Origin of the sequence: Rhizobium viscosum, from assembly GCF_014873945.1 — a bacterium.
In the GTDB taxonomy this organism is placed as follows: domain Bacteria; phylum Pseudomonadota; class Alphaproteobacteria; order Rhizobiales; family Rhizobiaceae; genus Rhizobium; species Rhizobium viscosum.
In genome coordinates, this window is record NZ_JADBEC010000003.1 from 388,811 (window position 1) to 436,203 (window position 47,393).

Annotated in this window: 45 protein-coding genes, 1 tRNA gene and 1 pseudogene (1 of these 47 cut by a window edge); 27 read left to right on the plus strand and 20 right to left on the minus strand. The window is 59.5% G+C overall.

Annotated features, from left to right (window positions below; all coding sequences use genetic code 11):
- Positions 1-175: the start of a SurA N-terminal domain-containing protein gene (locus H4W29_RS33965; protein WP_192733224.1), read on the minus strand. The gene continues 1,718 nt to the left of window position 1, outside the view; only the first 175 of its 1,893 coding nucleotides appear in the window; the start codon lies at positions 173-175; its stop codon lies beyond the left edge, outside the window.
- Positions 176-393: 218 nt separating this feature from the next.
- Between H4W29_RS33965 and H4W29_RS33970 the strand changes: the two genes are divergently transcribed.
- Positions 394-675, plus strand: a complete 282-nt coding sequence (locus H4W29_RS33970) for a hypothetical protein (RefSeq protein WP_192733225.1) — start codon at positions 394-396, stop codon at positions 673-675.
- 65 nt (positions 676-740) lie between these two features.
- Here the strand turns inward: H4W29_RS33970 and H4W29_RS33975 are convergent, their stop codons facing one another.
- The 3 genes from H4W29_RS33975 to H4W29_RS33985 form a co-directional block, all read right to left on the minus strand.
- Complete coding sequence (locus H4W29_RS33975; RefSeq protein WP_192733226.1) at positions 741-995, minus strand: GlsB/YeaQ/YmgE family stress response membrane protein; 255 nt, start codon at positions 993-995, stop codon at positions 741-743.
- A gap of 438 nt (positions 996-1,433) precedes the next feature.
- Positions 1,434-2,546, minus strand: coding sequence for an NAD(P)/FAD-dependent oxidoreductase (locus H4W29_RS33980; RefSeq protein ID WP_192733227.1), 1,113 nt, complete (start codon positions 2,544-2,546; stop codon positions 1,434-1,436).
- 221 nt (positions 2,547-2,767) lie between these two features.
- A tRNA-Ser gene (locus H4W29_RS33985) sits at positions 2,768-2,857 on the minus strand.
- A 443-nt stretch (positions 2,858-3,300) separates the two neighbouring features.
- On the opposite strand from H4W29_RS33985, the gene H4W29_RS33990 reads away from it, so the two are divergent.
- The 4 genes from H4W29_RS33990 to H4W29_RS34005 all read left to right on the plus strand — a co-directional run bounded on the left by H4W29_RS33990 (position 3,301) and on the right by H4W29_RS34005 (position 7,495).
- Entirely contained in the window at positions 3,301-4,401 is a 1,101-nt protein-coding gene (locus H4W29_RS33990; RefSeq protein ID WP_192733228.1) for a septal ring lytic transglycosylase RlpA family protein, read from the plus strand.
- Positions 4,402-4,471: 70 nt separating this feature from the next.
- A complete protein-coding gene (locus H4W29_RS33995; RefSeq protein ID WP_112968130.1) occupies positions 4,472-5,665 on the plus strand; it encodes a D-alanyl-D-alanine carboxypeptidase family protein in 1,194 nt (397 codons plus the stop codon).
- 134 nt (positions 5,666-5,799) lie between these two features.
- Positions 5,800-6,477, plus strand: coding sequence for a dTMP kinase (tmk, locus tag H4W29_RS34000; RefSeq protein WP_192733229.1), 678 nt, complete (start codon positions 5,800-5,802; stop codon positions 6,475-6,477).
- A complete protein-coding gene (locus H4W29_RS34005) occupies positions 6,470-7,495 on the plus strand; it encodes a DNA polymerase III subunit delta' (RefSeq protein ID WP_192733230.1) in 1,026 nt (341 codons plus the stop codon). The genes tmk and H4W29_RS34005 overlap by 8 nt, the downstream gene beginning before the upstream one ends.
- 106 nt (positions 7,496-7,601) lie before the next feature.
- Here the strand turns inward: H4W29_RS34005 and H4W29_RS34010 are convergent, their stop codons facing one another.
- Complete coding sequence (locus H4W29_RS34010; protein ID WP_192733231.1) at positions 7,602-8,390, minus strand: sulfite exporter TauE/SafE family protein; 789 nt, start codon at positions 8,388-8,390, stop codon at positions 7,602-7,604.
- Positions 8,391-8,624: 234 nt separating this feature from the next.
- Here H4W29_RS34010 and metG point away from each other — a divergent pair, with 234 nt between their 5' ends.
- From metG to H4W29_RS34025, 3 genes are read left to right on the plus strand one after another with little or no spacing between them, the layout of a single operon-like run.
- Positions 8,625-10,175 (plus strand): methionine--tRNA ligase, encoded by a 1,551-nt coding sequence (gene metG, locus H4W29_RS34015; RefSeq protein WP_192733232.1) that lies wholly within the window; start codon positions 8,625-8,627, stop codon positions 10,173-10,175.
- Positions 10,176-10,179: 4 nt separating this feature from the next.
- Complete coding sequence (locus tag H4W29_RS34020) at positions 10,180-10,962, plus strand: TatD family hydrolase (protein ID WP_192733233.1); 783 nt, start codon at positions 10,180-10,182, stop codon at positions 10,960-10,962.
- A gap of 4 nt (positions 10,963-10,966) precedes the next feature.
- Positions 10,967-11,779: an MBL fold metallo-hydrolase gene (locus H4W29_RS34025; RefSeq protein ID WP_192733234.1), complete on the plus strand. Its 813-nt coding sequence runs from the start codon at positions 10,967-10,969 to the stop codon at positions 11,777-11,779.
- Here H4W29_RS34025 and H4W29_RS34030 read toward each other — a convergent pair.
- Entirely contained in the window at positions 11,776-12,387 is a 612-nt protein-coding gene (locus tag H4W29_RS34030) for a TerC family protein (RefSeq protein ID WP_192733235.1), read from the minus strand. The genes H4W29_RS34025 and H4W29_RS34030 overlap by 4 nt on opposite strands.
- 191 nt (positions 12,388-12,578) lie before the next feature.
- Between H4W29_RS34030 and H4W29_RS34035 the strand changes: the two genes are divergently transcribed.
- A complete protein-coding gene (locus tag H4W29_RS34035) occupies positions 12,579-13,247 on the plus strand; it encodes a DUF2161 domain-containing phosphodiesterase (RefSeq protein ID WP_192733236.1) in 669 nt (222 codons plus the stop codon).
- Between the two features lie 218 nt (positions 13,248-13,465).
- Positions 13,466-14,893 carry an ISNCY family transposase gene (locus tag H4W29_RS34040; RefSeq protein ID WP_192731023.1) on the plus strand — a complete coding sequence of 476 codons (1,428 nt, stop codon included), beginning with the start codon at positions 13,466-13,468 and terminating at the stop codon, positions 14,891-14,893.
- Positions 14,894-14,899: 6 nt separating this feature from the next.
- On the opposite strand, the gene H4W29_RS34045 is transcribed toward H4W29_RS34040, so the two are convergent.
- Positions 14,900-15,637, minus strand: coding sequence for a hypothetical protein (locus tag H4W29_RS34045; protein WP_192731024.1), 738 nt, complete (start codon positions 15,635-15,637; stop codon positions 14,900-14,902).
- 294 nt (positions 15,638-15,931) lie between these two features.
- On the opposite strand from H4W29_RS34045, the pseudogene H4W29_RS34910 reads away from it, so the two are divergent.
- The 4 genes and pseudogenes from H4W29_RS34910 to H4W29_RS34065 all read left to right on the plus strand — a co-directional run.
- Positions 15,932-16,319: pseudogene (locus H4W29_RS34910) on the plus strand (transposase); the annotation flags it as partial.
- Between the two features lie 199 nt (positions 16,320-16,518).
- Positions 16,519-18,054 carry a winged helix-turn-helix domain-containing protein gene (locus H4W29_RS34055; protein WP_192733237.1) on the plus strand — a complete coding sequence of 512 codons (1,536 nt, stop codon included), beginning with the start codon at positions 16,519-16,521 and terminating at the stop codon, positions 18,052-18,054.
- 839 nt (positions 18,055-18,893) lie between these two features.
- Positions 18,894-21,731: a M16 family metallopeptidase gene (locus tag H4W29_RS34060; RefSeq protein WP_376776619.1), complete on the plus strand. Its 2,838-nt coding sequence runs from the start codon at positions 18,894-18,896 to the stop codon at positions 21,729-21,731.
- A 213-nt stretch (positions 21,732-21,944) separates the two neighbouring features.
- Positions 21,945-22,109: a hypothetical protein gene (locus tag H4W29_RS34065; RefSeq protein WP_192733239.1), complete on the plus strand. Its 165-nt coding sequence runs from the start codon at positions 21,945-21,947 to the stop codon at positions 22,107-22,109.
- Here H4W29_RS34065 and H4W29_RS34070 read toward each other — a convergent pair.
- On the minus strand, positions 22,073-22,555 hold the full coding sequence (locus H4W29_RS34070; protein WP_192733240.1) for a phage regulatory CII family protein: 483 nt from the start codon (positions 22,553-22,555) through the stop codon (positions 22,073-22,075). The two genes, H4W29_RS34065 and H4W29_RS34070, sit on opposite strands and share 37 nt — an antisense overlap.
- Positions 22,556-22,889: 334 nt before the next feature.
- On the opposite strand from H4W29_RS34070, the gene fdhA reads away from it, so the two are divergent.
- From fdhA to H4W29_RS34100, 6 genes are all read left to right on the plus strand, one after another.
- Positions 22,890-24,080 carry a formaldehyde dehydrogenase, glutathione-independent gene (gene fdhA / locus H4W29_RS34075; RefSeq protein WP_192733241.1) on the plus strand — a complete coding sequence of 397 codons (1,191 nt, stop codon included), beginning with the start codon at positions 22,890-22,892 and terminating at the stop codon, positions 24,078-24,080.
- A 520-nt stretch (positions 24,081-24,600) separates the two neighbouring features.
- Complete coding sequence (locus H4W29_RS34080; RefSeq protein WP_192733242.1) at positions 24,601-26,949, plus strand: calcium-binding protein; 2,349 nt, start codon at positions 24,601-24,603, stop codon at positions 26,947-26,949.
- Between the two features lie 63 nt (positions 26,950-27,012).
- On the plus strand, positions 27,013-27,261 hold the full coding sequence (locus H4W29_RS34085) for a hypothetical protein (RefSeq protein WP_192733292.1): 249 nt from the start codon (positions 27,013-27,015) through the stop codon (positions 27,259-27,261).
- A 61-nt stretch (positions 27,262-27,322) separates the two neighbouring features.
- The gene (locus H4W29_RS34090) at positions 27,323-27,829 is read left to right on the plus strand and encodes a winged helix-turn-helix transcriptional regulator (RefSeq protein ID WP_192733243.1); all 507 of its coding nucleotides are present in this window, start codon (positions 27,323-27,325) and stop codon (positions 27,827-27,829) included.
- A gap of 95 nt (positions 27,830-27,924) precedes the next feature.
- Positions 27,925-29,190, plus strand: a complete 1,266-nt coding sequence (gene fabF, locus H4W29_RS34095; RefSeq protein WP_192733244.1) for a beta-ketoacyl-ACP synthase II — start codon at positions 27,925-27,927, stop codon at positions 29,188-29,190.
- Positions 29,191-29,264: 74 nt separating this feature from the next.
- Positions 29,265-29,693, plus strand: a complete 429-nt coding sequence (locus H4W29_RS34100; protein ID WP_192733245.1) for a DUF4864 domain-containing protein — start codon at positions 29,265-29,267, stop codon at positions 29,691-29,693.
- Here H4W29_RS34100 and tgt read toward each other — a convergent pair whose 3' ends face one another.
- The 5 genes from tgt to coaD all read right to left on the minus strand — a co-directional run bounded on the left by tgt (position 29,694) and on the right by coaD (position 33,610).
- Positions 29,694-30,827: a tRNA guanosine(34) transglycosylase Tgt gene (gene tgt, locus H4W29_RS34105; protein ID WP_192733246.1), complete on the minus strand. Its 1,134-nt coding sequence runs from the start codon at positions 30,825-30,827 to the stop codon at positions 29,694-29,696.
- Positions 30,824-31,909, minus strand: a complete 1,086-nt coding sequence (gene queA / locus H4W29_RS34110) for a tRNA preQ1(34) S-adenosylmethionine ribosyltransferase-isomerase QueA (protein ID WP_192733247.1) — start codon at positions 31,907-31,909, stop codon at positions 30,824-30,826. Before queA ends, tgt begins: the two co-directional genes overlap by 4 nt.
- 72 nt (positions 31,910-31,981) lie before the next feature.
- A complete protein-coding gene (locus H4W29_RS34115) occupies positions 31,982-32,491 on the minus strand; it encodes a peptidylprolyl isomerase (RefSeq protein WP_113429222.1) in 510 nt (169 codons plus the stop codon).
- Between the two features lie 25 nt (positions 32,492-32,516).
- On the minus strand, positions 32,517-33,089 hold the full coding sequence (locus H4W29_RS34120; RefSeq protein ID WP_192733248.1) for a peptidylprolyl isomerase: 573 nt from the start codon (positions 33,087-33,089) through the stop codon (positions 32,517-32,519).
- A 26-nt stretch (positions 33,090-33,115) separates the two neighbouring features.
- Positions 33,116-33,610, minus strand: coding sequence for a pantetheine-phosphate adenylyltransferase (coaD, locus tag H4W29_RS34125; RefSeq protein ID WP_192733249.1), 495 nt, complete (start codon positions 33,608-33,610; stop codon positions 33,116-33,118).
- 92 nt (positions 33,611-33,702) lie between these two features.
- Between coaD and H4W29_RS34130 the strand changes: the two genes are divergently transcribed.
- From H4W29_RS34130 to H4W29_RS34725, 3 genes are all read left to right on the plus strand, one after another.
- Entirely contained in the window at positions 33,703-33,978 is a 276-nt protein-coding gene (locus tag H4W29_RS34130; protein ID WP_192733250.1) for a hypothetical protein, read from the plus strand.
- Between the two features lie 97 nt (positions 33,979-34,075).
- Positions 34,076-34,285 carry a hypothetical protein gene (locus H4W29_RS34135; RefSeq protein ID WP_007811989.1) on the plus strand — a complete coding sequence of 70 codons (210 nt, stop codon included), beginning with the start codon at positions 34,076-34,078 and terminating at the stop codon, positions 34,283-34,285.
- Between the two features lie 39 nt (positions 34,286-34,324).
- A complete protein-coding gene (locus H4W29_RS34725) occupies positions 34,325-34,459 on the plus strand; it encodes a hypothetical protein (protein WP_007811987.1) in 135 nt (44 codons plus the stop codon).
- A gap of 59 nt (positions 34,460-34,518) precedes the next feature.
- Here H4W29_RS34725 and H4W29_RS34140 read toward each other — a convergent pair whose 3' ends face one another.
- The 5 genes from H4W29_RS34140 to gyrA form a co-directional block, all read right to left on the minus strand.
- A complete protein-coding gene (locus H4W29_RS34140) occupies positions 34,519-34,812 on the minus strand; it encodes a hypothetical protein (protein ID WP_246517657.1) in 294 nt (97 codons plus the stop codon).
- Positions 34,813-34,844: 32 nt separating this feature from the next.
- Positions 34,845-35,918: a hypothetical protein gene (locus tag H4W29_RS34145; RefSeq protein WP_192733252.1), complete on the minus strand. Its 1,074-nt coding sequence runs from the start codon at positions 35,916-35,918 to the stop codon at positions 34,845-34,847.
- Complete coding sequence (locus tag H4W29_RS34150) at positions 35,918-36,325, minus strand: hypothetical protein (protein WP_192733253.1); 408 nt, start codon at positions 36,323-36,325, stop codon at positions 35,918-35,920. Before H4W29_RS34150 ends, H4W29_RS34145 begins: the two co-directional genes overlap by 1 nt.
- A 10-nt stretch (positions 36,326-36,335) precedes the next feature.
- The gene (locus H4W29_RS34155; RefSeq protein WP_192733254.1) at positions 36,336-37,829 is read right to left on the minus strand and encodes an FAD-binding oxidoreductase; all 1,494 of its coding nucleotides are present in this window, start codon (positions 37,827-37,829) and stop codon (positions 36,336-36,338) included.
- A 95-nt stretch (positions 37,830-37,924) separates the two neighbouring features.
- Positions 37,925-40,726: a DNA gyrase subunit A gene (gyrA, locus tag H4W29_RS34160; RefSeq protein WP_192733255.1), complete on the minus strand. Its 2,802-nt coding sequence runs from the start codon at positions 40,724-40,726 to the stop codon at positions 37,925-37,927.
- A 225-nt stretch (positions 40,727-40,951) separates the two neighbouring features.
- Here gyrA and H4W29_RS34165 point away from each other — a divergent pair, with 225 nt between their 5' ends.
- On the plus strand, positions 40,952-41,599 hold the full coding sequence (locus H4W29_RS34165) for a MarC family protein (protein WP_192733256.1): 648 nt from the start codon (positions 40,952-40,954) through the stop codon (positions 41,597-41,599).
- 47 nt (positions 41,600-41,646) lie between these two features.
- Here H4W29_RS34165 and H4W29_RS34170 read toward each other — a convergent pair whose 3' ends face one another.
- Complete coding sequence (locus tag H4W29_RS34170) at positions 41,647-42,204, minus strand: single-stranded DNA-binding protein (protein ID WP_192733257.1); 558 nt, start codon at positions 42,202-42,204, stop codon at positions 41,647-41,649.
- Positions 42,205-42,458: 254 nt separating this feature from the next.
- Between H4W29_RS34170 and uvrA the strand changes: the two genes are divergently transcribed.
- The 3 genes from uvrA to H4W29_RS34185 are packed head-to-tail and all read left to right on the plus strand — an operon-like array spanning position 42,459 to position 46,688.
- Positions 42,459-45,383 carry an excinuclease ABC subunit UvrA gene (gene uvrA, locus H4W29_RS34175; protein ID WP_192733258.1) on the plus strand — a complete coding sequence of 975 codons (2,925 nt, stop codon included), beginning with the start codon at positions 42,459-42,461 and terminating at the stop codon, positions 45,381-45,383.
- On the plus strand, positions 45,380-45,859 hold the full coding sequence (locus H4W29_RS34180; protein ID WP_192733259.1) for a GNAT family N-acetyltransferase: 480 nt from the start codon (positions 45,380-45,382) through the stop codon (positions 45,857-45,859). The genes uvrA and H4W29_RS34180 overlap by 4 nt, the downstream gene beginning before the upstream one ends.
- A gap of 22 nt (positions 45,860-45,881) precedes the next feature.
- Positions 45,882-46,688 (plus strand): DUF72 domain-containing protein, encoded by an 807-nt coding sequence (locus H4W29_RS34185; RefSeq protein ID WP_192733260.1) that lies wholly within the window; start codon positions 45,882-45,884, stop codon positions 46,686-46,688.
- A gap of 4 nt (positions 46,689-46,692) precedes the next feature.
- Here the strand turns inward: H4W29_RS34185 and H4W29_RS34190 are convergent.
- Positions 46,693-47,393 (minus strand): NAD(P)H-hydrate dehydratase (locus H4W29_RS34190; protein ID WP_192733261.1); only part of this gene is annotated, 701 nt, incomplete at its 5' end.

Consider the following 47,393-nt stretch of genomic DNA (forward strand, 5'->3'; position numbering starts at 1 on the left):
CAAGGCGGAATTCATTGACGTCCACATGCTGGTCGCCGACGGTGACCACCGTCGTGCTGTTGCCGCCGCTTATCAGCTCACGCGACACGCCCCAGATGCCGAAGGAGGCAACGAGCAGGAGCAGGAGCAGCTTGGCAACCCAGGTCTGAGCAGCTCTTCTCAGAAGATGGAACATGGAAACGCAAACCTCGCATTATCATTGGCCCGGAAGGGCAGACATTCGTCGTTCCATAAAACAAAGCTGCGAGGAAATGAAGGCTTGTCGCATGAAAAGCTTGCGGGAGTTGCACACGCTCCCGCTAACCCGCTGTGAGCGACAAAAGATGCGTGATTTGCGGAACCTTTACAGTCTTCATTTCGTTGAAGCGGCATTCCATCAAACAGGAGCAGACCATGGCCGAATTGAAAACCGCTTCCGCCGAATCCACCGCTGCGCGCGTCAAGGCCGAAGTAGCCGCCGAAGATCTGTCCGCGCAGGTTGCTGCGTTGCGCGAGGATCTGGCCCGCCTCTCGGAGAGCGTGATCGCGCTGGGGCAGGGCGCAAAGACCGCAGTGACCGACGAAGCCGCCATCATGACCGAGCGTGTCCGCGACAAGGTGCGTGAAGAGCCGCTGACCGCAATCGCCATCACGGCAGGCGTCGCCTATCTCTTCGGTCTCCTCAGCCGTCGATAGACGAAAAAAGCCGGACGCATGACGTCCGGCCTTTAATCTTTTCTGGCAATCTTTCCCGTGTCAGGTCAGCGGCGGATGAGGCGTCCGATCGCAATCAGGATGCACGCGCCAACAAAGCCCGTGATCAGGTATCCGAGCCAGCCGCTGAGTGGCTGGATGCTGAGGATACCGAGAATCCAGTTGGCGACGATCGCGCCTATGATGCCGAGCAATATGTTCATGAACACGCCCATATTGCTGTGCATGAACTTCTCCGCCAGCCATCCGGCGAAACCGCCGATAATGATGGCTGCAATCCAACCTACACCTTCGTTTTCCATGACAATCTCCCTCCTGGGTAAAACGTGGGATAGAACGCGCGCAATCGAAAAAAGTTCCGGTATGGCAGCGGCTTAGCGCCGTCAGGGATGAAGTAATGTAACCGGCGCGGAAAAGGCATGAGCCGCGATCTGAAACATCAGTCCTGAAAAGGCCAGTGCGGCAAAACCGGCCGGCATCAGCAAGCTCTTCTTGAACATCAAATCCTCCCTTTATTGGGAGCAAGCATAGTTCATCGCCTCAACTGCGCAAGCCGCTTATTAATAAGTAGTTAAGTGCGAAATTTAAGTAAAATTGTCACGACTCAACATGCGATACACCTAATATTAAATCACCCGGAACCGGAGCTTTCTCAATTTGCATTATCAAAGAAGAGACTTGGTCGATACGACCTCTACGGCTCTCGCCTCAATGAAAGCCGGCAGACGACAGGAAGTTATCTATTCGGTAAGTCGCGCCACCCTCTGCCCGATGGCGAGCGAAGCAGTCAGGCCGGGACTCTCAATTCCGTAGAGCGCCACATAGGCGGGGTGACCGGTTTGCTCCGGCCCTTGAATCACGAAGTCACCACCACCGCCCGCGGCCGGGCCGGCGATCTTCGGGCGGATGCCTGAATAGGCGGGCTGCAGCGCGCCATCCACCAGGTTGGGCCAATAGCGGCGGATTGCGGAATAGAACTTGTCCGCACGGCTTGGATCGACGTCGTAGTCAATCGTCTCGGTCCACTCGACATCAGGACCGAAGCGCGCCTGGCCAGCAAGGTCGAGTGTCAGATGCACCCCGAGACCACCGGGTTCGGGGACCGGGTAGATCAGCTGCGTTGCGGGTGCGCGGCCGGTCAGGGCGAAATAACATCCCTTGGCGTAGTGCCGCGGCGGGATGGTGCTGGCGTCCAGGCCGGACAGGCTTTCTGACAAGGCCCAGGCATTCAGGCCAGCGGCATTGACCACAAGGCGTGCTTCGATCTCTACCGGATCGCGGCCGCCGACTGCGAGGCGAACCTTGTCCGCAGTGAACTCACCGTCGATGACGGGAGAATTGCAGATAACGGCTCCGCCATTGGCCTCTATATCCGTGATGTAGGCTTGCATGAGGCTATGGCTGTCGATAATGCCGGTTGACGGCGAGACAAGTGCTGCACAGCCCCTGATTTGTGGTTGCCTGAGAGCAAGCTCCGCAGCATCGATCAGATAGCAGTCTTCGACGCCATTGGCGGCAGCCTGCCTCGACAGCTTTTCAAGATATCCAACGTCCTCCTCACTCGCAGCGACAACGAGTTTGCCGCAGTCCCTGTGGGGAATATTTCGTTCCCGGCAATAGTCGTAAAGCCGGTGTTTTCCGGCAACGCAGAGCCCAGCCTTCAAGCTGCCGGTGGCATAGTAGAGCCCGGCATGGATGACCTCGCTGTTGCGGGCGGATGTGATGCTGCCGGTTATCGGTTCCGCCTCGAGAAGAACCACGTCGCGGCCGGATATTGCAAGTTCGCGCGCGACCGCGAGCCCCACGACCCCTCCGCCCACGACGACGCAGTCGAGGTCCAGTACCTCCGCCATGCAATTCCCCTCTCATCCTCCAACTGCGCCGTTGAACTCGTCGTTTTGGGAGCCCGGACAACGCAATCCAGCTTTCAGATATCGTTCGGGCGAACCTATCCCAAAATCAAGAGGATAATGAAATATGATTGGATGCGCTTAGCCTAGGTCATGTTCGTCGAAACCAAGCGACGAGCATCTCGGCTACAGAAGGAAAAATAATTAATAGCTTCAATAATTTATGGCGGAAGAGGTGGGATTCGAACCCACGGTACGGTTTCCCGCACGCCGGTTTTCAAGACCGGTTCCTTAAACCACTCGGACACTCTTCCATCCAGTTGATCCGGCTCGTCTCTGCTGGCAGGCCCTCATTTTTGACGAGGACTCCTTCCGCCGATGGCCAAATCGCGGTTCGGCTGGCTTTATAGCGGTTCGGACTTCAGCGTCAATGCGCTCTGACAGCTCGGACGAATAAACTGCTATAATGTGTCCTGCTGCGGGGCAGGACCATCGTGGTTGCCAAAAGGTACTGTCACGATCCGAAACGGTCCAACATGCGGAAATACATCCGTGATTTCATTCCCGCACAGATTAAAATCAACCAAATATTAACCATAGTCATTAGAATTCTCGCTATCGCCTCGAAATCGTTCGCAAATTCGCCACGATATCCACAAGATTAAAGTCTCGTTAGGCAGGCAGGGAATAAGGCAGCTCCAACTCATTCACGAGTGAGTTCCTTAACCATAAAACGGTCTTGAGTGGCGTGGGGCATATGAAACTGAATTACGGGGCGGCGTCTTTCGCAACGGCGGCACGGTGGCTGGCATTGTCCGCCATGTGCGCAACAGTGGCGGCTTGCGGTACGACGCAGGCGGTTCCCAAGAAGAAATCCCACGGTAAGGAATATTTCTCCGAGAGCGAATATGGCGTCAAAGCCAGCCCACGCGTTGCCAACGGCAACAATATTCCGAAGGGCGGCGGCCGCTACATGGTGGGCGATCCCTATGTGGTGAAGGGCAAGATGTATTACCCCAAGGAGGACTACTCCTATAACAAGGTGGGCATCGCTTCTTGGTATGGGTCGGCTTTCCACGGCCGCTTGACCGCGAATGGCGAAGTCTACGACCAGATGCACCTTTCCGCCGCGCATCCGACCTTCCCGCTGCCGAGCTATGCGCGTGTGACCAATACGGAGAACGGCTCGTCGGTCATCGTGCGTGTCAACGACCGCGGTCCGTACCATGAAGGCCGCATCATCGACCTTTCCAACAAGACGGCGTCCATGCTCGACCTGCAGCACAGCGGCACGGGCAATGTTCGCGTACAATATGTCGGGAGAGCGCCGCTCGACGGCCACGACATGCCCTATCTGATGGCATCCTATGTTCCGAAGGGCAGCCGTATTCCGGGTATCTATCCGGGCGGGGGTCAGATCGCGACCGGCGTGATGGTTGCCTCCAACAGCAAGAAGATCACCGGCGACCAGTTGCAGAGCCTCGGCGGCTATTCCGACCCTTCGCCTGACAGCGTACCGGTGCCATTCTCGTCCGCTGCTTATGCGGGCAACTCGCCGAGTGCCAAATACAATGCGGCGCCGGCAGGCGGCCATTTCCTGCAGCCACCCCCGACTTTCTCGAATGAGGCGCAGGCGATGGAACAGGGTGTGATCCTGCCGGAAATCGGACCCATTCCCTTTGAACGTCCGAACGGCTGGTCGAAGGGCGCGTCGCTCGCGATGAACTATCAGAAAGCGATCACCGTGAAGGTTCCGCTCGCTTTCGATGCCGTGATGGTGCGCAATGACGGGCTGACGCAGGAATCCATTCTCGCCTCCTTCAAGCGCCAGAATGGCGGCAGCGCAAAGGCGCGATAAAGTGTAATTGCATCGGCTTCCGGCACGCTTTACCCTCCTGAATCAACCCGCACGATCAATGGGAATTGCGATGTTGAAGCCATTGCTTCGCCTTCTTGCATGCCTGCTTTTGCCTGCTTCTGCTGCCGTTGCGGCAGAGGGAACCGAGGCCGGTTTCGTCACCAAGGCCGCGCAGGCCTATATGATCGAGGCGTCGACCGGCACGGTGCTTCTCGCCAAGAACGAGAACCAGGTTTTCGCACCCGCCGCGCTTGCGAAGCTGATGACGATGGATCTCGTTTTCGATGCCGTCAGCAAAGGCCAGATCTCACTCGATACCGAATATCCCGTCTCCGAATATGCCTGGCGCACGGGCGGTGCGCCTTCGCGTGCCGCCACGATGTTTGCGGCGCTGAAATCGAGGGTTCGCGTCGAGGATCTGATCAAGGGTGTAGCCATCCAGGGTGCCAATGATGGCTGCATCATCCTTGCCGAGGGCATGGGCGGCAGCGAAGACCAGTTTGCGGCATCGATGACGCGTCGCGCACGCGATCTCGGCATGGACAAGGCCGTCTTCGGCAATTCAACCGGAATCCCGGATGGCAAGAGCAAGGTGACGGCCAGGGAACTGGTGACGCTCGCCACCAATCTGCAAACATCCTATCCCAATCTCTATTCCTATTTCGCCCAGCCTGATTTCGAGTGGAACAAGATCTTCCAGCGCAACCGCAATCCACTGCTGGGTATGGATCTCGGAGCGGACGGTCTCGCGACCGGCTTCACGGAAGGCGAGGGCTATTCGATCGTCGCCTCCGTGCAGCGCAACGGACGGCGGCTCTTCGTAGCGCTTGCCGGCATCGCCTCCGACAAGGAGCGCACGGAAGAAGCCAAGCGCGTGCTGGAATGGGGGCTGACAGCCTTCGAGAGCCGTCAGGTCTTTGCAGACACGGAAGTCATCGGAGCGGCAAGTGTCTATGGCGGCACGGCGCGCACAGTTGATCTCGTCGCCAAGGCGCCGGTCAGCGTTTACATTCCGATCAACAATCCGGATCGGCTTGCTGCCCGCATCGTCTATCACTGGCCACTGATGGCGCCAGTCAAGGCGGATACGGAAGTCGGCACGCTGCGGATCGTTTCTGGCAACAGGATGCTGCGAGAAGTGCCGCTCTATACGGTGCAATCCGTGGAGGTGGGCTCGCTCAGCAGCCGTGCGATCGACGCGCTGCTCGAGCTTGGCGAATCGCTGTTCTTCTCCTGGCTATGGGACAAGTCCGAGCAGAGCTGACGCTTCTTTTCGGGCGCAGATAGCCGTAATTTGCCGGGGAAGGCGAATATGTCGCCGCGGCAAAAGGTTTCGCTGCGCACTATCTTCGGATAGATAGAGAAAGAGCACGGCGCTCAGAATGCGGGAAAGTATCATTGTCGTCCGGTACAGGATTGTTCGTTACGTTTGAAGGCGGAGAGGGGGCTGGGAAGTCCACGCAGATCCGCCGTCTTGCCGAGGCCCTGAAAGCCGAAGGCCATGACGTGCTGTTGACCCGGGAGCCCGGGGGCTCGCCGGGCGCCGAAGCAGTGCGACATGTGCTGCTTTCGGGTGCTGCGGAAGCTTTCGGCACCCGCATGGAGGCGATCCTCTTTGCCGCCGCCCGCAACGATCACGTGGAAGAGATCATCCGCCCGGCGCTCTACAAGGGCAGGATCGTGCTCTGCGACCGCTTCATGGATTCCTCGCGCGTCTATCAGGGCATTACCGGCAACCTGGAGCCGGAATTCATCGAGACGCTGCAGCGCGTCGCCATCAACGGCGTGATGCCTGACTGTACGCTGATCCTCGATATTCCGGCCAAGCTGGGGCTGGAACGCGTTATCAAGCGAAATGCTGACGGCCCTGACCGATTCGAGAAGGAAACGCTCGAAACGCACGAAAAACGCCGCGAAGCCTATCTCGATATCGCCGCGCGCGAGCCGGAGCGCTGCCATGTCGTCAACGCCACGCAGCCGGAAGAAGCGATTGCAGCGGAGATCCTCACCATCGTCAGGCAGTTGCTGAAACCATCGGCCGAAGCGCGGATGCCGGAAGCGGCGCATCATGAGTGAGGAGAGGCCCGGACTGCTCGACGGCGCCATATGGCCGGCCGAGAACACGAAGCTCTTTGGCCATGAAGAGGCCGAGGATTTCCTGGCGCAGTTCTACCGCTCCGGCAAAGGACATCATGCAATCCTGATCGAGGGGCCGGAGGGGATCGGCAAGGCGACTTTGGCCTTCCGCTTTGCCAATCACGTTCTGTCGCATCCCGATCCGGCAAGCGCACCGGAGCGAATTGCCGATCCAGATCCGGCCTCTGCCGTGAGCCGGCAGATCGCCTCCGGCGCCTCGCACAATCTCCTGCATCTTTCCCGTCCGGTCGACGAGAAGACCGGCAAGGTCAAATCAGCGATTACCGTTGACGAAGTACGCCGGGCTGGCAAGTTCTTCTCCCAGACGTCGGGCACCGGCAACTGGCGCATCGTCATCATCGATCCCGCCGACGACATGAACCGGAATGCGGCAAACGCGATCCTGAAGATCCTTGAGGAACCGCCGAAGCGGGCGATGTTCCTCGTTCTGTCGCATGCGCCGGGAAAGCTGCTGCCGACGATCCGGTCGCGCTGCCTGCCGCTGAAGCTTGCCCCCCTTGACGATGGTGCGCTTGTTTCGGCACTTGCCCATCTCGGCGTCGAGGGGGAGGGGCAGGCACTGCTTTCTGCAGCAAAGGGCAGTGTCGGTGAGGCGCTGAAACTGCTGAACTATGGCGGCGGCGAGATCATTCAGGCCTATAACGATGTTCTGTCCTCCGAGGGGCCGGCGGCACGCAAGGCCATGCACCGGCTTGCGGATGCGCTTTCGGGCAGGGAAGCCGATACGATCTTCGATTTCTTCGTCAGCCATGTGGGCGATGACGTTATGAACCGCGCGCGCCTTGCTGCGGGTGAGGGGCAGATTGCGGCGGCCGAACGTTTGGCGCGGCTTTATTCCGAAATCACCGAGAAGCTGACCGTCTCCGACGCATACAATCTCGACCGCAAGCAGACGATCATGGAAGTGCTTTCCGAGATCAAGCAGCCGCGCGTGTAGAAAGTCCTTAGTGCGTCCATTCGGACACACTAAGGACTTTCTATCTCTTTATTTTCACGCAATTCCGGACGCAAAACCGCTGCACACTTTGCTGGAATTGCCCTAATCAGCTGGCCAGCAATTTCCAGGCAACGACGGCGAGCGTGACTGCCAGTACGATGCGGATAGTGCGCTCGTGCAGTTTCGGCGCGAGCAGGCTGCCGACAATGATTCCGGGAATGGAACCGACCAGCAGGGCAAACAGCATCGCCCAGTCGATTTCGCCGATGAACCAGTATCCCATGCCGCCGATCAGGGTGAGCGGCACCGCATGGACGATATCCGAGCCGACGATCTCGCGCACGTCGAGGCGGGGGTAGAGGATGAGCAGTATCGTCACACCCAAGGCGCCGGCGCCGACCGAGGTCAAGGTGACGAGCACGCCGAGCACAAGGCCCAGACCAACGGTGAAAAATGCGATAGTCGCCGGTTTCGGCGGCATACGCTCGCCGATGGCGCGGCGAGCAAATTCGAGGATCTGGCTGCGGAAAACCAGCATGATTGCAGTCATGACCAGAAGCCAGCCGAGCGCGGTGGTGATGGTACTCGTGACGCCAATGCTTTTGCGATCGACGCCAGCCATCAGCCAGAGCATCGAAAGTGCCGCAGGGACACTGCCGGCCGCAAGACTGCCGACGATCTTCCAGTTGACGCGGCCATGCATGCCGTGAACAGCCGTGCCGGCCGTTTTGGTGATTGCTGCGTAGAGAAGATCGGTTCCGACGGCTGTCGCCGGATGGACACCGAAAAGGAGCACGAGCAGGGGCGTCATCAGCGAACCGCCACCGACGCCGGTGATGCCGACAAGCGCTCCCACCATGAGACCAGACAGAGAATAGAGAGGCTCGAACGTCAAATACGCGCCTCCGAGGGCGCGCGGCCGTGACTATTCCAATCGATGAAAAATGGCACTTTGCTTCCGTCCCGCCCTCTTGCGACAGAAGGGGTAGATTGCGCCAGAACACGAGTCAAGGTCATCAATATGCGGCTCGGAAATCGTCGGCGGCTGCCAAACTTGATGTTTCGCTTGTGCGAGACATGCGCTAATAGCGGCTGACGTTTTTTATAGAGTAAGCCGGAATTGGCCGCCATGACAGACAAGACCCCTTTCTACATCACGACAGCGATCTCCTATCCCAACGGCAAGCCGCATATCGGCCATGCCTATGAGCTGATCGCGACTGACGCTATGGCGCGCTACCAGCGCCTCGACGGTAAGGATGTCTTCTTCCTGACGGGCACAGACGAGCACGGCCAGAAGATGCAGCAGACGGCGCGCGCCGAGGGCATCACGGCGCAGTCGCTTGCCGACCGCAACTCGGGCGAATTCCAGGCGATGGCGAAGCTACTCAATGCTTCGAACGACGACTTCATCCGCACCACGCAGGAGCGTCACCACGAGACCTCACGCAACATCTGGAACCTGATGGCCGACAACGGCGATGTCTACAAGGATTCCTACGCCGGCTGGTATTCCGTACGCGACGAAGCGTATTATCAGGAAAACGAAACCGAGCTGCGCGCCGACGGCGTGCGCTACGGGCCGCAGGGCACGCCGGTCGAATGGGTGGAAGAGGCGAGCTACTTCTTCAAGCTCTCCGAATACCAGGACCGGCTGCTGAAGCACTACGAAGAAAACCCCGATTTCATCGGCCCGGCCGAGCGCCGCAACGAAGTGATCTCCTTCGTCAAGTCGGGCCTCAAGGATCTGTCGATTTCGCGCACGACCTTCGATTGGGGTATCAAGGTGCCGAACGATCCCTCGCATGTCATGTATGTCTGGGTCGACGCGCTGACCAACTACATCACTGCGACCGGCTATATCGAAGACCGCAACGGGCCTCGGGCGAAATACTGGCCGGCCGACGTGCATATCATCGGCAAGGACATCATCCGTTTCCACGCCGTCTACTGGCCGGCCTTCCTGATGTCGGCGAAGCTGCCGCTGCCGAAGCGCGTCTTCGCCCACGGCTTCCTGCTCAACAAGGGCGAGAAGATGTCGAAGTCGCTCGGCAACGTCGTCGATCCCGTCAATCTGGTGAACCATTTCGGCCTCGACCAGGTGCGCTATTTCTTCCTGCGCGAAGTCTCCTTCGGCCAGGACGGCAGCTACAGCGAAGAGGCGATCGGCACGCGCATCAATTCCGACCTCGCCAACGGCATCGGCAACCTTGCCAGCCGCTCGCTGTCAATGATCGTCAAGAATTGTGACGGCAAGATCCCGGAATGCGGACCGCTGACCGATGAGGACAAGGCGATGCTGGCGCAGGCCGACGCATTGCATGCCTCGACGCGCGAGGACATGGGCAAGCAGTTGATCCACCGGGCGCTCGCCTCGATCATCGCTGTCGTCTCCGAAACCGACCGCTATTTCGCCGGCCAGGAGCCGTGGGCGCTGAAGAAGACCGATCCGGCGCGCATGGGCACGGTGCTTTATGTCACTGCCGAAGTCGTGCGCCAGATCGCCATCCTGCTGCAACCCTTCATGCCGGAATCGTCCGGTAAGCTGCTCGACCTGGTGGCTGCGCCGGCCGCCAAGCGCGACTTCGCAGCGCTTGGCGAAGCCGGCCGTCTGGTGCCGGGAACGCCGCTCGAAGCGCCGAAGCCCGTCTTCCCGCGTTACGTGGCTCCGGAGGCTTAAGGCCGTGCTGGTCGATACTCATTGCCATCTGGACTTTGCCGATTTCGATGCTGAGCGCGACGAGATCGTCGCGCGCGCGCATGCGTCCGGTGTGGCGCAGATGGTGACGATCTGCACCCGCGTGCGCAAGCTCGACGGACTGCTCGCAATCACCGAAAAATATCCTTCCGTCTTCTGTTCGGTCGGCACGCATCCCAACAATGCGGGCGACGAACTGGACATCCAGACGGAAGATCTGGTCCGGCTCGCCAATGAACATCAGAAAGTCGTTGCGATCGGCGAGGCTGGCCTCGATTATTTCTACGACACGCAGAAGCCCGAAGACCAGCAGACAGGCTTTCGCCGTCATATCGCTGCAGCGCGGGAAACAAAGCTGCCGCTTGTCATCCACAGTCGCAGCGCTGATGCCGACATGGCGGCGATCCTCACTGAGGAAACAGGGAAGGGGGCCTTCCCCTTCATCCTGCATTGCTTCTCCGCCGGTCCGGAGCTTGCGAGGACTGGCGTCGAGCTCGGCGGCTACATCTCCTTTTCGGGCATCCTGACCTTTCCGAAATCGGAAGAGCTGCGCGAGATCGCAAAGACCATTCCGCACGACCGACTACTTGTCGAAACGGATGCGCCGTATCTGGCGCCCAAGCGCTGGCGCGGCAAGCGCAACGAGCCATCTTACGTGGTGAATACGGCCGAGGTACTGGCCGATACGACCGGCCTTTCCTACGAGGAAGTTGCTCGGATCACTACGGACAATGCTTTCCGTCTGTTTTCCAAGATGCCGAGGATCTAGCGGCGTGACACGGCGGCTGCGGTTCACCATTCTTGGCTGCTCGTCGTCGCCCGGCGTGCCACGCATTACCGGTGACTGGGGTGCCTGCAACCCGGACAATCCGAAGAATAAGAGAACACGCGCAGCCTTTATGGTGCAGCAGTTTTCTAATGATGGCGCTGCAACGACCGTCGTCATCGATACGGGGCCGGATTTTCGCGAGCAGATGATCAGGGCAGGGGTCGACCATGTGGACGCGGTCCTCTACACCCATCCGCATGCCGACCATATTCACGGTATCGACGATCTGCGCGGCTATTTCCACAATACCCGCCGGCGCGTGCCGATCTTTGCCGACCAGTTCACCATGGGCAGGCTGCGGGAAGCATTCGGCTACTGCCTGGAAACGCCGCCGGGCAGCAATTACCCGCCGATCGTGCTGCCGATCGTGATCGAGGATCTGGAAAAGCCCATTGAAATCCATGGGCCGGGCGGAACGATCGCCTTCATGCCGCATCTGCAACAGCATGGCGATATCCATTCGCTCGGCTTCCGCATCGGGAATGTGGCTTATTGCAGCGATATCAGCGATTTTCCGCCGCAAACGGTGGAGAAGCTGCAAAACCTCGACATGCTGATCATCGATGCCCTGCAATATGCCTATCACCCCAGCCATCTTTCGCTGGAACAATCGCTGGACTGGATCGAGCGGCTAAGGCCGAAACGGGCAATCCTGACGCATATGCATACGCCGCTCGATTATGACGTGGTCATGGCTGAAACGCCGGACCATGTGGTTCCGGCGTTCGACCAGATGAGCTTCGAGGTCGAGCTTTAGCTGCCGATAAAAGGCGCGATTTCGAGATATCCGCGGTGGATCATGTCCAACGAGACATAGAGGATGATCAGCAGGCCGACATAGGCGATCCAGCGATGTTTGTTGAGCAGCCGGGCGATAAAGTTCGCGGCGATGCCCATCAGCGCGATGGAAAGACCGAGGCCTAGCACCAGCACGCTCGGATGTTCGCGGGCGGCGCCGGCAACGGCCAGCACGTTATCGAGCGACATGGAAACGTCTGCGATGACGATCTGTGTCGCAGCCTGGAAGAAGGTCTTCCTCGGCGCCGGTGCGCCGGCTTCGGCCGAATGGTCCTCGCGGTGGCCGGCACGCAGCTCGCGCCACATCTTCCAGCAGACCCAGAGCAACAGCAAGCCGCCGGCAAGCAGAAGGCCGACAATCGCCAGAAGATAGACTGCGACAGAAGCGAACAGGATGCGGAGCACCGTTGCCGCCACAATGCCGACAAGGATCGCCTTGCGGCGTTGCGCGGCTTCCAGGCCGGCAGCAGCAAGGCCGATGACGACGGCATTGTCGCCGGCGAGAACAAGGTCGATAGCAATGACCTGCAGCAGAGCCGTCAAACCGGCCGCTGTGAAAATATCCATGTTGAATTACCCCCGGAATACGCTTCGAGCGTGCTAGCGTCTTGAGGGTTTTCCGTCAACCTGCGAAGGGGTGCGTTGATGGCCATCCACGGTCATTACGCGTAATCCGGCTGATGATCATCGATGCGGTGTCCCGTATCAGCGGATCGATGTAGATTATGGAACGATTCTTTTCTTCGATCCGCAGGCCCATGGAAACTTCGCTTTATCTGCCCGTCAAAGGCTTTCTTGAAAAAGCAGGGTATGTCGTCAAGGGTGAAGTCGGCGGCTGCGATCTCGTCGGCCTGAGTGATGACGATCCGCCTGTTGTCGTAGTCTGCGAGCTGAAGATGAGCTTCAATCTGGAGCTCATTCTGCAGGCCGTCGATCGCGCTGCCATATCGGACGAAGTCTGGATCGCGGCCCGAATTTCAGCCAAGGGCAAAGGCCGGGAAGCCGACAAACGCTATCGCGATCTTTGCCGCCGGCTCGGCATCGGCATGCTCGGGATTTCGGATACAGGCGACGTCAGCATCATCGTCGGCTCCGTATCACCGATGCCGCGGACGAATCCGAAGCGGCGTTCGCGTCTGATGCGCGAACATCAGAAACGCCGCGGCGATCCGGCGCTTGGCGGCAGCACGCGGTTGCCGCTCATGACAGCATATCGCCAGCAGGCGCTTGGCTGCGCAGCGGCGCTCGTATCAGGCCCGTTGCGCGTACGTGACATCCGATCCGGAGTGCCGGAGGCCGGGAAGATTCTGCTGTCCAATGTCTACGGTTGGTTTGAACGGCTCGATAGAGGTCTCTACGGTTTGACGGACGCCGGACGAGACGCACTGCAGCGGTGGCCGCAGCCGGAGATGCAGGCGGCTCAGTAATGGGCTGAGAACTGGGATCAGCGGCGCGATTGGGCATCGGTTTTAGTTCCATAATCTATCTTATGCGATCTTTGTATGTAGCGGCTATATAGTAATGCGACAGTTGGGCCAGTTAGAGATGCGACAGTCTCGCCTCTCGACGTTCTGGTCAATGCCAACGTTGGGAGCGAGGATGACGACCTTCAGCCTGGTCGAGACCATGAGCGGTCGGAGTCGTCATGTCCTGCTTGATCACCATGTCGCAGAAAGAATTGCATCGCCTCGAAGTCATCCAGAAGATCCGTGACGAACGCCTGAGCGTTGTCCGGGCTGCCGAACTGCTCGACCTCAGTCGAAGTCAGGTGCATCGGCTGCTGCAGGCCTATGATCTGGATGGTCCAGCTGGGCTTGTTTCAAAGAAGCGATCACGGCCGAGCAATCGGCGCCATAGCGAGGAGTTTCGCAATGCAGCGCTGGATCTGATCCGCGAACACTATCTGGATTTCGGTCCGACACTGGCGCGCGAGAAGCTTATCGAGCTGCATCGGATATCAGTGGCCAAGGAGACGCTGCGGCAATGGATGACCGAGGCTGGCATCTGGGTTTCTCGCCGGGAACGCAAGAAGCGGGTTTTCCAGCCACGCGGTCGACGTGACTGCTTTGGCGAACTGGTGCAGATCGACGGGTCGCATCACTGGTGGTTCGAGAACCGCGGTCCCAAATGCGCCCTGCTCGTCTATATCGACGATGCCACCGGCAAGCTCTTACATCTTCGCTTTGCTGGCTCGGAGAACACGTTCGACTATCTGCATGCGACGAAGGCCTATCTGCAGCAATGGGGCAAGCCGCTGGCCTTCTACAGCGACAAACACGGTGTTTTTCGTTCGACCCATGCGTCCGAGAAAGACCGCACGAGCGGCCTGACACAGTTCGGTCGGGCGCTCTATGAGCTGAACATCGATATCATTTGCGCCAACACCCCGCAGGCCAAGGGCCGAGTGGAACGCGCCAACCAGACGCTGCAGGATCGGCTGGTGAAGGAGATGCGGCTTCGCGGTATCGACGCAATCGAGGATGCTAATGCCTATGTGCCTGAGTTCATTGCGGATTTCAACGCGCGTTTCGGCAAGCCAGCACGCAATCCGAAGGACATGCACCGGCCGCTGGCCGATCATGAGAACCTCGATGGCGCCATGTGCCGCAAGGAAGTGCGTACCCTGTCGCAGTCCCTGACACTGCGTTACGACAAGGTGCTGTTCATTCTCGATCCGACCGAGGTTTCCAGACCGTTGGCCGGCCAAAAGGTGATCGTTTGCGACTATCCGGACGGGCGGCTCGAGATCATGCACGAGAGCTTTGCCCTACCGTACAGAACTTTCGATACGTTACGCTCCGTGCATCGCGCGGATGTCGTCGATAACAAGCGGCTGGACGATATGCTGTCTGTTGTCGCCGAGATGCAGGCCGGGCGCGAGCAGCAGCGCAGCAAGAGCGGCCCCAGGCGCACCGGCCAGACGGATCATATGTTCGGCATTCGCGACGGCAGCCAAGGCAACGGCTATCAGAAGCGTGGCCGCAAGCCCGGTCGGCGGACGGATTTCATGAACGACCCGGCGGTGATTGCACGGCGAGAGAAAGCGTTATTGAGGCAGCCAGCGGCGGAATAAAAATCGTCAGGGCACGCCGATGTCGCTCTGCGTATCCGATTCCAATTGCAGGCAGGCGGACCAAAGCGGCGTCTTGTGGAAGGATCCGTCCTGGAAGAGTGTGAGCCCCTCTCTTGCTTCATAGAGCAAGCCGAGCCAGCACAAGCGCCGTAAGACGCCATACTGGAGATCGGACTTTAACTCCCAGGCTTCTAGGGTCATTTCGGTTTCCGAAAGAGGCGCCAGGTCTGGATAGAGGATCTTAGCAACATCCATTGGCGTGCAACCTTCTCTGGCCTTGATATTGAGAAGATTGAGGAACATGCGCCACCAGCGCAACCGCGCTTGCACCTCCTCTTCCCGCTCGGTGGCGTGGACATAGGAATAGAGATAATCCGTGGCGACCAGATCGAAGAAGGCTTGCGGGTTCACCAGAAACTCACGGCCGCGTCTGGTTGGCAGCAGCACATCTTTTTTCCGGCGAAGTAGCTTCAGATGATGGGCCATGTCGCGCACCACCCATAGCGGCGGCATGTCGCTTTCATTGAGCACCTTGTTCATGCTGTAGAGGTCTTTGGCTGTGAAGTCGGGCCAGAGGAAGTTCACAGCGGCCCAATGCACGAACTTGCGGTTCATGGCGCCGGTCGCGGTCAATCCTATGCCACCCTCACCATCAGCATAGGCAACCGCAAGAAGCATGCCGCGAACAAGTGGTGACAGCGCAGCGACATCGACGTCACCCTGCAACTTGATTTCCGGAAGCATCGTGCGGCTTTGATCCCTACCCGCCCCATGCGGTGTAAATGAGTATCAGCCGGCGACGGAACAATTGCTACTGAGAAAGCTAAAGCCGAAGGGGTGCGTCTCACCCGCCCCCGCTCCGCCCTTTCAACCCGGTCCAGCCGGCCGGATCGGGGGCTGATCATCAGAGCCCGTGTCGCGTTTCTAACTGGCTGACAACGTCGCAGCCCTATTCAGCTTTGACATTGTATGGCGGGTGGCGGGTTCCATTTTCAAATGCAACGAGAAGAATAATGGCCACGAATTCAGGAGGATGGGATGGGCCGCTCTTTCGTGCAGTTGAGTATGGATGAACGTCGCGTCATCGCGCGGATGCATGAGAAGAAGATCAGTCAGGCGAGATCGCGCGCACTCTTCGTCGTGACCGCTCGACGATCTACCGGGAGCTGCGTCGGAACTACTGGCACGATCGCGAAGTTCCTCTCGCTCAAGGCTACTGGCATGTGACAGCTCAGCAAATGGCTGCGGCTCGGCGCCGGAAGTGCAGATATCTGGGCGCCTGAGGCTTGTCAGCGGTTCGTCCGCGAGATTGAGCCATGAGACGATCTATCAGTATGTCTACTCTCAGGAAGGTCGTGATCAACAGCTGGCTCGGCATTTGCCGGAGCGGAGAAGGAAGCGTCGGCCTAGATTTCAGCTCATCCCGTAACGTCAATCATCGTCCTACTGATCGCTTCTGTCAAACGACGTATATTATTCTGCGCATACCAGTCTTATAAGCGCCTACGGGTTTAGGTTTGACGGTGGTCGCTCGTCGGGCGGTTGGAATTTACATGATTTCATTTGCGGATACGGGCAACGCAAAAAGTCTCCGTTTTGGGGATCTAATCATCGACGAAGCGTGCATGTTCGCGCATCGCAACGGACAGACAATCCAGTTCACCAGAAACGAGCGTGCCCTAATGCTCGCCTTCACCGGCAATCCGCAACGCCTCATGACGCGAAGCCGTCTGCTGGACGAGATCGCTCAGCCGGGCTCCGATTCATCCGACCGCAATATCGATTTTCTGGTCAACAGATTGCGGCTGAAGCTTGGAGACAATGCAAAGTCACCCGTTTACATCGCCACGCAATATGGTGAGGGCTACGTCTGGATAGCAACGCAATCCCGACCGGGACCGATCGATGCATTCCTGATCATCGCTCCGGCCTTCGAGCTCCAGAGACATCCGTTGCGTGAACAGAACCTGTCCTTGATGAACAAGCTTCAGGAACTCATTGCGAGCGGTATAGGCGTCGCACGCAAGGTCGTTGTTACCGAGAGAAGCCTGCTGCCCGCCTATGACAAGCTGCGTTATTTCCTGCAGGTCAGCTTTCACGCCGATGCCGGGCGTCTCAATTGTGCAGCCACTCTCAGGGAAATGCCATCGAAGCGGATTTTGAGAGCGTTTCGCCTGCATCTGGATGCTGCAGACAATACATCGTTTACGAGTGAGGCAACCCGCGTCTCGAACGGCGTTGTCGACGCCCTGCGCCAGGCCCTGAACGAGGCTTCGAACGGGCTTGGCGTGCCGCTGGATGGAACGCCTGAAGCTCGGCTCCACAGCGCCTCTCACCTGCTGTCGACCTCGAACCCGAAATGGCTTGAAAGCGGCGAACGGCTTACCAAAGGGCGCGAACAGGATCCCTTCGACGCTGATGCTGCCATCCAGTGGGGTTTGCATCTCTTTGCACGCCTTGTCCTGACCAGTCCATTTGAAGGCGTCAGGCTGGAAGAGCGCGACCGCATCGAGAGTGAGATTGAAGCAACCGCGTTGGAATGCCTGCCCGACATCGAGGGCAAGCCGCTGCTCATGTTAGGGGCGGCCAAGCTTCTCTATTTCATCAATAGGGGGAATCTTGAGCTCGCCGAGGAAATTACCGAGCGCGCCCTCGCCCGCAGCCAGGAATCCACCGCCGGTCTGCCCATCCTCGGGCAATTGCGGTTTGCGCGCGGGCGTTTCGAAGAATCTGTCGGTATCTTCGATCAAGGCGTCAAAGCCGCCGCATCCGGCTCGGAATTTCACCGCCACATGCGGGTTCTGAAATATATCGCCCTGCTCGCAGCGGGCCAGAATGCGCCGTCAGCAGCCCGGGCAACCGATATGGACAATCTCGGTTCCGATTGTCCGCCTGAATTCGCCCTAATGATCGGCTGGATGGCCGTCGAGGCGGATCAAAAATTACCGGAAGCATCAGAACAGGCCCTCGCGGCACTCGGTCCCGATCGCGCCGCAAGGGCGATCGAATATCTCTATTTTACCTCTACGCGGCACGTCACGCTGGAACACGGGCGCGCGAACATCATGCGCAACATGATAGCGCACCTGTCGCGGTTCTACGGCAGACAGGTCGTTCCAGATTTCGTCCTTCGCAGTATTGGCCCCCTCACCTCGGCCTGAACGTTATCGACGACCTGCGCCATAGCGCTGATCTGCTCGCACGCAGCCAGGCAACGCAACCGGTAACGCGGCGCAAGCGTCAGCGTGCCGGCCGGCGTATTCACCTGCGTCACAAGGCCGTTTTTTTGACTCTCAAATATTGAGCAAACAATTGCCTGATAGCCACGTCCGCCGTTGGTCCATCCGAAAACCATGTCCCGACCGAGGACGGAGACGACGGATCGACAGCAGGTTGAACTATCACGAACGCGACGCTCCGCAAAAAGGCCGCGCGTCAATATTTATTGAGGGACCCAATCCACATGCCAATTCAGATAAGACGTCTCCGCCCTCTTATCTTGCAATCTATAGCGTTCTTAAGCATGGCTAGCATCCTTCAGGGGTGTATCCTCAGCGCAGGAAGGGACGTGGCGAAAGAGGAAAAAGAACAACGGGAATTCCACGAAAGCATTCTCAAATTTGCACCTAGTGAATCAAACGGGAGCTCGCGCACCACATCCCCGCCGAGCGCGACCACTCCAAGCACTGCAACGCCACCCAGCGCTCCGAGTGGACCACCCAGCACGGGTACCGGCGGGATTCCGCTCTAACCCCTCGCCCGCTTCCGTCGATGTTCATTGAACCGATCAACTGCCGCCTCGCCGACTTCGCGGGGCGGCAGTTAAGAGCGAAGTCCGAACCGGCCTTCCTCAAATTTTCCTGGTTTTACAGATAGGCGCATTTTTTCAACTCGCATCCATGCCGGAAATAAACGTTGAAGCAAAGCGCGACCTGCCTGATAGTCCCTTCAACGTCACATACCTCATGCCCGACACCAGGACAAAATGCCAATTAAACGTATGAAATTTCTTATTTTTTCGAAATTCCTGGCGGCAGCCGCACTTGTCGCGCTCTTCGCGTCGGGCTCGCCGGTCCGCGCAGAAAGCCCGTCCGCAGCCTGGCCACAGACGCTCAGCGACCTGCCAGCGGAACCTGGCATCCGCTTCGGCACGCTTGAGAACGGCATGCGGTTTGCAATCATGCATAACGCCACGCCGCCGGGACAGGCCGCGATCCGTTTCCGTATCGGCGCCGGCTCGCTCGATGAGAAGGACGATCAGCAAGGGCTTGCGCATTTCCTCGAACATATGGCCTTCAAAGGCTCGACGCATGTTGCCGGCGACGAGATGATCCGTATCCTGCAGCGCAAAGGCCTCGCCTTTGGGCCGGATACCAACGCCAACACTTCTTATGACGAGACCGTCTATGCGCTCGATCTTCCCGAAGTCGATGCGGACACGCTTTCGACCGGCCTGATGCTGATGCGCGAGACGGCGAGTGAGCTGACGCTGGATGCGGGCGCCTTCGATCGGGAGCGCGGTGTCATCCTGTCGGAAGAGCGGCTGCGCGACACGCCGCAATATCGCGCCGCAATCGGCGTCACCAACTCCCTGCTCGCCGGCCAGCGCGTGACGATGCGCCCGCCGATCGGCAAGGTGGACACCATCAGCAATGCGCCTGTCAGTCTGCTTCGCGATTACTACCGAACCAACTATCGGCCGGATCGCGCCACGTTGATCGTGGTGGGCGATGTCGATCCCGCCGCCACCGAAATCGAAATCAGGCAGCGCTTCAGCGACTGGAAGGCCGCCGCTCCGCCCTCGCACAAGCCTGATCTCGGCACGCTAAAGGCGAAAGCCGAAAGCGCCGAGGTCATCACCGTCCCCGGCGGCACGACGAATGTGCAGATCGCCTGGACGCGCCCCTATGACGCTTCACCTGACACTTTCGCCAAACGCCGGGCCGAACTGATTGAGGATCTCGGTCTCCTGGTGCTCAAGCGCCGGCTGAGCGCCATGGCCAACAGACCCAATGCGCCCTTCATCAGCGCCGCCGTCGGCTCCCAGGATCTTTTCGATTCCGCCCGCCTCGTTGCCGTCATGGCGAATTCCGAGCCGGATAAATGGCAGGCGGCGCTAACGGCCATTGATCAGGAACAGCGGCGTTTTCAACAATTCGGCGCAGAGCAGGCGGAGCTCGATCGCGAAATTGTCGAATATCGCTCGCTGCTCGAGGCCGCCGCTGCCGGTGCTGCGACGCGCACGAGTACCGACATCGCTTCGATGCTGGCAAGCAGCGTCGATGACAATCAGGTCTTCACCTCACCAGCAGAAGATCTCTCGATGTTCGACACCATCACCAAGGGCCTGCAAGCGTCAGAGGTCAACCAGGTCGTGGCGCGTGTCTTCTCCGGCAATGGCCCGCAACTCGTGCTGCAGACCGCGCAAGCGCCGCAGGGTGGCGCGGGCGATGTCCGACAGGTCTATGACGCTTCCCTCTCCGTTCCCGTCACGGCACCGTCAAGCGCGACAGCAGTCGTCTGGCCCTATACCCATTTCGGTGAACCCGGTGCTGTCGTCGAACGCCGGGTCGTCGAGGATCTCGGCCTGACGATGGTGCGCTTTGCCAACGGCGTGCGACTGACCATCAAGCCGACCAAGCTGCGCGCCAACGAAGTGCTCGTGCGCGAGGATATCGGTCGCGGCCGGCTGGACCTGCCGAATGACCGCCCCCTGCCGATCTGGGCATCGCCGGCCGTCGTCTTGTCGGGCACCAAGGCCATGGATTATCCGGATTTGCAGAAAGCGCTGGCGGCCAAAATTGCCGGTATCGACTTCTCGGTGGATGATAGCTCCTTCCAATTTACTGGCCAGACACGGACGGAGGATCTTGCAACGCAATTGCAGATCATGGCCGCCTACACTTCCGACCCCACCTACCGGCCGGACGTTTTCAGCCGCGTCCGGCAAGCCTATCTGAACAATCTCGATCAGTATGAGGCGACGCCCGGGGCCATCATCAGCCGCGATTTTGCAGGCCTCGTTCATTCCGGCGATCCGCGCTGGACCTTCCCGGACCGGGCGCAATTGTCCGCCACAAAGCTGGATGATTTCGAAGCATTATTCCGCTCACACATTTCCACGAGCCCGATCGAGATCACCATTGTCGGCGACACAACGACGGACAATGCAATCCGTCTGACGGCTGAAAGCTTCGGCGCTTTGCCGGCTCGCCCGGACGCGACTACGAACAATGTTGCAAACGATGTGCATTTCCCCGCCCCGACCGGAAAACCGGTAATGCGAACCCACAACGGCCGGGCTGACAATGCCGCGGCCATCGTCGCTGCCCCCGTTGGCGACATGCTTTCGGATATGCAGCGGGGCTTTGTCGCCAACGTCGCCGGCCAGATTTTCGAAAACAGACTGATCGACCAGTTCCGCATTGCGGAAGGCGCGACCTATAGTCCGCAGGGCGCCATGGACCTCTCATGGGACATTCCGGGCTATGGCTATGCCTATCTCTATGTCGAGACGACGCCCGACAAGGTCGAGAATTTCTATGCGCTAGTGGACAAGATCGCTGCCGATCTAAGCTCAAACGATGTCTCCCCGGATGAATTGGTCCGGGCACGCGCGCCGATTATCGAGACATTGAAGCACCAGCAGCAGAGCAATGAGTATTGGGTGCAGTATCTGAACGGCGCGCAAACAGACCCTCGCCGTCTGGAGCGGATACGCGACAATCTCAGCGGCTACGACAAAGTCACTGCCGAGGATATTCGCCAGTTTGCTGCGACCTATTTCCGGCCGGACAAGTTCTGGAAATTCGAAGTGCTGCCGGCAGCGGTACGATAGGTATCAAGACCGGATCCCGAAGCGGCTGCGCGCTTCGGGATCCGCTTTCGATTTTGTTTCGTCCGTCTGTGTAAAAACGACTGCATCGTTTTGATGGCGAAGCCAGGGCCAGGTCGGCTAGATGCGTGAGCAAATTTCACCGGTCTCCGCATGCCTTCCGATCATTCTCATCCTCTCAAGGAATATGCGCGCGTTGTGCGCGAGAAGAATCTTTTGAAGCTTCGTCTTCTTTCGATTGACCGGCAGCTTGCAACCGCCAGCGGCACCTGGAAATCCTATCTGGAGGAGGCGCGCCTCTCGGTCATCGAAGCGATGCTTGCACTCGAGGAAGAGGGCGAAGGCTACCTCTTGCTGATGCGCAAGGACTGCTCGATGTAAGTTCCCTTCAGGCCAAGGCGGAGGGATGCGAGCGCCCTCTCCGCCTCGTCGATCTCCTTGAGCACCAGGCGCTGCTTGCGATGATCCATTCCGCCTCCGGCAAGCGCGGCATCCACCAATTCGAGCACGTCCGTCGCCTCGACGACCACTCGCGTCGCACCTCTTTGCAGCGACGCGACAGGCTCCGCCTGTTCCACGCCGGAAGAGCGCTCCGCTGCAACAAAGATACTTCGCTCGAGGAGATAGGATGCGAGGCGTGGATCGGGCACGACCTCCAGCAGATTCTGGATTTCGTCAGCGGAAAAACAAGTTCTGCTGATCAGGCGCGAGTGGAACGCTGCGTAGTTCATCCCTAGTGCAGTGGCGACGACATCCACCGGATAGGCTTTTTCTACAATCAGGATAGTGTAGACGATGTCTGCGAAAGCACGGCCGCGTTGCGTCATGATCGCCCCCAAGCTCTATCCCTGCAACTATAGCGGAAGCCACGTCAAAAGGGAGCCACCGTTTTGATATCCTATCCATTGCGACGGTGCTAACGCGGCGCCTCGGCGGGATGCACCCCACCTGCCGGGGAAAGGCCACCTGCCTCCGGGTCCGCCAGGGCGGGTGGCCGGACCGGACCGATACGCCCTGCCCTTTTGCCGGGTTTGCTGATTTCCGCCCGCGAAGCGTCGCTTTCGGGACGGCGCTCGGATCTTTCTGGTCTACTCTGTAACAGGCAACCGCTGCGGGAGGAGCTGCTGGCGCGTTGCCTTGATTTCAACGGAGGAGACGGAAATGAGCAAGAACCGTGGCGTCGTCTATTTGCGGCCAGGCAAGGTAGAAGTCCGCGATATCGACGATCCGAAACTCGAGGCGCCGGATGGCCGCCGTATCGAACATGGCGTCATCCTAAAGGTCATCTCCACCAATATCTGCGGTTCGGACCAGCACATGGTTCGCGGCCGCACCACAGCGATGCCGGGCCTGGTGCTGGGCCATGAGATCACCGGCGAGATCATCGAAAAAGGCATCGACGTGGAAATGCTCGATGTCGGGGACATCGTCTCCGTGCCGTTCAACGTGGCCTGCGGGCGGTGCCGCTGCTGCAAATCGCAGGACACCGGCGTCTGCCTGACGGTCAATCCATCGCGCGCGGGCGGCGCCTACGGCTATGTCGACATGGGCGGCTGGATCGGCGGCCAGGCTCGCTATGTCACGATTCCCTATGCGGATTTCAACCTCTTGAAAATCCCCGATCGCGACAAGGCGATGGCCAAGATCCGCGATCTCACCATGCTCTCCGATATCCTCCCAACGGGCTTCCACGGCGCCGTCAGGGCGGGAGTCGGCGTCGGATCGACCGTCTATGTCGCGGGCGCCGGCCCTGTCGGCCTTGCCGCTGCAGCATCCGCCCGTATCCTCGGTGCGGCCGTCGTGATGATCGGCGATTTCAACAAGGATCGCCTCGCCCACGCCAGCCGCGTCGGATTCGAGGCCATCGACCTCTCCAAGAGCGACCGGCTCGGAGATCTGATTGCGCAGGTTGTTGGCACCAATGAGGTGGACAGCGCCATCGATGCCGTTGGCTTCGAAGCGCGCGGACATTCCGGCGGCGAGCAGCCGGCGATCGTGCTTAACCAGATGATGGAAATCACCCGCGCGGCCGGCTCCATCGGCATTCCCGGCCTCTATGTCACGGAAGATCCGGGCGCAGTGGACAATGCGGCCAAGCATGGCAGCCTCTCGTTGCGCTTCGGCCTTGGCTGGGCCAAGGCGCAGTCTTTCCACACCGGTCAGACGCCGGTGCTGAAATATAACCGCCAGCTCATGCAGGCGATCCTGCATGACCGGCTTCCGATTGCCGATATCGTCAATGCGAAGGTGATTTCGCTTGAGGATGCCGCCCAAGGCTATGAAAGCTTCGACCAGGGTGCTGCGACGAAATTCGTTCTCGACCCGCATGGTGCAATCGCCAAGGCGGCCTGATCGATACGATGTGCCGGGGCGTAAGCGCCCCGGCATTCCCTACCGGAAATGCGATCAACACGCCTCTCCCGCACTTGGGATTTTCGAGGCTCGCCGATTCCGGCTTGATGCGCACGTGACAACCTGCGCGCTGTGCTGCTCGGTCACGACATCGGACAAAGTTCGATACGACACCGCCCTTCCTTCCGACATCGTCCTTTGATCAAAGGGCGCTAAAGCGGATATCAATCTTCCGGCCCAGCGTGAGCCGGTCGATCTCGCTGTGGCGATCTTCGCTCGGCGACCGGGGCTTACCGCTTCGGCAGTAATGTCTCTCCTGACCCATTGAGTGGTGAAACGCCAAGTCCGAATATGTCGGATCGCCGTAACAAGCATCACTCCGCAATTATATTGCGAGCAATACAATATGGTTAACGTGATCATAACTTTGACGGATTTCACTGTAAATCAGGCCCTACTTTTGAGGGGAATCACTATACCATCGAAGTAATATTTTCTACTTCCAGACGAGGAGGATGAAATGGCCCAAGCTACTAGAATTACAGATGTTATCGATTCATTCGGAATTGATACACATATCGACTATACCGACGGGAAATATTCCAATATCGCGGAAGTTGTTAAAGCCCTGGGCTATCTCGGCCTCGACACAGTTCGCGATCACGCGCCCACCCCTGCCTCCGACCCTTACGGTCAGGGCCATCTTGGGGATGCGGCAGATGCCGGTGTCAAATTCGTTTTCGTCTCCGGGCGGGATGATACCCCCGCTACCGTTGTCCAGCGACTGCATGCCTTCGTGGAAGCGCATCCCGGTTCGATCGTCGGCATCGAAGGCCCCAACGAGGTCAATAACTGGCCGGTCGCCTACAAGGGGCTGTCGGGAGAGGCTGCGGCGCTTGCCTACCAAAAGGATTTGTTCAACGCTGTGAATGCCGATCCGCTGTTGAAGGACATTCCGGTTCTCGGCTTCACCGGTTATACGGTTGCCTCTTCCAACGATTACACAACGATCCACACCTATGCGAAAGAGGGCGACCAGCCCTTCTCCTGGCTCTCGCGTGAATCCGGCGACCAGATGCGGGCCGATCCCGGCAAGCCGCTCACCATCACCGAGATCGGCTATCACACGTCGCTGACCGCCGATACCAACGGCGGATGGGAAGGCGTCGACGAGACGACGCAGGCAAAACTGCTTATCAATACACTGATGGACGGCGCCTTTCTCGGATCGGAGGGGACCTTCATCTACCAGCTTCTCGATGCCTATTCCGATCCGGGAGGCGCCGACCAGGAAAAGCATTTCGGGCTCTTTCGCCTGGATTATACGCCGAAGCCGGCAGCAACGGCGATCCACAATCTGACCGAAATTCTCGAAGATGACGGCGCAACGCAGGCGACTTTCAATCCGGGGACGCTCAACTACTCCATCAACGGACTACCGTCCACGGCGCGCAGCTATCTGACGGCGAAATCCGATGGAAGCTACCAGATCATCATCTGGAACGAGCCCGATATCTGGAACCAGACGACCGACAAGGCGATCCAGGCGGCGCCGACCAGCGTCACCGTCAATCTGGGTGGAGCTTTCGGGACGGTGCAGGTCTACGATCCGCTGACGGGCGATACGCCGGTCAAGAGCTTCAGCAACATATCCTCCCTCAACCTGGACGTCGTCGACCATCCCATCATTATCAACATAGCGGCGAGTGGCGGCGCAGCGCTAGAACCCGGTCACATCTATGGCGGCACCGGAGACGACACCTTCACGGTCACCTCCCCGACCGACATCGTCGATGAAAGCCGCGGCGGCGGGACCGATACCGTCATGTCGTCGATCAGCTTCAGCCTGGCGGATACTGCCCATGCGATCGGCGCCATTGAGAACCTGACACTGACCGGCAACGGCAACATCAACGCGACCGGCAATGAACTCGCCAACATTCTCGTCGGCAATTACGGAGCCAACGTTATGGATGGCCGCGCGGGCGCAGACAGCATGAAGGGCGGCGGTGGCGACGACACCTATATCGTCGACAACATCAATGATGTGGTGATCGAAGCCGGCGGCTCCGGCAAGGATATCATCAAGTCCTCTGTCTCGATCAGCCTGATGGATAAGGAGCATGTGACGGGAACGGTCGAGAACCTGACCCTGATGGGTGGCGGCAACATCAATGCGACCGGCAACGTCATGAACAACATTCTCACGGGCAATTCCGGCAACAACAACTTCGATGGCGGCAGAGGCGAAGACCGAATGATCGGCGGCCTCGGCAACGACATATACAAAGTGGATTCGGCAGGCGACATCATCGACGAAACAGGCGGCGGTGGCAACGATACCGTCAATGCGTCCATTTCCTACTATCTCGAGAATGCTCTCGGAACGGTCGAAAATTTGACGCTCACCGGTTCGTCGGCAATCAATGCCACGGGTAACGGCGAAAACAACGTACTGACCGGCAACATCGCAAGCAACATACTGTCGGGCAGTGCAGGAAACGACCAGCTCATCGGCGGCAAAGGCAACGATATCCTGAACGGCGGAGCTGGAGCCGACCATTTCGTCTTCGACTTCAAACCCAGCGCTTACAACAACATCGACAAGATCGAGGATTTCTCGGAAAGCGCCGGTGACAAGATCGTGCTCGACCACGAGATTTTCACCGCCATCGATCCATCGAATTTTTCCGGGGGAAATTTCGTACTCGGCACCAAGGCGTTGGATTCAAACGACCGTTTGATCTACGACCAGACAACGGGAAAGCTTTTCTACGATGCAGATGGCAGCGGGGGTGGCGCGGCCGTACAGATCGCGACACTCTCCAATCTGGCGGCGCTTCATTACGACGATTTCCTGTTCATCTGACATCCGAACCTAACGTCTTCAAGCGGCGGTCCTAAATGGGGCTCCTTTCAGGAGCCCTTTTTCTTGCCCTTTGCCGGCCTTGCACAACATTGTCAGCAGAACCCACCTTTTTTCGCCTGCAGGGCGCAAAGCTCAGCTTTTCCAGCCACCAATGTCATCTGGGGCTGGTTCAATTTCCTCGTCGCCTTTCTGCTCTTTGCCAATATCGGCCCGCTTTATGTCGGGACGCCGGGCGATACTGTTTTTGTTTCAGTAGGCGTTCTTGCAACCGGCATTCTTCTGGCGCGGATCTTCGAGCGAGATAACGCCTGACACGTCATTTACGCGACTAGTGGCTTGCATTATGCAAGTAACTTCTGTAGTGGCTTGCATCATGCAACGAACGAGCTTCGCCAATTTCAAATGCCCGGCCGCCCGCGCGCTCGACAGCGTTGGCGACTGGTGGAGCATGATGATCCTTCGCGATGCCTTTCACGGGTTGACGCGCTTCGACGAATTCCAGAAGAGCCTCGGCGTTGCGCCGAACATCCTGACGCGGCGGCTTGCGCATCTGATCGATGAAGGACTGTTCGAGAAGCGCCTCTACAACGAGCGCCCTGCCCGCTACGAATATGTGCTGACGGACAAGGGACGCGATTTCTTTCCCGTTCTGATGGCCCTGTTTTCCTGGGGACGCCGGCACGTTCCGCAAGAGGATCTTGCGTTCCTGCTCGGCAATGCCGCTTCCGGCGAGGAACGCCAGCCCGTACTGGTGGATGCAGCCAGCGGCGAAGAATTGAAACCCGAAAACACGTGCCTGCTGCCGGGACCAGCTGCTGACGAAGGCGACCGCGAACGGATCGCCCGCATGCGTGCTTACTATCTCGGCATCGACGCCTAGAGCATTTCCAATGCTCTATCTCTTTGTTTTTACGCAATTCCGAACGCAATCCTGCTTCGCACTTTTGCTGGAATTGCCTTAGAAAGGACAAATCCATGGAACGCATTGTTGTCACCGGCATGGGACTTGTTTCGCCGCTTGGCGTTGGCGTTGAGACCGCATGGAACCGGCTCGTCGCTGGCGGTTCCGGCCTGCGCATGCTGCCAGAGAATGTGGTCGGCGATCTCGCCGCCAAAGTCGGCGGGGTCGTTCCCTCCATTGAAGAGGATGCCGAAGCAGGTTTCGATCCCGATCGCGCCGTTCCGCCCAAGGACCAGAAGAAGATGGACCGCTTCATCCAGTTCGCGATGATGGCAACAGACGAAGCTGTGCGCCAGGCCGGCTGGATGCCCGAGGGGGTCGATGCGCGCGAGCGGACGGCGACGATCATCGCCTCTGGCGTCGGCGGCTTTCCGGCGATTGCGGATGCGGTGCGCACGGCTGAGACGCGCGGCGTGAAGCGGCTCTCGCCCTTCACCGTGCCTTCCTTCCTCGTCAATCTGGCGGCCGGTCAGGTCAGCATCCGCTACGGCTTCAAAGGGCCGCTCGGGGCGCCGGTAACGGCCTGCGCGGCAAGCGTTCAAGCCATCGGCGACGCGGCGCGGCTGATCCGGTCCGGTGAAGCTGACGTCGCCATCTGCGGCGGCGCCGAAGCCTGCATCGACAAGGTGAGCCTCGGCGGCTTTGCGGCAGCCCGCGCACTCTCAAGCGGCTTCAATGATCGGCCCGAACTGGCCTCACGTCCCTTCGACACGGCGCGCGACGGTTTCGTGATGGGTGAAGGGGCCGGCATTCTCGTCATCGAAACACTTGCGCATGCGCTGGCGCGTGGCGCGACGCCGCTTGCCGAACTCGTCGGCTACGGCACGGCCGCCGATGCCTATCACATGACGGCAGGGCCGGAAGATGGCGATGGCGCCCGCCGGGCGATGGAAGCAGCATTGCGGCAGGCCAGGATTCCCGCCTCCGAGGTCAAGCACCTCAACGCCCATGCGACCTCGACACCGGTCGGTGACAAGGGCGAGATTGCTGCAATCGGTACTGTGTTCGGCCGCGACGGTGGCATTGCCGTCAGCGCCACCAAATCGGCGACCGGCCATCTCTTGGGTGCAGCAGGCGGGCTTGAAGCCGTCTTCACGATTCTCGCACTACGCGACCAGATCGCTCCGCCGACGCGCAATCTGGAAACGGTTGATCCGGCTGCCGAAGGCATCGATCTCGTGGGCAAAGTGGCACGCAAGGTGGCGATGGAATATGCGATTACCAACGGCTTCGGCTTCGGCGGTGTCAATGCCAGCGCCCTCTTCCGTCGCTGGTCCTGAACCTGGTTTTATTGGGCTCTTTCCTTGCGCGCAAAATAGCCTACACTTCTGCTGACATAGCCGGAGATGATCCCATGCGCGCATTCTTCGCAGTGCTGGTTCTGTGTGCCGTATCCGTGATGTCAGGCATGGCGGCCTGGGCCGAAGATCCCGTGCAGGCGACACAGGCGATGATCGAGGAGCAGATCAGGGCATTCCTCAAGGACGACGCGGATACCGCCTATTCCTTCGCTGCGCCCGGCATCAAGGCCATGTATCCCGACAAGAATGTCTTCTTCGCCATGGTGAAGAAAAGCTATGAACCGGTCTATCACCCCGGCAACTATGCATTCGGGCGCAGCAGATCGATCGACGACGGGGCAATGATCTATCAGGAAGTGCTGATTTCCGGCCGCGACGGCAAGGACTGGACGGCGATCTATCAGGTCGCTCGTCAGCCTGACGGCAGCTTCAAGATCAACGGCGTGCAGATCGTGCCGAACGCCGATAGCAAGGGCATTTGATCAGACGGGCTCGAGATCGCCCCTCGCCCATTCCTCGATCGTTTCCGCCATGAAATCGGCGAAACGACCTTCGGCAATCGCCTTGCGGATGCCCTGCATCAGTTCCTGATAGTAGTTCAGATTGTGCCAGGAGAGCAGCATGCCGCCGAGCGCCTCGTTGGCGCGCACGAGATGGTGGAGATAGGCACGTGAATAATCGCGCGTCGCCGGGCAGTTCGACTGTTCGTCGAGCGGGCGCATATCCTCGGCGTGGCGGGCGTTTCGGATATTGACCTTGCCACGACGGGTAAAGGCCAGACCGTGACGGCCCGAGCGGGTCGGCATCACGCAGTCGAACATGTCGATGCCGCGGGCAACCGATTTCAGAATATCATCAGGCGTGCCGACGCCCATCAGGTAGCGCGGCTTCTCGCCGGGCAAGACCGGTAGCGTCGTTTCCAGCATCTTCAGCATCACGTCCTGCGGCTCGCCGACCGCAAGGCCACCGACGGCGTAGCCCTTCAGATCGAGCTTTGCCAGTTCCTCGGCAGAGCGGACGCGCAAGGCCGGCACGTCGCCGCCCTGGACGATGCCGAACATCGCCTTGCCCGGCTGGTTGCCGAAAGCGACCTTGCAACGCTCGGCCCAGCGCAGCGACAGCTCCATGGCGCGCTCGATTTCCTTGGGCTCTGCCGGCAGTGCCACGCATTCGTCGAGCTGCATCTGGATATCGGAGCCGAGCAGGCCCTGGATTTCGATGGAGCGCTCCGGCGACATGTGATGCAGGCTGCCGTCGACATGCGACTTGAAGGTCACACCCTGCTCATCGAGCTTGCGCAGGCCGGAAAGCGACATGACCTGGAAGCCGCCGGAATCCGTCAGGATCGGATGCTCCCAGCGGATGAGCTTGTGCAACCCGCCGAGGCGGGCGACGCGTTCGGCCGTCGGGCGCAGCATCAGGTGATAGGTATTGCCGAGGATGATGTCGGCGCCGGTCTCGCGCACCTGGTCGAGATACATGGCCTTGACCGTGCCGACCGTACCGACAGGCATGAAGGCCGGCGTGCGGATTGTGCCGCGCGGCATGGAAACCTCACCGAGGCGTGCGCCGGCATCGGTCTTCTTGAGGGTGAACTGGAAGTTCTCAGTCGTCATCGATCTTTCCGGAAAAGAAGGCTCGCGTCGCCGTAGGAATAGAAGCGGTAGCCTGTCGAAATGGCGTGTTTGTAGGCGGCGTGCATGGTTTCGAAGCCGGCGAAGGCTGAGACCAGCATGAAGAGTGTCGAGCGCGGCAGGTGGAAATTGGTCATCAGGATATCGACCGCCTTGAAGCGATAGCCGGGCGTAATGAAGATCCCTGTCGCGCCGGCCCAGGGCTTGATCTCGCCGTTTTCCTCTGTAGCGCTCTCAATCAGCCGCAGCGAGGTCGTGCCGACGCAGATGATGCGCCCGCCCCTCTCCCGCACGGCATTCAGCTTCGCGGCGATCTCGGCGCTGACATAACCGCTTTCGAGATGCATCTTGTGATCGTCGGTATCGTCGGCCTTGACCGGCAGGAAGGTGCCGGCGCCGACATGCAGCGTCACGAAATGGCGTTCGATGCCAGCCTTGTCCAGTGCCTCGAAAAGACCAGGAGTGAAATGGAGGCCGGCAGTCGGGGCGGCGACGGCACCCTCCTCCCGCGCGTAGATGGTCTGGTAATCGGCGCGGTCGCGTTCGTCCTCAGGACGCTTGGCGGCGATATAGGGCGGCAGTGGAATATGGCCGACGCCGGCGATTGCCTCGTCCAGTGCAGGTCCAGAGAGGTCGAAAGCGAGTGTCACCTCGCCCGCCTCGCCCTTTTCTTCGACGGTCGCATCGAGCGAGCCGATCATGCAGCTTTCGCCGCTATGGCCGAAGGCGATGCGGTCGCCTTCCTTGATACGCTTGCCGGGTTTGGCGAAGGCTTTCCATTTGTTGGCGCCGATGCGCATGTGGAGCGTAGCCGAAACCTGCTGCCCGCCGGCGCCCTCGCGATGACGAATGCCTTCGAGTTGGGCCGGAATGACCTTGGTATCGTTGAAGACAAGCGCGTCGCCCGTGCGCAGGAAGAACGGCAGGTCGAAGACGCGATGATCCGAAAGAACAGGCTGCCCGTTCGGATCGACGACAAGCAGCCGCGCGCTGTCGCGCGGCTCAGCGGGCCGCAGCGCAATGCGTTCATCCGGCAGGTCGAAATCGAAGAGGTCTACGCGCATCGAAGCACTTCCAGGCAAAGCGAAACCCGCCCCGCGCTCTCGCGCAAGGGCGGGTTCCAGCAGAAATCACAATCAGACGTCGGCGGCAACCCGCATGGAGACGATCGAATCCGGATCGGAGACGGGCTCGCCCTTCTTGATCTTGTCGATATTGTCCATGCCTTCGATGACCTGGCCCCAGACCGAGTACTGCTTGTTCAGCCAGGGAGCGTCGGTGAAGCAGATGAAGAACTGCGAGTTCGCCGAGTTCGGGCTCTGCGAGCGGGCCATCGAGCAGGTGCCGCGAACATGCGGCGTTGCCGAGAATTCAGCCTTCAAATCGTCCTTTTCGGAGCCGCCCATGCCGGCGCGGCCCGGATTGAAGTTCTCGCCGCCCTTCTTGCCGAACTGTACGTCACCCGTCTGCGCCATGAAATCGGCGATGACGCGGTGGAAAACGACACCGTCATACGCCTTCTCGCGAGCGAGTTCCTTGATGCGCTTGACATGCTCGGGGGCGACCTGCGGCAGAAGCTGGATGACAACCTTGCCCTTGGTGGTTTCCAGAATGATGGTGTTTTCCGGATCCTTGATCTCGGCCATTGTCGTTCTCCTTCTTGTCGTGAATTTACTTCTTGCCCATCGTGACCTTGATCATGCGGTCAGGATTGCTGACTTCGCCGTTCTGGCCTTCGCCCTTCTTGATCTTGTCTACGTTTTCCATGCCGGAGACAACCTTGCCGACGACCGTGTACTGGCCGTTCAGGAAGGAGCCGTCAGCGAACATGATGAAGAACTGCGAGTTGGCGGAATTCGGATCCTGGGCACGCGCCATGCCGACCGTACCGCGAACAAAGGGAGTCTTGGAGAATTCGGCCGGCAGGTCCGGCAGGTCGGAGCCGCCGGTGCCGGCCTGGCTCGCATCGAAGTTCTTTTCCATATTGCCATATTTCACGTCGCCGGTCTGGGCCATGAAGCCCGGGATGACACGGTGGAAGGCGACATTGTCATATTCGCCCTTCTTCACCAGCGCTTCGATCTGCGCCACATGCTTCGGCGCCACATCCGGCAGCAGCTGGATGACAACAGGGCCGCTCTTCAGCTGGATGGTGATGTAGTGATCGGCCGCCTGCGCAAAAGCGTCGCCCGCGAAGGAGGCGAGATAGAGCACGCCGGCAAATGCAAGATAGAAGAGTTTCATGTGAGCTCCGTTGCGGCGATGGACGCCTAGGCTTTGCGCTTGGATTTCAGGGCTTGCAAGACGGCCGCCGGCACGAAGGCGCTGACATCGCCGCCCATGGCCGCGATCTGGCGCACCAATGTGGCGGTAATGGGCCGCGAGGCCGTGCCTGCCGGCAGAAAGATAGTCTGTATATCAGGCGCCATCTGCCTGTTCATGCCGGCCATCTGCATTTCATAATCAAGATCAGTGCCGTCACGCAGGCCGCGGATCAGCAGGCTTGCGCCATGCGTGCGTGCAGCGTCGACGACGAGATTGTCGAAGGAGACGACATCGATATGCGTGCTCTTTTCCGGCAGCACCTCGGCCAGCGACGCGCGGATCAGCCCTGCCTTTTCCTCGAAGGAAAAAAGTGGTGCCTTCCCGGGGTGGATGCCGATCGCGACGATCACCTTTTCGGCGACGTTGAGCGCCTGGACCAGTACGTCAACGTGTCCATTGGTGATCGGGTCGAAGGACCCCGGATAGAAAGCTGTGGTCATATCGTCCGGCCGTTTGTTTTCACGCCTTTTGTCATGGAAGCCGGTTTCCCGCAAGTTATTTAGCCATGCCGCCTGACGCGGCTGAACGATGAATGAACGGGGCGTTCAAGGCCCACTCAGATGCGATCTGCTTTACTCGGATCATCAACACAGAAACTGCCGGTCCCGGCAGCGTCACTCCCCGGAAAGACCCGATCATGCTGATCATCCTTATTGCAATAGCCGTAATTTTTTCTGTGTTTGCGGAGCTTTTCTACGGTTACTTCGCAGAACGGCATCAGCTTGGCTGGGTACGGCCGGAGCTCAACGAACATGCGGCCATCATGCGACAGCTTGGCCGCATGCGTTCTAATCGATTTGAATTCTGAACGGCAGATGAACGCGACATTCAAGGTCGCTTCAGATCACGGTTGGTAAATCCCCGTCAACATCCGGCGGGAACCTTTTAAAGACGGATGCGTTCAAATGATCGACACATATGAGATGCGGAAGCGCGGCAGGAAGGGAATTAAGATGCCTGGCAAGATCACCATGATTAACATGCTCTGGATGGTAATGATTACGGGCATGCTGACTGCCACAATCGCTCTCTATGACAATCAGAAGGTCGATACCTCCAAGGTCTATGGCCCGTTCGCTTCGGCTCGCTCCGTAAGCGTGCTCGGCCAGTACTGAGGGGCGTAAACGCAACTCCCTGCAGAAAGGAACGCCACCATGTTCACGATCCTGACAGTTTTCACAGCACTCATCAGCATCATGTTCATAGTGTCCGTTACTTCGACGATTTCCGCGCTGCGCCGTGAAAGCGAGGAAGTGAAATCGATGAACAAGAAGCATAGCGCTTTCTAAAGCCGCTCCCGCAGCGCAAAGCATTGAATGCAAGCCGGATGTTCTGCATCCGGCTTTTCTCATGTCGAAGATGCAGGCCGCAGCGCCAGACAACCGCTCTTTCGCAGCGGCAGAACAAGAAGAGCCCCCTTGCCATAGAGCGCACGCACATAGTCGCCGCGTTCGCTTGTGACGACGGCAAAGCCCGTGCCCCATCGCAGGATGGAGACACCTTCGGGCAATGCGCCGGGTTCGATGCTGCCGGCGGGAAAGACCATGGCAGCCGGCGCTTCGCCCGTTGCCGCAAAGACGACAGCAAACAGCGCGAAGACTGCGGCAACAACCGCAATCGCAGTACTTGTCCTGCGAGCCAAGCGTCTGATCAAAGAGCCACCCGTCCGATGTTTCAGAAATCGAATATATGTTCGAGGCCCGGATCGGCAATTGGCCGGCCTTTGAGCAGCGGCGCGAGATCGGACATCTTGACCGACAGAAGCAGGCGGTCGCTGTCAAAACCTGATCGCTGCAATCGCGTGATTACCTCGCCGGGCAGATTGTTCTGTTCTGCACCCGACGGCGTGGTCAGCGACACCATGATCTCGTCGTTGCCTGCGATCTCGCGGATGACACCGCCAACCCTGGCGATCTCGGCCAGGATATGCGTAAAGCGGTCGTAACGCGGCGTTTCGATCAGCACGCCATCGGCCGTTTCCGAAATGACCGATATATCGGGAACGGCCTGAAGCGTGGCGGCGGGCAGGCCTGATATGACCGATCGGATCGTCAGCTTCGCCTCGCCGGTTGCGGCGACAGCACTGGCGATCATCCCGGCATAGGCGATCTTGGCGCGCCATTCACCGCCGAGCGCCAGGCGGCGCTCCCAGCCACGCAGCGGCTCTTCCACCGGCGCGGCCCAAAGCCTGTCGATCCAGGGCTGGAAGGGATATTTGTACCAGGGGGTCTGACGCAGGAAGGCGGCATAATCGATCGCCATATCGCGGGCGACGATATCCTGTGGTGTCTTTTCGCTGCCGCGCCAGAGCGCAAAAAGCCGGCCGATCGTTTCCTCATAGGCTGCCTTCAGGCCCATTTCGAGCGTGAAGCTGACACCGATGGTGGCGATCATCATTCGCGTCTCGCTATCGGCGCCGCCGTGGCGATCGGCAATGCGGGTCAGCGCACAGTCTGCGACCCAGAAATCCTTGACGCTGGAGAAATAGTCGAAGCCATATTCGTCGCCCGTCTTCAGGGTTTCGGCGAGGCCGTCATAGGCATAGACGATATGCCACTCTGGATAGGTGAGATAAGTATTGGCCTCCTGCCGGCGGAATTCGGGGGCCGATATCAGCGGCTTGTAGCTGTCGGGCTCGGGATCGGCATGGCAGAAGGTCTCGACATAGGCGACCGGGCTGAGCAGCAGCAGGACGGCAACGATGAGAACTGCGAGTAGCCAGCCGATGATCTTCAGAAGGCGCCGCATCACGGGGCCTCGCGGCGGAAGATATAGCTGGAGGCGATTCCCACACCGCCAAGAAAGAGATGCGGCAGGTTGGCGAGAATTTTGAACGTAAAGGGAAGATCCTGAATGCCGTAGTTGACGATGCCGAGATCAAGGTAACCTGACCCGGTAATCAGCCCGAGCAGCCCATCACTGAAATAGAGCAGGCCGAAGTAGAAAAGGAAATTCCGTGATGCGCGGGCCGAGAGAATCGCCGCGGTGCCCGCCCAGGCGGCCGAGGCCAGATGCAGGCTGTCGTCATAGATATCGAGCGCGAAGATGCCGAAGGCGCGTCCCTCCGCATCCGTCAGCCCCGGAATATAATTCAATGCGGCCGCAAAGAGCAGAGCCACCGTATAAAGCACAGCAATCAGTCGAAGCCTGGACATCATGATCTCCCTAGAGGCTTCCGAGATAGCGATCCCAGAAATGATTGCGGAAGGTAAGGCCGGGATCCAGCCGACGCTTGGCCGCTGCAAATTCCCCAGCGCGGGGATAGGCGCGGGTAAACTGATCCAATCGGGCATGCGGCCGATACGGCAGATAGTAGCTTCCGCCGATTGCCAGCACGCGCTCGATCAGCGCTTCCGTCATGCGCTGCATATCTGCCTCGCCTCTGACAGTCTTTTCCTGCGAGAAGAGCATGACAGCCGCGATGCGCGGCTCCGTCGCGTAAGCCAGCACACTGTCGCGATCGGTATCGACGTAACGGAGCGTGATGTTGAGGAGCTGCTGATAGGAAGCCGGAATGACATCCTGGCAGGCGACAACAAAATCGGCGAAGCGCGACGGCGAGACGAAATATTCGTGCAGGATATCTGTGCGGGACGGATCCCGGTCATCGAGCGTGATGACGGGTTCGTTCATTAAGCTGTTGCGCGTAGCCTGCGCCGCAAGCGATGGATTGATAACGGCCTCGGTCCACCAGCGAAGATGTTTGGCCGTATCCGAACCGACTTGCGCCCGGAAGATTTCGCGCGAGACATGGCTGATGAAACCGGAGCCGGAGGCCGGCGGTATCTTGGCCTGATCCGGGGCGGCGCGATAGGTGATCAGCAGCGCGTCTTCAAAGAAGCGATCGAGCGAAATATCCATCCGGCCGTAGGCCATGTTGATCGAGCTGTCGCCCGCAAGCACCTCGGCAAAGCGCCGGCCGAGATCTTCGCCTGCCAGATGCTCGAAGGTCGGCTGCAGGAGCACGTTCGGTACCATGTCGAGCTCGAGCTCGGTGATGAGGCCAAACAGCCCATATCCACCCATGGCGTGATTGAAAATTTCGGCATTTTCCGTGCGCGAGCAGGTCAAGAGAACGCCGTCCGCCGTCATCAACCTGATGGAGCGGACGGTACTGCCGCAGGCGCTGAAAGGAACCGGCCAGCCGTGCGCATTGACCGAAAAGGTACTGGCGACGCCGAAATCATTGTTGGACTGCATGACGGCGGGCGAAAAGCCGATGGTATCGAGCTTGGAAATGATCGTCGACCAGCGCGTACCGGCGGCGACGCGGTAGGTCTTGGCGGCCGTATCCGCCTCCAGCCAATCCTGATCTAGCGTTAGCGCCGTACCGTTTTCGGCAAGGCTCTGGCCACCCATCGAATGGCGTGCGGCGCTGGCGATGAAGGGCCGGTTTGCCTTTACCGCATCGGCCAGTGCTGTGCGTAACTGGCCGATCATGGCATCCTGCGGCGGCTCCTTGACGGTCAGATGGGCCACGACCCGGGTCGGCGTCAGCTCTCCCGCGTCATTGAGGACGATCGTGCCGTCTTCAACGGGAAGCTCTGTCGGAAAGGCTGGTCCGGGATCACTTTGCGGCTGAAGCAGGAAACGCCCCGCCGCCACACCGGCTGCAGCCGAAATACCGGCCAGCACCCCTCGCCTTGTCCACCTGCCCACAACATTCCCCCTCCGGATGAATCGGCAAGCTCTTCATAGCGCAATAAAAAACCGGGCGGCAGTGGCCGCCCGGTCTGCAATGAGAAAGTGGTGAATTATTCCGCCGATGGGGTTTCGTCACCTTCGTCCGTTGCAGGCGCTTCACCTTCGGAAACCACGGCTTGGTCACCGTTGTCAGCGGCCTCTTCCTCTTCCGGCTCGCTGATACGCTCGACCGAGACGACCTTCTCATCCTTGGCAGTGGAGAAGATCGTGACACCCTTGGTCGCGCGGCTGGCGATACGGATGCCGCCGACCGGAACGCGGATCAGCTGACCGCCATCCGAAACAAGCATGATCTGATCGCCATCGTCGATCGGGAAGGCGGCGACCAGTTCGCCGATTTCGCCTGTTTTCGACGTATCGGTGGCGCGGATACCCTTGCCGCCGCGGCCGGAGATGCGGAAATCGTAAGAGGACGAGCGTTTGCCGAAGCCCTTTTCCGAAACCGTCAGCACGAATTGTTCGCGCGCCTTCAGTTCTTCGTAGCGTTCGTCGGAGAGCTGTCCCTCTTCGGTGACCTCCTCGCCAACAAGAGCGATATCCTCTTCATCGACGCCCGTCGCACGACGTTCGGCGGCGGAACGCTTGAGGTAAGCGGCACGCTCCCATGGCTCGGCATCGACATGGCCGACGATCGTCATCGAGATGATGCGGTCGTTATCACCGAGATTGATGCCGCGCACGCCGATGGAATTGCGGCCGGCGAAGACGCGGACGTCATCGACGGAGAAGCGGATGCACTGGCCGAGCGCCGTCGTCAGCAGGACGTCGTCCTGATCGGTGCAGGTCTCGACGGAGAGGATCTCATCGCCCTCCTCGTCCAGCTTCATGGCGATCTTGCCATTGCGGTTTACCTGGACGAAGTCACTGAGCTTGTTACGGCGAACCGTACCACGCGTCGTCGAGAACATGACGTCGAGATTATCCCAGCTGTCCTCATCCTCCGGCAGCGGCAGAATGGTGGTGATGCGCTCACCGGGTTCAAGAGGCAGCATGTTGATGAGGGCTTTGCCGCGCGAGGTTGGCGTGCCGATCGGCAGACGCCAGACCTTCTCCTTATAGACGATGCCGCGCGAGGAGAAGAACAGAACCGGCGTATGGGTGTTGACCACAAATAGCCGACTAACAAAATCTTCGTCACGCGTGGTCATGCCCGAGCGGCCCTTGCCGCCGCGACGCTGAGCACGATAGGTCGTCAGCGGTACGCGCTTGATGTAGCCGAGATGCGAGACGGTCACGACCATGTCTTCGCGGGCGATGAGGTCTTCATCGTCCATCTCGAGGCCGCCGTCGATAATCTCAGTGCGGCGCGGTGTGCCGAACTCATCGCGAACGGCTGTCAACTCGTCCTTGACGATCGTCTGGATGCGGACACGCGACGACAGGATATCGAGATAATCCTTGATTTCCTCGCCTATCTTATTGAGTTCATCGCCGATTTCGTCACGGCCGAGAGCCGTCAGGCGTGCAAGGCGGAGCTCAAGAATCGCGCGAGCCTGCTCTTCCGAGAGGTTGTAAGTCAGGTCGTCATTGATGCGATGGCGGGGATCGTCGATGAGACGGATCAGGCTTTCGACATCTTCCGCCGGCCAGCGGCGGGTCATCAATTCTTCGCGGGCGGACTGCGGGTCCGGCGCCTGACGGATGACGCGGATGACTTCGTCGATATTGGCGACAGCAATCGCGAGACCGACCAAGACGTGGGCGCGCTCACGCGCTTTGCGAAGCAGGAATTTCGTTCTCCGGCTAACAACTTCCTCGCGGAAGGAAACGAAAGCGCGGAGCATATCGAGCAGCGTCAGCTGTTCCGGCTTGCCGCCGTTGAGCGCCACCATGTTGCAGCCGAAGGAGGTCTGCAGCGGCGTGTAACGGTAGAGCTGGTTCAGGATGACATCGGCATTGGCGTCGCGCTTCAGCTCCACGACGACGCGGTAGCCCTGGCGGTCGGATTCGTCGCGCAGATCCGAGATGCCTTCGATGCGCTTCTCGCGCACCAGTTCGGCCATCTTCTCGATCATCGTCGCCTTGTTCACCTGATAGGGAATTTCGGTGATGATGATCTGCTCGCGGTCGCCGCGCATCGGCTCGATGGTGGCAACGCCCCGCATGACGACGGAACCGCGCCCGGTTTCATAAGCCGAACGGATGCCGGCGCGACCGAGAATCTTGGCCCCAGTCGGGAAGTCGGGACCCGGAATGATCTGCATCAGTTCCGGCAGTTCGATTGCCGGATCATTGATCAGCGCAATACAGCCGTCGATGACCTCGGACAGGTTATGCGGCGGAATGTTGGTCGCCATGCCAACAGCGATGCCGCCGGCGCCGTTGACCAGCAGGTTCGGGAACTTGGCGGGCACCACGACCGGCTCTGAGAGCGTGCCGTCATAGTTGTCGCGGAAGTCGACCGTTTCCTTGTCGAGATCGTCGAGCAGCGAATGGGCGGCCTTCTGCAGACGGCATTCGGTGTAACGTTCGGCCGCCGGAGGGTCACCGTCGACGGAGCCGAAATTGCCCTGGCCGTCGATCAGCGGCAGGCGGAGCGACCAGTCCTGCGCCATTCGGGCAAGCGCGTCATAAATCGCAGCATTGCCGTGCGGATGGTATTTACCCATCACGTCCCCGGTGACGCGGGCGCATTTGACGTATTTTTTGTTCCAGTCGATGCCAAGCTCGGACATGCCATAGAGGATGCGCCGGTGCACGGGCTTCAGGCCATCGCGCACATCGGGCAGCGCACGCGACACGATTACGCTCATGGCGTAATCGAGATACGACCGCTGCATTTCCTCCATGATGGAGATAGGCTCGATGCCTGGCGGGAGCTTCCCGCCGCCGGGGGGTGTTTGCTCAGTCAAAACGGTTCACGTTCTCTTCTAGAATCACTCGAAGATTTATAGCGGAAAGCCTGTTCCCACGCCAATTTGGCCAGGGGTTTTGAACAGGCTTTTGCGGTCGAAAGAGGGCAAATCATAGTATTTGCCCATGGCAGGAAGACAATCAGCAATCATGCATTTGCCAAATCGGAATCGGCACAGCACAATTATGAAAAACAAGCATCTATATGGGGTTTTGAAGAAGCGATGGCAAGCGCCGACCAACTGATCAACGCGTTCACGACGCTGCTCGTCACTATCGATCCGCCGGGGCTTGCCCCGCTCTTTCTCGGCCTTACTGTCGGCATGAGCCGCCCGGAGCGAAAACAGGTGGCGCTGCGCGGCACCACCATCGCCTTCATCATCCTTGCGGTCTTTGCGCTATTCGGCTCCAGCGTGCTCGGTGTGCTCGGCATTTCCATCGGCGCCTTCCGCCTGGCGGGGGGATTGCTACTTTTCTGGATCGCCTTCGAAATGGTGTTTGAGAAGCGCCAGGACCGCAAGGAAAAGACCACGGAAGTGGCGATCACCAAGGATCATATCGAAAATATCGCCGTCTTCCCGCTGGCACTGCCGCTGATTGCCGGGCCGGGCGCCATTTCGGCGACGATCCTGCTCGGAGGCACCCTGCCCTCCACGGTCGAACGTGCGCAGCTGATCGGGGTTATTGCCGGCTGCCTGCTGATCACGCTGGTGGTGCTTTTCCTCGCCGACCGACTTGACCGCTTCCTCGGCGTCACCGGCCGGGCGATCCTGACCCGCCTTCTCGGCGTCATCCTGGCCGCCCTTGCCGCGCAGTTCGTTGTGGACGGTGCAAAATCTGCTCTCAATCTGATCAGCGCCACGCCGACATGAAAACGGCGCCCAAGGGCGCCGTCATCAGAGCTTTCGGATAGCATCGATCAAAACGGGATGTCGTCGTCGAGATCGCGCGAGAAGTTGCCGCCACCGGTGTTACTGCCGCCGCTGCTTCCGCCGCTACGGCCACCACCACTGCGACCACCGCCGGACGACGAACCAGAGCCGTAGTCGTCGCCGTAACCACCGCCACCGAAATCATCGCCGCCACGACCACCGCCGAAGCCGGAGCTTGCGCCGCCACCTTCACCACGCCCATCGAGCATCGTCAGCGTCGAATTAAAGCCCTGCAGCACGATTTCCGTCGAATAACGATCGTTGCCGTTCTGGTCCTGCCACTTGCGGGTCTGCAGCGCACCCTCGATATAGAGCTTGGCGCCCTTCTTCACATACTGCTCGACGACCTTGCAGAGGCCTTCGTTGAAGACGACGACCGTATGCCATTCAGTCTTTTCACGGCGTTCGCCGGAATTGCGGTCGCGCCAGGTTTCCGAGGTCGCGATGCGAAGATTGGCGATCGGCCGGCCATCCTGCGTGCGGCGGATTTCGGGGTCGGCGCCCACGTTTCCGATCAGAATTACCTTGTTCACACTGCCAGCCATATCATTTCACCTTACTGCCGCCCTGACCGGCGGCGTTTAAACCATCAACACACTTTAAACCATAGAGGACAAGCGGTGCGCATCCAGCCCTGCTTAATCCACAAGGAATTTTGTTCTTTATTTGTTCTAATTATCCGCTATGATCCTGTCAACAGAATCGAAAACCTTTATTGTTCCGGACATTCAGCCTCGACTCGCCCGCTGGCATCACTAAATAAGGGCTGTTATTCCCCAAACGACTTGAAGCAGAGACGATGAGCGAACTGAAGACGATCTCCATCCGTGGCGCGCGCGAGCATAATCTGAAGGGCATCGACCTCGATCTGCCACGCAACAAGCTCATCGTCATGACCGGCCTTTCCGGCTCCGGCAAATCCTCGCTCGCCTTCGATACGATCTATGCCGAGGGCCAGCGCCGCTATGTCGAGAGCCTTTCGGCCTATGCGCGCCAGTTCCTGGAAATGATGCAGAAGCCGGATGTCGACCAGATCGACGGACTGTCGCCTGCCATCTCGATCGAGCAGAAGACGACCTCGCGCAATCCGCGCTCGACCGTCGGTACCGTCACCGAAATCTACGACTATATGCGCCTGCTCTTCGCACGCGTTGGCGTTCCCTATTCGCCCGCCACGGGCCTGCCGATCGAGAGCCAGACGGTGAGCCAGATGGTCGACCGTGTGCTCGCCTTCGAGGAGGGCACGCGTCTTTATATATTGGCGCCGATGATCCGCGGCCGCAAGGGCGAGTATAAGAAGGAACTGGCGGAGCTCATGAAAAAGGGCTTCCAGCGCGTCAAGATCGACGGCCAGTTCTACGAGATCGCCGATGCGCCAACGCTCGACAAGAAATATAAGCACGATATCGATGTGGTTATCGACCGTATCGTCGTGCGGCCCGACATGGCCTCGCGCCTGGCCGACAGTTTCGAAACGGCGCTGAAGCTCGCCGACGGCCTCGCCGTTGCCGAATTCGCCGACAAACCATTGCCGCCTGAGGAAACCTCGGCCGGCGGCTCGGCCAACAAGTCGCTCAATGAAACGCATGAGCGCGTGCTGTTTTCGGAAAAGTTCGCCTGCCCGGTCTCCGGCTTCACTATTCCGGAAATCGAACCACGGCTCTTCTCGTTCAACAATCCCTTCGGGGCGTGCCCGACCTGCGACGGTCTGGGTTCACAGCAGAAGATCGATCCTGACCTGATCGTGCCCGAGCCGGAGCGTACGCTGCGCGACGGTGCGATAGCACCCTGGGCCAAGTCGACCTCGCCTTATTACAACCAGACGCTGGAAGCGCTCGGCAAGCATTTCGGCTTCAAGCTCGGCAGCCGCTGGAACGACCTTCCCGAAAAAGCCAAGGATGTCATCCTGAACGGCACCGAGGAGAGGATTGAATTCCACTATGCCGATGGTGCGCGCTCCTACACGACCTCGAAGAATTTCGAAGGCATCGTTCCCAATCTCGAGCGACGCTGGAAGGAAACGGACTCTGCCTGGGCGCGAGAAGATATCGAGCGCTTCATGTCGGCAGCCCCCTGCCCGGCCTGCAATGGCTATCGCCTGAAGCCGGAAGCGCTGGCAGTCAAGATCAACAGGCTGCATATCGGCGAAGTCACGCAAATGTCGATCCGCATCGCGCGCGACTGGTTCGAGACGCTGCCGGCGACCTTCAATGCCAAGCAGAACGAGATTGCCGTGCGCATTCTCAAGGAAATCCGCGACCGCTTGCGCTTCCTCAACGATGTCGGCCTCGAATATCTGAGCCTTTCGCGCAATTCCGGCACACTTTCCGGCGGCGAGAGCCAGCGCATCCGCCTTGCTTCGCAGATCGGTTCGGGCCTGACCGGCGTTCTCTACGTGCTCGACGAGCCGTCGATCGGCCTGCACCAGCGCGACAACGCCCGTCTTCTCGATACGCTGAAGCACCTTCGCGACATCGGCAATACGGTCATCGTCGTCGAACATGACGAAGATGCGATCCTGACGGCTGACGATGTGGTCGATATCGGGCCTGCAGCCGGTGTGCATGGCGGTCAGGTGGTGGCGCATGGCACGCCGCAGGAAATCATGGCCAATCCGAAATCGCTGACCGGCAAATACCTGTCGGGCGAGCTCGGCGTGGCCCTGCCTGACGAGCGGCGCAAGCCGAAGAAGGGCAAGGAGATCAAGGTCGTCGGCGCCCGCGGCAACAATCTGAAGAATGTCACGGCGGCGATCCCGCTCGGGGTCTTCACGGCGGTGACGGGTGTGTCGGGCGGTGGCAAGTCCACCTTCCTCATCGAGACGCTCTACAAGTCGGCGGCACGACGTGTCATGGGTGCGCGCGAGATCCCTGCCGATCACGACCGCATCGATGGTTTCGAGCATATAGACAAGGTGATCGACATCGATCAGTCGCCGATCGGCCGCACGCCGCGTTCGAACCCGGCCACCTATACTGGCGCCTTCACGCCGATCCGCGACTGGTTCGCCGGCCTGCCGGAGGCGAAGGCACGCGGCTATCAGCCGGGCCGCTTCTCCTTCAATGTCAAGGGCGGCCGATGCGAGGCCTGCCAGGGCGATGGCGTCATCAAGATCGAGATGCACTTCCTGCCTGACGTCTATGTCACCTGCGACGTCTGCCACGGCAAGCGTTACAACCGCGAAACGCTCGACGTGACTTTCAAGGGCAAGTCGATCTCCGACGTGCTGGACATGACGGTGGAAGAAGGTGTGGAGTTCTTCGCAGCGGTTCCGGCCGTGCGGGACAAGCTGCAGTCGCTGTTCGATGTCGGCCTCGGTTACATCAAGGTGGGCCAGCAGGCCAATACGCTCTCGGGCGGTGAGGCGCAGCGCGTCAAGCTTGCCAAGGAACTGTCGAAGCGTTCGACGGGCCGCACGCTCTATATCCTCGACGAGCCGACGACCGGTCTACATTTCCATGACGTCTCCAAGCTTCTGGAAATGCTGCACGAGTTGGTCAATCAAGGCAATTCGGTTGTTGTCATCGAGCACAATCTCGAAGTCATCAAGACGGCTGACTGGATCCTCGATTTCGGCCCTGAAGGCGGTGACGGCGGCGGCGAGATCGTGGCCGTCGGCACGCCGGAGACCATCGTCAAGGAGAAGCGTTCCTATACCGGTCAGTTCCTGAAGGAATTACTGGAGCGGCGGCCGGTCAAGAAGACGGTCGCGGCGGCGGAATGACGATGCGGCTTGCCACGGGAGCGGATCTGCCGGTTGTCGTGGCGCTGACGACGGCTGCCTATCAGCCCTATACGGATCTTTTCGGCTATCCACCGATTCCGGTGAGGGAAGATTACGCACCACGGATCGAGCGCGGCGAAGTCTGGCTGCGGGAAGCGGGCGGTACCGTGGTGGGGCTCTTGGTCGTCGAGCACCATGCCGACTACGTGATGCTTTTCAGTATCGCAGTATCGCCGGATTTCCAAGGAGCGGGGCATGGTGTGGCAATGCTGCGCTGGCTGGAAGACAAGGCACGGGAGTGGGGAAAGCCAGAGATGCGGCTCTACACCAATGCGCGGATGGAGCGAAACATCGCGCTTTATTCCGCCTTCGGTTTTCACGAAACGGGTCGCCGGCCCAATCCCTATCGGCCAGGATGGACCATCGTCGACATGACAAAGAAGGTCGATGGGGCAAAGAAGGTTGGCGCGATCTGAAGGATCGCAAGAGGAGGAGCAGATGAGCAAATCGGGCACGATCCGCGTAGGCATCGGCGGCTGGACATTCGAGCCGTGGCGCGGTCATTTCTTTCCCGCCGATCTCAAGCAGAAGGACGAGTTGCACTATGCCAGCCGTCAGTTGAAGGTCATCGAGGTCAACGGCACCTATTACAGCACGCAGAAGCCGGCAGTCTTCGCCAAATGGGCTTCGGATGTGCCTGATGGCTTCGTTTTTTCGCTGAAGGCGACGCGCTACACCACGAACCGCCGTGTGCTCGCCGAAGCCTGGGAATCGATGGAGAAGTTCCTCTCGTCCGGCATCAGCGAACTCGGCGATCATCTCGGCCCGTTGCTCTGGCAATTTGCACCGACCAAGAAATTCGAGCCCGATGATTTCGAAGCCTTCCTGAAGCTGCTGCCCGAAAAGCAGGACGGGCTGAAGCTGCGCCATGTCGTGGAAGTCAGGCACGATTCCTTCAAGGTGCCTGAATTCATTGCACTGCTCGAAAAATACGGTGTGGCACCCGTCTGCGCCGAACATTTCGACTATCCGATGATTGCCGATGTGACGGCGGATTTCGTCTATACCCGGCTGCAGAAAGGGTCCGACGATATTCCGACCTGCTATGCGGAGCCGGAACTGAAGGACTGGACCAAGCGACTGCAGGTCTGGGCCGAAGGTAAGGTGCCTGACGACCTGCCGCTGATCGACAAGGACAGGAAGGTCAAGGTCGAGCCGCGCGACGTCTTTGCCTTCATGATCCACGAGGGCAAGGTCAATGCACCGCACGGGGCGATTGCCCTGCAGAAACGGGTAGACAAGTAATCGCTCAGAAGGGCAGTACGTGGGCGGCAAGGTCTTCGGCCGTGAGGCCCTTGCCCGCGCGATGCCCTGCCTCTCCATGCAGCCAGACGGCGGCTGCCGCAGCCTCGAAGGCCGGCACGCCCTGGGCGAGCAGACCGCCGATAATGCCCGCCAGCACGTCGCCGGAACCGGCGGTCGCAAGCCAGACCGGCGCGTTGATATTAATCAGCGCACGCCCATCCGGCGAGGCGATGACGGTATCGGCACCCTTATAGACGATCGCGGCATTGGCGCGGCCGGCGGCGGCCAGCGCCTTATCGACTTTACCCGCCTTCTCGTCTGCGGCAATATCCGGAAAGAGGCGGGCGAATTCGCCATCATGTGGCGTCAGCACGAGGCGCGGCTCTCCCTTGAACAGATCGAACAGCGTCTGCGGATCATCCCTGAACGAGCTGATACCGTCAGCGTCGAGAACGAGATGGCGGTCTCGGAGCAGGGATACGAATTTGCGGGCTTTCTTTCCAATCCCGAAGCCGGGGCCGAGGACGAAGGTTTGAAGCCGTGTATCTTGAAGCCAGCCCTTCAATGCCGCCGCGTCGTCGATGGCGTGCAGCATGATGGCGGTCAGATGGGCGCTGTTGGCGGCGAGAGCCTCGGTCGGCGCGGCGATCGTCACCAGCCCTGCTCCGACTTTCAGGCCCGCAATGGCCGACATGCGGGCGGCAC

Bases quoted from the DNA above. Each gene is read 5' to 3' on its own strand.
- H4W29_RS33970 (WP_192733225.1), top strand. From the start codon at position 394: ATGGCCGAATTGAAAACCGCTTCCGCCGAATCCACCGCTGCGCGCGTC.
- H4W29_RS33975 (WP_192733226.1), bottom strand. From the start codon at position 995: ATGGAAAACGAAGGTGTAGGTTGGATTGCAGCCATCATTATCGGCGGT.
- H4W29_RS33980 (WP_192733227.1), bottom strand. From the start codon at position 2,546: ATGGCGGAGGTACTGGACCTCGACTGCGTCGTCGTGGGCGGAGGGGTC.
- H4W29_RS33990 (WP_192733228.1), top strand. From the start codon at position 3,301: ATGAAACTGAATTACGGGGCGGCGTCTTTCGCAACGGCGGCACGGTGG.
- H4W29_RS33995 (WP_112968130.1), top strand. From the start codon at position 4,472: ATGTTGAAGCCATTGCTTCGCCTTCTTGCATGCCTGCTTTTGCCTGCT.
- H4W29_RS34005 (WP_192733230.1), top strand. From the start codon at position 6,470: ATGAGTGAGGAGAGGCCCGGACTGCTCGACGGCGCCATATGGCCGGCC.
- metG (WP_192733232.1), top strand. From the start codon at position 8,625: ATGACAGACAAGACCCCTTTCTACATCACGACAGCGATCTCCTATCCC.
- H4W29_RS34030 (WP_192733235.1), bottom strand. From the start codon at position 12,387: ATGGATATTTTCACAGCGGCCGGTTTGACGGCTCTGCTGCAGGTCATT.
- H4W29_RS34035 (WP_192733236.1), top strand. From the start codon at position 12,579: ATGGAAACTTCGCTTTATCTGCCCGTCAAAGGCTTTCTTGAAAAAGCA.
- H4W29_RS34040 (WP_192731023.1), top strand. From the start codon at position 13,466: ATGTCCTGCTTGATCACCATGTCGCAGAAAGAATTGCATCGCCTCGAA.
- H4W29_RS34045 (WP_192731024.1), bottom strand. From the start codon at position 15,637: ATGCTTCCGGAAATCAAGTTGCAGGGTGACGTCGATGTCGCTGCGCTG.
- H4W29_RS34055 (WP_192733237.1), top strand. From the start codon at position 16,519: ATGTTCGCGCATCGCAACGGACAGACAATCCAGTTCACCAGAAACGAG.
- H4W29_RS34060 (WP_376776619.1), top strand. From the start codon at position 18,894: ATGAAATTTCTTATTTTTTCGAAATTCCTGGCGGCAGCCGCACTTGTC.
- H4W29_RS34070 (WP_192733240.1), bottom strand. From the start codon at position 22,555: ATGACGCAACGCGGCCGTGCTTTCGCAGACATCGTCTACACTATCCTG.
- fdhA (WP_192733241.1), top strand. From the start codon at position 22,890: ATGAGCAAGAACCGTGGCGTCGTCTATTTGCGGCCAGGCAAGGTAGAA.
- H4W29_RS34080 (WP_192733242.1), top strand. From the start codon at position 24,601: ATGGCCCAAGCTACTAGAATTACAGATGTTATCGATTCATTCGGAATT.
- H4W29_RS34090 (WP_192733243.1), top strand. From the start codon at position 27,323: ATGCAACGAACGAGCTTCGCCAATTTCAAATGCCCGGCCGCCCGCGCG.
- fabF (WP_192733244.1), top strand. From the start codon at position 27,925: ATGGAACGCATTGTTGTCACCGGCATGGGACTTGTTTCGCCGCTTGGC.
- H4W29_RS34100 (WP_192733245.1), top strand. From the start codon at position 29,265: ATGCGCGCATTCTTCGCAGTGCTGGTTCTGTGTGCCGTATCCGTGATG.
- tgt (WP_192733246.1), bottom strand. From the start codon at position 30,827: ATGACGACTGAGAACTTCCAGTTCACCCTCAAGAAGACCGATGCCGGC.
- queA (WP_192733247.1), bottom strand. From the start codon at position 31,909: ATGCGCGTAGACCTCTTCGATTTCGACCTGCCGGATGAACGCATTGCG.
- H4W29_RS34115 (WP_113429222.1), bottom strand. From the start codon at position 32,491: ATGGCCGAGATCAAGGATCCGGAAAACACCATCATTCTGGAAACCACC.
- H4W29_RS34120 (WP_192733248.1), bottom strand. From the start codon at position 33,089: ATGAAACTCTTCTATCTTGCATTTGCCGGCGTGCTCTATCTCGCCTCC.
- coaD (WP_192733249.1), bottom strand. From the start codon at position 33,610: ATGACCACAGCTTTCTATCCGGGGTCCTTCGACCCGATCACCAATGGA.
- H4W29_RS34130 (WP_192733250.1), top strand. From the start codon at position 33,703: ATGAACGGGGCGTTCAAGGCCCACTCAGATGCGATCTGCTTTACTCGG.
- H4W29_RS34135 (WP_007811989.1), top strand. From the start codon at position 34,076: ATGATCGACACATATGAGATGCGGAAGCGCGGCAGGAAGGGAATTAAG.
- H4W29_RS34725 (WP_007811987.1), top strand. From the start codon at position 34,325: ATGTTCACGATCCTGACAGTTTTCACAGCACTCATCAGCATCATGTTC.
- H4W29_RS34145 (WP_192733252.1), bottom strand. From the start codon at position 35,918: ATGCGGCGCCTTCTGAAGATCATCGGCTGGCTACTCGCAGTTCTCATC.
- H4W29_RS34150 (WP_192733253.1), bottom strand. From the start codon at position 36,325: ATGTCCAGGCTTCGACTGATTGCTGTGCTTTATACGGTGGCTCTGCTC.
- H4W29_RS34165 (WP_192733256.1), top strand. From the start codon at position 40,952: ATGGCAAGCGCCGACCAACTGATCAACGCGTTCACGACGCTGCTCGTC.
- H4W29_RS34170 (WP_192733257.1), bottom strand. From the start codon at position 42,204: ATGGCTGGCAGTGTGAACAAGGTAATTCTGATCGGAAACGTGGGCGCC.
- uvrA (WP_192733258.1), top strand. From the start codon at position 42,459: ATGAGCGAACTGAAGACGATCTCCATCCGTGGCGCGCGCGAGCATAAT.
- H4W29_RS34180 (WP_192733259.1), top strand. From the start codon at position 45,380: ATGACGATGCGGCTTGCCACGGGAGCGGATCTGCCGGTTGTCGTGGCG.
- H4W29_RS34185 (WP_192733260.1), top strand. From the start codon at position 45,882: ATGAGCAAATCGGGCACGATCCGCGTAGGCATCGGCGGCTGGACATTC.